Source organism: Rhizobium sp. P32RR-XVIII (assembly GCF_012641395.1).
Taxonomy (GTDB): Bacteria; Pseudomonadota; Alphaproteobacteria; order Rhizobiales; family Rhizobiaceae; genus Rhizobium.
The window spans coordinates 725,510-782,086 of record NZ_JABAIH010000002.1 but is presented as its reverse complement, the minus strand read 5'-3'; the positions used below and the strand labels follow the sequence as shown (position 1 = coordinate 782,086).

The following is a 56,577-nucleotide window of genomic DNA, read 5'->3' as shown; positions in this document are numbered from 1 at the left end:
CCGTTCGATGTAAGAGTTTCCAACACGGTTTCCAACATCGAACCTCCCTAAATTGACGCTTAATGTCATGGGTTCGCCCATGATGACAAGTCATCCGGGCCTCGAATTATGGCAATCGGCATTGTTTTCGCCCTCGGTGTCAAAACAAAGACCGAATCACATTAATCTTGAGAGGCGCCGCCAGGGGTCAGAAGGCCCAGTTCTTCAAGATCCAACTGCGTAATCGGATCTTCGTCCTCGGCCAGTTCGTCGCTCATCAGCGGCGATGGAACATTGAAGTTTGCGGGGATACGGCCGGAGAGCAGGCCCGCCCCCTTCAGCTCTTCGAGTCCAGGCAGATCACGAATTTCCTCGAGGCCGAAATGATCGAGGAAATCGCGTGTGGTGCCGAGCGTCACAGGCCGGCCGGGGGTGCGGCGGCGGCCGCGGAAACGCACCCAGCCTGCTTCCATCAGCACATCCAACGTGCCGCGCGAGGTCTGCACGCCGCGGATATCCTCGATCTCTGCGCGAGTCACCGGCTGGTGATACGCAATGATCGCCAGAACCTCGAGCGCGGCCCGCGACAGCTTCTTCACCTCGTTCTCGTCACGGCGAATGATGAAAGAGAGATCGGCAGAGGTGCGGAAGGCCCAGGCGTCATCCACCTGGACGAGATTGACGCCGCGCGGGGCATATTGCTCCTTAAGCCTGAGCATAATGGCGCGCACGTTGAAATGCCGCGGAAGGCGATCCGCGATGAAGCCCTCCGAAACCGGCTGCGAGGAGGCAAAGACCAGAGCCTCGGCGATGCGCTCGGCCTCCACCTCCGCCTGGTAATCCTCACGAGACGCGACCTCGTTGCGCATATCTTCGCTCAAATCAATCAACTGGCCTCTCCTGCTCGACCACCTGCAGGGTCGCGTGCTTCGGTCCCCGGCGCATATAGAGCGGCTCGAAGGCGCCTTCCTGGCGGATCTCCAGCTTGCCCTCGCGCGCGAGTTCAAGGGAGGCCGCAAAGGCACTGGCGATTGCGGTGACGCGCTCTTCAGGCGATGCCATGTAACGCAGCAGGTATTGCTCCAGGGCCGTCCAGCCACCGACCTCCCCGAGCATGCGCGTCAACAGTTCGCGGGCATCGGTCAGAGACCAGACATTGCGGCGCGCGATCGTCACCTGCGTCACCGTCTGGCGCTGGCGAAGCGAGGCGTATGCGGTCAGAAGATCATACAGGCTCGCCTCGTAGGCGGATCGCTGCCGGTCAGGAATATGCTCGGGTGCTCCGCGGGAAAAGACATCGCGGCCAAGACGGTTGCGGTTCGTGAGCCCGTTTGCTGCCTCGCGCATGGCTCCCAGGCGCTTCAGGCGGAAGGCTAGCGTTGCGGCCATCTCCTCGCCGGAGGGGCCGTCGTCCTTGACCTGCTGCGGGATCAGCAGGCGGGACTTCAGATAAGCCAGCCAGGCCGCCATCACGAGATAGTCCGCGGCAAGCTCGATACGGATGCGGCGGGCGGTTTCGACGAACTGCAGATACTGTTCGGCCAGCGCCAGCACCGAGATCCGCGACAGGTCGACCTTCTGATTGCGGGCGAGATAGAGCAGAAGGTCGAGCGGGCCTTCGAAACCGGCAACGTCGATCACCAGCGCGGGCTCATGGCTCGCGCGCTCGCCGCCGTTATCCTCCCAGAGCTTATCCATCGGCGTTGCCGCCGTCGGTGTCTGCTCCGTGCCCTTCACCGTGTTCAAGCCAGCTCCTCTTCTTCGCGCTCAGACCGATGCAAACATTCCGTCGAATTCGGCGCGGATCGCCGCCTCCTCTGCCGCATCGGCTTTGGGGAAGCCCGCCAGCACGGCATCTGCCCGTTCAAGCGAGGCGCCCGCCAAGATGGGCGTGTTGGCCACGACCTGCTGCATCTCGTCCATATGGCCATTACAATGCAGCACGATATCACATCCGCCTGCAATGATATTCGCCGCCCGCTCGGCGATTGTTCCTGCCAGCGCATTCATGGAGGTATCATCGGAAAGCAACAGGCCCTTGAAGCCGATCCGCCCCCGGATCACGCCGTCGATCACCTTGCGCGAGGTGGTTGCCGGATTGTCGGGATCTATCGCCGTGAAGACGACGTGGCAGGTCATCGCCATCAACTCGTTCTTCATGGCAATGAAGGGCGGGAAGTCGTGCGCCTCAAGCTCATCGCGGGAGGCAGTGACGACCGGCAGTTCGTGGTGGGAATCGGCAAAGCCGCGGCCATGGCCCGGCATATGCTTCATGACCGGCAGCACGCCGCCGGCCTTCAGCCCCTCGGCAGCCGCCCGCCCCATATCGGCGACGGTTTTCGGATCGCCTCCATAGGCGCGGTTGCCGATGACGCTGCTGCTTCCCTCCACCGGCACGTCGAGAACAGGCAGGCAATCCACGTTGATGCCGAACTTCAGAAGGTCGAAAGCGTGCAGTCGCGACATCAGCCAGGCGGCGCGCAGCCCCTGCTCCCGATCCCGGCGGTATATATCCCCGAGCGCTTCGCCGGAGGGATAATGATGCAGGATCGGCTGGCGGATGCGCTGCACGCGTCCGCCCTCCTGATCGATCAGCACCGGCGCATGCCAGCCGACGCTTTCGCGCATTTCGGCGACCAAGTCGGCAATCTGCTGCGGCTCGGAAATGTTGCGCCCGAAGAGGATGAATCCCCAGGGCCGCTCGGCCCTGTAAAAGGTCTTCTCTTCGGAGGTCAGGGACAGGCCGCTACAGCCCAGGATCATCGCTTTTGATTCGGTCATATGCGAATCATAGAGGCTGGCACCGAAAAGGCGAGTAAGGTCAAGCGCCATTCACAGGAAAGCAGGCAATAAAAAACGGCGGGAGTTACCCGCCGCTTTCGTATCGAAAAGTCGACCGCTTATTTGGAAATCAGGCAACTTCCACCGGCGGCACGATACTGTCCGCAAAGAGCTGCCGCTTCGTCCTTGGAGCCGGCCGGGATACGGAGGCGGTAGAACGTCCCCTTGCCGGCGATGTCGGCCTTGCGAACTTCGAAGCTGCGGCCAGCAAGGACGCTCGAAAATTTCTTCGACAGGCTCGCAAAGGTCTTGTTTGCCTCGGCCTCGGACGGCAGCGAGGCGATCTGCATGGCGTAACCACCGCTCGGGGCGGCCTGCTGCGGCTGGGCGGCGGCAGGCTCGGCCGATGCGACCTCGGCGGGCTTCGGCTGCTGCTCGGCCGGGCGAACCTTACCCCTCTCGGTAACGGTGCCGACGACGTTCACCGGCTGCTCGGTCGGACGGGCGGAGGGAATCGGCGCGGTATCGGCCGGCTTCTCAGCCAAAGGCGCCGCCTGAGCCGGGCTGGCCGGCTGATCCTCGAAACTCGCCGCATCCGCGGCGGCAGCCTTCTGCAAACCAGACGGAGAAGCCTGCTGTGCGGGAGGCAGAGGAGCAACCGGGGTCGTCTGGACCGGGGTCGCACGGATGTCGGCGGAGGCAACCTCGTTGTTCGCCGGGAAGCTTGCCGCCGAGCCACCGGCTGCAGCCGCAGGCGCAGGCGCCTGAGCGACCGGCTGTTCGACCGGTTCGGCAGGCTCGTCGCGAGCCACAAGCGTTCCGTCCGGCTTGACGATCATCGTGCGAACCTTGCGCGGGGCAATGGCCAGCGGCCGATCGCCATTTTCCGCGGCGTCCGTCGCGGCTGTATTGTCCGCCGCAGTTTCGCTCGGCAGCAGGCGCGGATCCTGCGTATCCTCGACCGGGGTGCTCACCGCAGCATCGTTGATGACGCTCTCGTTATCTTCCGGCAGAGCGTCGGGCGCCAGCGTGCGCTGAACGACATCGACCGGCTCTTCGTCCGACGAAACCAGCGCCTTCTGCTTTGGCGCTTCGGTCGCACCCGCAACGCGATCATAGACTGCCTTGTCCTGGTTCGGCACAGTCTTGCCGCCCGGATTCTCCGGCACGATCTTGATCGGATCCTTGTCGGCCATAATGACCGGCGGTTCGCCGCCGGCAATGCCGAGGCCGCCGTCCGTGACCATGGAATAGACGCCGTAGGCGCCACCCGCGAAGATGACGACGAGCGCTGCGGCGGCAAGCAGCCGCTTCATGCTGCGAGCCCGGCTCAGGTCCTCGGCTTCAGTCGCGGATTGGATACGGACCTCGGCCGGCGCTTCTGTGCGGCGGATGGGCTCGCGAACGCTGCGACGGAAATCCTCCTCGAGCGCACGCTCAAATTCGTCCGGGCCACCTGCTGGCTGCGGCCTGGCCGAAGCCACCGGAGCAACAGGAGCCGCTGCGACGACCGCCGCGGCAGCGGAAGTCGTCCAAGCAGCTGCGGGAGGCGCCCAAGCCGGTGCGGCCGGCGTCGGCGCCACCGGGGCCGGCGTTTCGAACAGGCTTGCAATCTCCACATCGACATCGAAATCGAAATCATTTGCCGCAGCAATCGGTGCAGGCTGCTCCACCGGGGGCAGCGTCGGCACGTGCATGTCTTCAACCGCCTCGGGGTGCTGGTCAGCCTCGGCGATCATCGCCGCATCGAAAGGCAGCTCTTCGTCCGTGTCTTCCACAACGGGCAAGCTTCTCACGGCCGCAGGAGCTGGCGCTTCGTAAACCGGAGCAACGGCGGCCTGGACGGCGGGCCGCGCCGCAGCGGCGAACGAAGGCGCCGCAACGGCAACTGGAGCGGGCGCCGGCTCAGGCGCCTGCTGCTTTGCCGACTCGGCGAAATCGAAATCAGCGAGTTCGAGTTCGATGCCCTCAAGATCGAGTTCGAAGTCATGGCCGGCAAACGGATCTTCGATGTCATCCGCCTGCGATGCCACGGGCTCGGCGGCTGCCTTGAATTCGGCAGCGGGAGCGGGAGTTACAACAGCGGCAGGTGCGGCGACAAAGGGTTCCCACTGCTCGAACGCCTCGGCGGGTTCGGCCGCAGGCTCCATCGAGCTGCGCTGAGGCACAGGGTAACGCGATACATCCGCCAGGAGGTCGTCGAGATCAAAGGCGATAGACTCTTCCTCAGGAAGAGCTTCCGTCAGTGCGGCGTCCGCTTGCACGGCTCCTTCCGTGGCGGCAGCAACGAGATCGAAAGGCTCGACCTCAATGGGCGCTTCTTCGGCAACGGGCGGCTCCAAGGGTGCCTCGTGCGCCGCCACTTCCTCGTGGCGATCGAGTTCGGCTGGATAGCCCTGAGTGGCCGTGGCTACGAATTCCTGGGCAGCATCGAAGGCAGCCGGCTCTGCGGCTGGTTCGGGCTGGGCAACGGGCTCCGGTTGCGGCGGGGCAGCGGCAGCTGCGGGCTCCGGCTCGGGAGCTGCAAATGCTTCCACCGAATGCGCTTCAACTGGCGCCTCGCGGCGAACCGCGTGGAAGTTTGCGAGAGGCAGCCTGATGCTGGCAGCGGCCCATTGCGGCACCTTGGCGGAAGGCTGCGGATTTTGAACGGCAGTACCACCGATCGAAAGCTCAAGCTCCTCGATCAGATCGCGGGCACCACCGGAAACAGGTTCGGGACGCGCGGGAGCCGCCCAATCGGCAGCAGAAAGGAGGGCGGCCTCCTCCGAAACCGGCGAGGTCGCGGGCGACGGCTCGACAGGTTCCGGCTCGACGACGGCGTCAGCGGCGGGATAGTCATATTCTTCGACGGCGGGCTCAGCCGGGCGATCGAGAGCGGCGAGCGGACGGGGAGCATCGAAACGCTCGAATTCGCGAAGCAGCTCGTCCTCGAGATTGAACGCCGGCTCCTGCCGGGGCACGTCCGGAATCGTATTTGCGGCTACACGCGGCTCAAAGCCGACGATTCGCGCAAGCTCGGCAAGCGGATCATCCTCATCGAAATGATCCGTCTTCTTTCGCGCATCATACGCCAGTTGTTTGTCAGCCATACCCATCCCACTCGTAAACCAACGCGGTCAAATGCCAGCGCATTGTGGGGAAATGGTGACGTTATCGCATCTCATCCGGCGCGGCAGTGCCTGTAATGGCAAGTCCAGCCTTCAAAACCGCAGCGACAGCATACACCAGCCCAAGTCTGGCAATACTCGATTCTCGGTCCTTATCGTTAACAAATCGTAATTCCGTTTGATCTTTGCCTTTGTTCCAGTGGGCGTGGAAGAAACTGGCCAGATCATAAAGGTAAAACGCGATGCGGTGCGGCTCGTGGGATTGGGCCGCGGCTTCCACAACCCGCGGGAACTCCGCAGCCTTCGCAACGAGCTGCAATTCCGTGGGATCCGAGATTCCGGAGACTGCTTGCGCAAGCTCCGCGGGCGACACATCGAGGCCCGGAAACGCCTCTTTCGCCTGCCGGAAAACCGACATGCAGCGGGCGTGCGCATACTGCACGTAAAAGACCGGATTATCTTTGGATTGCTCCGTTACTTTGGCAAAATCGAAGTCAAGCGGCTCGGAATTCTTGCGGTAAAGCATCATGAAGCGAACCGAATCGCGGCCGACTTCTTCAACGACGTCGCGCAGGGTCACGAAGTCGCCGGAGCGCTTCGACATCTTCACCGGCTCGCCGTTGCGATAAAGCTTTACGAGCTGGCAAAGCAGTACGGTGAGCGTCGACTTGCCTTCCGAAATGGCGCGGGCGACCGCCTCCAGGCGCTTCACGTAGCCGCCGTGGTCGGCGCCAAGTACATAGATCATCTCATCGAAGCCGCGGTCGAACTTGTTCTTGAAGTAGGCCACGTCCGCGGCGAAATAAGTGTATGAGCCGTCGGACTTGATGAGCGGACGGTCCATGTCGTCGCCGACTTCCGTCGAGCGGAAGAGCGTCTGCTCGCGATCTTCCCAGTCTTCCGGCAACTGGCCCTTCGGGGGCGGGAGGGCGCCTTTGTAAACGTAACCCTTGAAGGTGAGGTCGTTGATCGCGGTGCGGATTGCCGCAGAACCGGCGTCGTGAAGCGTCCGCTCCGAAAAGAAGACGTCGTGATGCACATTGAGTGCCGCGAGATCCTCGCGGATCATCGCCATCATCGCATCGATCGCCCGGTCCTTGACGATCGTCATCCACTGGTCTTCGGGCATGTTGTGTAGTCGCACGCCATAGTCACTTGCCAGTGACTGGCCGACCGGGATCAGGTAGTCGCCCGGATAGAGGCCAGGCGGAATCTCGCCGATGTCCTCGCCCAGAGCCTCGCGGTAGCGCAGGAAGACCGAGCGCGCCAGCACATCGATCTGCGATCCGGCGTCGTTGATGTAATATTCCTTCTCGACAGCAAAACCGGCAAAGGCCAGGAGATTGGCAAGCGCGTCGCCGACAACGGCGCCGCGGCAGTGGCCGACATGCATCGGACCGGTCGGATTTGCCGAGACGTATTCGACATTGATCTTCTTGCCAGCGCCGAGTGTGGAGCGTCCGAAAGCCGTCCCCGCTTCGATTATTGAAGCGAGCAGGCGCTGCCAGTAAGCGACCGAAAGCCTGATGTTGATGAAGCCGGGACCGGCAACCGACACCTCGGCTACGTCGGCATCTTCCTTCAATTTGGCGATGATGATTTCGGCGAGCGCGCGCGGGTTGGTGCCGAGCGGTTTTGCCAGGACCATAGCGGCATTGGTCGCGACATCGCCGTGGCTTGAATCGCGCGGCGGCTCAACGGCGATGCGGCCGAAATCGAGCTCGGATCGCTTTTCCTTGATAAGATCAATCTGTTCAAGGGCATTCTTAATCCTGGCTTCGAAATCGGTAAAAAGGTTCATCGCACTCTTCCATGCATAGGCTCTGCCGCAGGCTCCTGCCGGGCGCCCGCTGCCTATCGCAAATCCGGGGTATGGTCAAACAAACGCCTGTGGGCGCTGATTGCATAGGTGTCCGTCATGCCGGCGAGATAATCGCCAACGTGACGGGCTTTCGGTGCATCGGCGAGGCCTGAGATGTGGTCGACCCAGTAATGGCTCTGCATCTCCTTCGGGTTAGCCATGTAGGCGGCGAAGAGATCGGTGACTATCTGGGCAGCACCTGCGCGAATCCGCATGATTTCCGGGTGACGGTAGATACGCTTGAAGAGCATCTGCTTGATCTGCTTGTCCGTTTCCGACATTTCCTCGGAAAAGGTTGCGATGGCTCCGTTCGCCGCGCGTATGTCGTCGACGCTGCGCGGCTTCAACCGTGCCAGGCGTTCTTGCGCCACGGCGATGACATCCTCGACCATGCGCGTGATCTGCCGGCGCATGATTTCGTTCGTAAAGCGGCTTTCCTCAAGATTGGGATAGCGGTCGCGGACCTCGGACATCAATCCGGCGAGGAACGGGATTTCCTCCAGCATGTCGAACGTCAGGTAGCCCGCGCGAAGACCATCGTCGATGTCATGCGTATTGTAGGCGATGTCATCTGCGATCGCCGCCACCTGCGCTTCGAGGCTGGCGAAGGTGGCGAGTTCGAGATCGTGGATTTCGCAGTAGTCGAGGATCGGCTGCGGCACCGGCCCACGCGTGCCCTGCCCGTCCTTGGTCAGCAACGGGCCGTTGTGTTTCACCAGGCCTTCGAGGCTCTCCCAGGTCAGGTTGATGCCGTCGAATTCGGCATAGCGCCGCTCCAGCTTGGTGACGATCCGGAGCGACTGGGCGTTATGGTCGAAGCCGCCATAGGGCAGAAGCACCTCGTGCAGCGCGTCTTCGCCGGTGTGGCCGAAGGGCGTGTGGCCGAAGTCGTGGACGAGCGCCACGCCCTCTGCAAGATCCTCGTCGAGCTTCAAGGCGCGCGCCAGCGCACGGGCGATCTGGGCGACCTCGATCGTGTGCGTGAGGCGCGTGCGGTAATGATCTCCATCCTGCGCGATGAAGACCTGCGTCTTGTGCTTCAGACGACGGAAGGCCGTCGTATGCACGATGCGATCGCGGTCGCGCTGAAATTCCGATCGCGTCGGACTGGAGCTCTCGGAGTAAAGCCTTCCACGCGACTTCCAGGCGTCTGAGGCATAGATCGCCCTTTCGCCATTTCCGAAACCCAGTACATGCCTGTCGATCGTCATTTTTCACCGTCATTCAACATCGCGCAGCGCCAAGCCCATTGACGCCGCTTTGCGCTCTTCATACCTATAGCCGGTATAAACGACAAAGAAGCGCTTTCTTAGCCGCCTTGCCGAAAATGCGTTTCGGCAACGCATGTGATGAATTCTTTTGATATCAGCCGTTTGAAGGTTCATCGGCCAGTATCAATTCTCTCCGGATCTTGACCCCGGCAGGAGGAAACATGACGGACGTAAGTGTAACCCTTTCCGACGCGGCGGCAAAACGAATCGCGGCGATCGTCAGCGCCGAGGCCGGCAAAAACGCCCTGCGCGTTTCCGTCGAAGGCGGCGGCTGCTCGGGCTTTTCCTACAAATTCGATCTCGCCGACAGCGTCCACGACGATGACGTCGTCGTGGAGAAGGACAACGCCAAGGTCCTGATCGACAGCCTGTCGCTGGTTTACATGGCCGGCTCCGAGATCGACTTCGTCGACAACCTCCTCGGCCAATCCTTCCAGATCAAAAACCCCAATGCGGTTGCGAGTTGCGGCTGCGGCACCAGCTTCTCGATCTAAGATCCCCTGTCTGTCCACATCGAACCGGCCGAAGAACCTTTTCCGGCCGGCTTAGTGTCTTGTCCGCATACGGCGAGGCGCGGTAGAAGAACGGCTACGAAGCGGCAGAGGAAGAGCCTATGAAGATCGCGACCTGGAACATCAACGGCGTCAAGGCGCGCATCGACAACCTCATGCACTGGCTCAAGGATTCCGATCCGGACATCGTCTGCCTGCAGGAGATCAAGACAATCGACGAGGCTTTCCCGCGGCTGGAGCTCGCGGGCATGGGCTATCACGTCGAAACCCACGGTCAAAAGGGCTTCAATGGTGTCGCGATCCTATCCAAGACCAAGCCGGATGAAGTGAGCCGCGGGCTGCCTGGCGATCCGCTCGACGAGCAGGCCCGTTTTCTGGAAGCCGTATTTTCCATTCCCGGCAACCGCGCGCTGCGCGTCTGCTGCCTTTACCTGCCGAACGGCAATCCCGTCGACACGGAAAAATATCCCTACAAGCTCGCCTGGATGGAGCGCCTGCAGCAGTTCGCGATCCAGCGCCTCGCCTATGAGGAGATCTACATCCTTGCGGGCGACTACAACGTCATCCCCGAGCCGCACGACTGCTTCGATCCGAAGGTTTGGGAAAATGACGCCCTGTTCCTGCCACAGACCCGCGAGGCTTTCCGCCGGCTGGAAAATCTCGGGCTCACCGATGCGGTTCGCGCTGCGACCGACGCCGTCCAGCTCTATTCCTTCTGGGATTACCAGGCAGGCGCCTGGCAGAAGAACAACGGCATCCGGATCGATCACCTGATGCTTTCGCCGGAGGCCGCCGATCGCATGACATCGGCAACAATCGAAAAGCATGTGCGCGCCTGGGAAAAGCCCTCCGACCACGTCCCCGTCGTCGCCCATTTCGACTTCACGGCGTAAAACTTAAGTTCAGTCGCCGCCGGTTGCGATGTTGTGAGAGAGCGAGACGGCCGCGCGGCGGTCGCTTTCGGTGGCAACGGAGAAGGCCTGCTCCTGAAGCGACTCCATCCAGCTGCAATCCTTAGGCTTGCAGCGATCGAGCGCCGCGGTCATCAGAGCCAGACCACGCGCCGACTGGCCCTCCTGGAAAAGGATATTGCCGAAAACAGACATCGCGCCGGGATGTCCGCTCTTGCGGGCCTGGTTCAGCCACTTCTTCGCCTGCTGCGGCGCGCGATTGCCGCCGTCGCCCGATAGCATCATCTGTGCGAGCTGGAACTGCGCTTCGGGAATGCCGAAGGTCGATGCCACCTGGAAATAGAGCTGGCGGGCCTGATTGAGATCGATCTTCACCGGGCTGCCCGGAATACCGTGCTTGTAATAGTTGGCGAGCGACAAAAGCGCGTTGATGAAGAAGCCGGTGTCTTCCGAACCGGGCTCCACGCCCTGCTGGGCGATTTCGCTGTAGATCTTGAAGGCTTCGAAATCGTCCTGAGCGACGCCATCGCCATCCGCGTACATATTGGCGAGCGCCCAGCGAGAACCCGTATGGCCCTTTTCGGCTGCGTATTTGTAGGCTTCGACGGCCTCTTCCTTCTGACCGCTCTTATAGGCCTTGAAGCCGAACTTGAAGAGATCGAAAGGCCCGGACTCCTTGGTGACGCCGGCATTGATGTCGAATGCGCATGCCGGGGAGCATACCGCCGCCGAAAGTGCGATAGACAGCCCCATAAGCGTCAACCTGAATAGTCTGAACTCGGATGTCAGCATTTCACTCGGCTTCTCTCGCTTCCATCGCAGACCGCCACCGCAGCAAATACGCTGCTGCCCGGCTTCCCGGCGTATTCCTCCAGGCGAGCGATCCCGCGGCGGGCTCAACGGCCCCTTTGCCCGCGTCGCATCCAGCCTTTGGCCCGTTCTTCGGAGCCTGAATTTCCTGCGCATCGCGATCGGCCACCCGCTTTCCGGCTCGGCCCGCCTGCAATGCCTGCGGCGTCATTCCTGCGGAGCGAACAAACGCCTTTCCGCCTCTTGAATATTCGTACTCGTAAAATGTGACCAAACCGGTAGCGGCTCGGTCGCGCTGCCGGTCACCCCCTGCAGAGGCGGCCGTCGGCGGGAAGAAAGGACAGTTCCATGAGGCGGTATTCGAATGATGGTTTCGACGGGAAAAGTATTGAGGAGCAAGCTCGATGGCGACTGAAGAAGCCGCACCGCCGAAGCTCTCGCTCACTTTGCCCGTACCGGAAAAAATCCCACCCATCGTACTTCTAAAAACGCACCTTACGCCTGCCATTTCCTCGCCCGTGAATATCGCTGCGCCCTGTTTGTGGCGGGAAGTGGACAATTTCGCCCGGCGGCCACCATATGTGAACTGTCGTAAAAATCTGTTGCGGAATCGTCACAAAATGGGAGGAACTTACGCATGATTAAGTGATGATTAAATACAGTGCAGCAAACGAAAAGCCCGGCGATGTGCCGGGCCTTCTGGTTATTGGTGCAGCATCAGAATTTGACTTTGATACTGGTCGAAAGTGCCGTCACCAGATCATTCCCAAAACTGTAGGTGACATCATTGCCATAGGTCACGCCATCTTTAGTGATGGTGCCGGACTCCCCGCTCGTCAGAACGCCGATAGCGCCAGCGACGCGCCATTCGATATTTTCGGTCGGGGTAAACGAGGCCCCGACACCGAGGGTCCAGCTATCAGTCTGGCTGCCGTAGCCGTCGCTCGTGCCACGATCCCAGGTCAAGCTCACTGCGCCCGCCCACTTATCATTGAACTTGTGACCAACGCCGCCGGTGATCGTCCAACCGTCCCGGTAGCCGAGATCGAGGGAGGTCAAGCCGCCAGCAGGGCACGCGCCGGATGTCGGGCAAAGGGGGATCGACTGCAATAGGCTCCAGTTCGTCCATTTGACCGAACCAAATGCGAGCCAATCCGGGGCGATGCCACTTTGCAACTTGAGTTCAAGCGAGTCAGGAGCCTCAGCGGAGCCGACAACGTCCGTTACGACACCGCCATAGACGGGCACGACCGGAACCTGAGTCAGATCGACCGTTCCTCTCAGATCGTCATATTTCACCCGGCTGTTGTACACGAGGCTGGTGCGGAACGCGTATTCGGGGATTTCGTAAGCGATACCTGCACGCCAACCGACAGCTTCGTCGCTCATATCGAGGCGACCAATACCAGTTCGCACCAGGCCAGTTGCCGCAAGGATTGCGCCGGGCGGGGCAACGAGGCGCTCCTTAAAACCTTCGACCTCTTGGTAGAATGCACCACCGATCAACCGCAGTTGTCCCGGACCAGCGTCGAATTTGTAAGAACACGTTGCTCCGTAATTGCGGGTCTTAATCTCGGTTTCAATATTATTGTTAGCACCCACCCATCCCAGTCCAGGATCGGTATGACCGCCGAAAGGTTCCGAGTAATCGATCAAGCAATCAACTGGACCGTAGCCGCCCTTCATCCCAATATATGGAACGGCGTAGTTCTCGGACTCATCAACGGAAGTCGAACCGCCGCCTATACCATTGTTTCCCAAGCCGTCGGCGGGATTGATATCCTGCACGTTCTTCAGCTTCCGCTGCGGCATGACATAGGTCACACCGGACTGAAAGGAAAACGGGCTGGTATCAAACAGCTGATCAATATTATAGCCGCCCCGGTCCAAGCCGCCCGCAAAGGACGGCGAAGCCAGGGTCGACAGGATGGCGAGCGACGCTACCCCTTTGGAAAACATGCGAGATACCAATGTGTCTCCCCCACTCAAACATGCTAATGATGGAGGCACTGTTAAAGCGATTGACACAATTGGCAACTGGCGCCTTCTTGCCGCCACAATGCGTGAGAGCTGTTAAGCTGACGTAGGAAATTGACGAGCACGTCAATATTTCCGGATTGGACAATTTTATCCTAATACCCCTAACCATTTAGGGCTATTTTTGGATCATCGTACCCTCCACCGCGCAAACTGTATCTATCGCACAACAGTCGCGTTTTTCGCCTCGGGAAAGCGGCGCATCGAAGGATTCGAGAAGCTGGATGCCTCCGGAGTTGGAATGTTCAGCCGAGACGACCGAATCACTCCAACGCAAAAGGCGCCCAGCTGGGCCGAGCGCCTTAAGGCAATCCCCGCTGGGGCAAATTGCTTACGCTTCAATGACGCGCGAGAGCGCCACCTTGAGACTTGCGATCTGGCTCTGGAATTCCGCCAGCCGCTCGCGCTCTGCTTCCACTACCTCGGGGTTGGCATTGGCAACGAACTTCTCGTTCGAGAGCTTGCCGTTGATGCGCGCGATCTCCCCTTCGGTCTTTGCGATCGCCTTCTCCAGACGGGCCTTTTCCGCAGCAAGATCGATCAGGCTGCCGAGCGGCAGGCAGACGGTCGCTTCGGAAACGACAATCTGAGCTGCTCCTTTCGGCGCCTCGTCGGCGAGCGAGATTCCGTCGACGCGCGCGAGACGCTTGATTGCGGCATCATGTCGAACCAGCCGTTCACGCGTCAGGCTGTTGGCGCCGACAACGACCAGCGGAGCGACTGCAGAGGGCGGAACGTTCATCTCGGCGCGAACCGAGCGAATGCCGGAAACGAGGTCGATCAGCCAGTTGATCTCGTCGGCGGCGGCGTTGTCGGCATAGGACGGCGCCGGCCATTCGGCATGGCAGACCAATGTATTGCGCTTGACGCCCTCACCGGCCGTGTGCGCCCACAGCTCCTCGGTCATGAACGGCATGAAGGGATGCAGCAGCTTATAGATCTCCTCGAGAACGTAGGCGCTGCAGGCCTGAGCCTCCTTCTTGGCACCTTCGTCCTCGCCGCTGAAGACCGGCTTCAGCAGCTCCAGGTACCAGTCACAGACCTGGTTCCAGACAAAGCGATACAGCGCCGCCGCGGCATCGTTAAAACGGTAGGATTCAATGGCTTCCGTTACGTCACGTTCCGCACGGGCAAGCTCCGTCAGAATCCAACGGTTGATCGTCAGACCCGTCGCTTCCGGTACGAAGTGCGGATCGCTCCTCACACCGTTCATTTCGGCAAAGCGGGTGGCGTTCCAGAGCTTGGTGCCGAAGTTGCGGTAACCGGCGATTCGGGCCGGATCGAGCTTCACGTCGCGTCCCTGCGCCGCCATGATCGCGAGTGTAAAGCGCAGCGCGTCGGCGCCGTACTCGTCGATCAGTTCGAGCGGATCGATGACATTGCCCTTCGACTTCGACATCTTCTGGCCGTTCTTGTCGCGGACGAGCGCGTGGATGTACACCGTGTGGAAGGGCTCCACCGGATTACCGTCCTCGTCCTTCATGAAGTGCAGCCCCATCTGCATCATGCGAACGACCCAGAACGGAATGATGTCGAAGCCGGTTACGAGGACGTTGGTCGGATAATAGCGGGCGAGTTCCGGCGTCTTGTCCGGCCAGCCCAGCGTCGAGAACGGCCAGAGCGCCGATGAGAACCAGGTATCAAGAACGTCTTCGTCGCGCGTCAGGATTTCGCCCGGCTTGAAGTTTTCCAACTTCTCCTCGACCCATGCCTTCCAGGGCCCTTCATGCGCAAGATAATGCTGGATTGCAGCATCAAGCGCTTCCTCCTCCGTCTTTTCGACGAAGACCTGGCCGTCCGGCCCATACCAGGCAGGGATCTGGTGGCCCCACCAGAGCTGGCGCGAAATGCACCAGGGCTGGATGTTCTCCATCCACTGGAAGTAGGTGTTTTCCCAGTTCTTCGGCACGAACTTGGTGCGGCCCTCGCGGACCGACGCGATGGCGGGCTTGGCAAGCGTCTTGTTGTCGACCCACCATTGCTCCGTCAAACGCGGCTCGATCGGCACGCCGCCGCGGTCGCCATGCGGGACCGCATGCGTGTGCGGCTCGATCTTGTCGAGCAGGCCGGCCTCTTCGAAGATGCGGACGATGATCTTGCGCGCCTCGAAGCGGTCCTTGCCTTCCAATTCATCCCAGGCGCCGTGGAGCGCCGCCGGATGATCCAGCCCTTCCAGGAAGTCCTCGTTGTCCTTGATGGTCACCGACGCATCGACGTTCAGGACGTTGACGGCGCGCAGGCCCGTCCGCTTGGCGACATCGAAGTCGTTGAAGTCGTGGGCGGGCGTGATCTTGACGGCGCCGGTGCCCGCCGTCGGATCGGCATAGCTGTCCGCGACGATCGGGATCTTGCGGCCGACGATCGGCAGAATGACGTGTTTGCCGATGATCGACCTGTAGCGTTCATCTTCCGGATTGACGGCCACGCCGGTGTCACCGAGCATGGTTTCGGGGCGCGTCGTCGCGACGACAAGATAGTCGCGAGTCTCGAATTCGGTGGGCTTGCCGTCTTCGTCGAAGGCGATCGGGTATTGATAGGTGACGCCTTCTTCCAGCGGATAGCGCAGGTGCCAGAGGTTGCCCTTAACCTCGATCTGCTCGACTTCCATATCGGAAATCGCCGTCAGCAGCTTCGGATCCCAATTGACGAGGCGCTTATCCTTGTAGATAAGCCCCTGCTTATAAAGCGTTACAAACACTTCGAGAACAGCTCTCGAAAGGCCCTCGTCCATCGTGAACCGTTCACGCGACCAGTCGCAGGAGGCGCCGAGACGCTTCAGCTGGTTGAAGATCAGGCCGCCCGATTCAGCCTTCCACTCCCAGACTTTCTCGATGAACGCGTCACGGCCCAAGTCGCGGCGGCCGGGAAGCTTCTGTTCCGCTAGCTTGCGCTCGACGACCATCTGTGTGGCAATGCCCGCGTGATCCATACCCGGCTGCCAGAGAACGTCCTTGCCGCGCATGCGCTCGAAGCGGATCATGATGTCCTGCAGCGTGTTGTTCAACGCATGCCCCATGTGCAGGGAGCCGGTCACGTTCGGCGGCGGGATGACGATCGTGAAGGTCTCGGCGCCGGGCTTCTTGTTGGCACCCGCGCGGAACGCATCGGCTTCATCCCATTTCGCAGCGATTTTCGGTTCGACTGCGGCGGAATCATAGGTCTTGTCGAGCATTTTATGACCAAACTTCGGGGTTTTAGGATGGGGGTTTGTAAATAGGATGGCTGGCGTCAAGTCAATAAAAAAGCCGCCCCGGAAACCGGAGCGGCTTGCAGCGGAAACTCGGATCCGGTCAGCGGCGCGGACCGCGAGCCACGCGTTCGATCTCTTCGCGCACCAGTCTTTCGACAAGTGTCGGGAGATTGTCGTCCAGCCACTCGCGCAGCATCGGCCGCAGCATGTCCTCGGCAATCTCATCCAGCGACCGCCGCTCGGCGCCGTCGATGGCGAGCGCAAGTTCCTCGAACGAGCGGGCGATCTGCAGGCCTGCGCTTTGCGAAATCAGGCCCTGGGACTCTTCGACGGCAGCTGGCTGCTTGAGGTTTACTGCCGGTTCGGCTACCGGCCGGACGACAGGCTGCGGCGCCGGCTCGGCAGCGAGCGGCCGCGGTACTTCGGCGGGGTTGGCCTCGGTCACGGCCGGTGCCGGCATTGCGGCAGGGGGCGGCGCTACGACAGGCACCGAAACGGCTTCAGCCGGACGGCGGATCTCCTCCGGGCGCAGGGGCGCCTCCGCCCCGCGGAAGAGCGGCGGAGCTTCGCGCTGCGGCGGCGGGGCGCCGCGCTCGGAGGCGGCACGAACGCGGGCAGCGACATCGGCAAGCGACATGGCGCGCGCCGGCGTTTCCACTTCCGGGATTCCTGCGGAATTTGCCGCGACGAAGCGCGGATCGGACGGCGTCATCGGCTCAGGGAACTCGACGCCTGCGTAGGTCTCGTCGACCGTCAGGCGGATATTGGAGTCGCCCTCGTCATCATCGTCAGCGTAAACGGGCGGCAGCGATGGCGAAATCCCCCTGCCCGCGCCCGGCTCGTTGCTCTCGATGATCTGACGGATCGACGCCAGAATCTCTTCCATGGACGGTTCACGCACTACACTTGGCTGAGCCATATCTATCCCCGTTATCCTCAAAACAACGATCGGATTGCGTGAGCGGGCATCCGAATCACCCGGAGCTTAGAATACCCCAGGAATGAAAAAAATCATCTCGAATCAAATGAATGCGCCCATGCACAGCTTTTGTTGGCCGGTCTGTGGCGGCTCCGAAGCGCCGCATTTGACAGCCGGATAACAAAACGGGCGCCCGAGGCGCCCTCTGTACAAAATCCCGGAATGCGGCTCAGAAAACGAATTGGCGAGCCTTGGCAAAGCCGGGCAACGGCTTGATGGACGCGTTGAAGAATACGTTTTCAGAAACGGCACCCCGCTCCTTTACGAAGATCGCGGCGCGGGCGGCATTGCCGTAACCCTGGACGGTGACAAGGCGGCCGCCTTCCGCGAGTTGCTCGAAAAGGGCAGCCGGCACTTCCTCGACGGAACCATTGACGAAGATCAGATCGTAGGGGGCGCCAGCGGCGTGGCCGAGCTCTAACGGCCCGGTGACGACGGAAACGTTTGCGTAGCCGGAAAGGTTCTTCCTCGCTTCGGCGGCAAGGGCTTCGTCGCATTCAAGCGCTACCACCGAACCGGCAAGCATCGACAGCAGAGCCGAGGCGTAGCCCGTACCACAGCCGACGTCGAGAACGGAATCATCGTTGGTGATCGCCGCGAGCTGCAACAGCTTCGCCAGCGGCGAAGGCTCCATCAAAAAGCGGGCAGGCTTGCCGTCGGAGGCCGGAGCGATCTCGATATCATTGTCGACATAGGCGAGAGCCCTGGATTTCTCCGGCACGAAAAGCTCGCGCTGCACCGTCAGGAAGGCCGTCAGCACGGAATGGGACGTGACGTCCGTCGTGCGGATCTGGTTGTCGACCATCTTAATTCGTGCTGCTTCGCAATCCATCATACCCTCTCGCCCGTTGAACGCGGCATTCTCTCCCGTCTCTTAATCTCCGCGCCGTATGCTTTCAAGGCATGGCGGGCAGCGGCGGCAAGAATCCTCCTGAGTAATGGACGACTCTGCGCGGCGCTGCAACTCTCTCGTGGATCAGCAAGGCGGCTCGTGGTATTCTTGTATCGGTGGGGAACAGAGGAGGAGCGGACGATGTCTGCCTTTTTCGAGTATTTCACGCTGTTCGACTTCTTCATCATTGTAGCGCTTGTCGGCCTGTTCTGCTGCGGGCTGCTGGATCGCGGGAAGATGCGATAGCTTTTGTGCCCACGATCAGGCCGTCGGCGCTGCCGGCAGGCGATCTCGGCTCACAGACAATTGAAATGGATACGATCGACAAATTCGCGCCATCCGGCGATCGACCCGGCGCTCGCTGGAAAGTAAAGACGTCAAAAATAGAAGAGAATTTGGAGGCCTCGCCCGGAATTGAACCGGGGTACAAGGATTTGCAGTCCTCGTCGTTCTTTTGAAATGTTTGCCGTTTTCTTCCATATGTTGCGGCCATGTCGCGTTAGTTCAACAAAGAGTTCGACGCAATCTCTAACTCCTTACTATCGTCACCTCGTGGAAAGAGATGACCGTAGGTGTCCATCGTCACAGTAATCGACGAATGGCCCATTCGCTCCTGGACCACCTTCGCTGGAAGCCCCAACCCGCCGTCCTCTTTCCGGTTGATGAGCCAGCTTGCAAAGAAATGGCGTAGCGCATGGAGTCCCGTGTATTTTGGCCTCAACACTGATTTCCCATTTTCGTCCTTCTCTCCGGTGTCGACGACCACGCCGCCTCTCAACATGGTCGACTGCATACCTTTCCGCACCACGTTGCCGTGAGATCTAGGATTCCCTTCCAAATTTGGAAAAAGGAACTCAGACGAACTTTCCTGTTTCAGCTTAAGTGCCTTTAGCGCCACTACCACAATCGGAGAAATCGGAATCGTTCTCGTTCCCATTCTTGACTTTGGCTTGCCTCTGTATCGATTGACGCGCTGTCGAACGTGGATTTCCGAACGAATGAGATCAGCATCGCGCCATCTCAATGCCCGCAGTTCCGACGAGCGCAACCCTGTGAAGATCAATACTAGAAACATTGTTCGCCATAGTAAGTCGCTTAATGCAGCTATAAAGAGTCTGATTTCATCCCGGCTCGGAATGTCCTTCCCGATTTCCAGGCGTCCTCTTTGACGCGCTGCGGTTCGGGTGTCTCGACCCTTTCTGTTGCGGCGCATCTCCCTGACAGGATTGCGCGTAGCTAAACCCCGTTCATTTGCGTCGGCCAGTATGGAGCCCAAGGATGTAACAATTTTCTTGATCATGGCTGGCGACCGGCCGGTCTTACGGAGCAGGTCCTGAAAGTCGCGAACCATCGGTCCCGTGAGCTTCGAAAGCAACGCTTGTCCAATGAGGGGCACTATGTGCTTGTGTAGATGCGCCCTCCGCTGATCAAGCGTCGATCGCTCGAGACCGTCGCCTTCGCCAGATTCGATCCACAAAGCCCCCGCCTTGGCGACCGTTACACTTGAACGGGCGGCGACGTGAAGGCCTTCCTGAACCTCGACAGACACCCTGGCCGCGAAATCACCTGCTTCCTTTTTCCTATGGAAAGTCTTCGACCTACGTTTGCCGCCTGTATCGGAGTAGTCAACCACCCAAGCGAATTTCCTTTCACCCCTCTGCGTAGTCCATTCACGTTTTCGCACTGACATGACACCCCTCCTCCGATAGTTCGGGCGTCGCGGTGTCACATTGACACCAACGTGACGGGACTCGCTATTTAGGTGCGACGTTTTAAACTATCTGTGTTGCTTCTCTTTGCCTCGTTCCTTGCGCACGAGGCCGCAGGGTCGATCATCGGGCCAGTTGATCGAAATGACGCGAGGAAGCTTGCCGGATAGTCCGGTCTGATCACGCAGTTTCCAGTGAAAAACTCCAGGAGCCTGCGGCGCTCCACTACCCAGCGCCCACCCACCTTTTTTCCTGGTAGCTGACCCGCATTCAACATGTGGAAGGTTTGCCGTTCGGTTCGGCCGATGGTCTTTGCAATTTCGGCCACCTCCCAAAGGAGATCCAATGGTATAGAATCTCTTGTCATCAGCCGATCTCCGTTAACCTCGAAGACACCATCTTAGTGTCTCATTCTTTTTATCTGGTGTCAAATCCGCGTATATTTGGTGTCAACCGATCTGCAGGGTTATGTGACCACATGACAAATAACGACGACGTTCGAATTACCCTCCGCCTTCCCGTCGAATTGCGAAAGCAGCTTAAAGCTGCTTCAGAAGTTTCAGGACGGTCAATGAACGGGGAAATAATTGCGCTTTTACAAATGACGCTCGAGCGCTCCGGGAATGGCAGCCGGAACGAAACCTCATTGAAGGATCGGATCGTCGAAGCGGCCGAAGACCGCGAGGATTTTGTCAACGAGCTGCTCGATACCGGACTTTGGATCAGCGTGCTTTCTGACACTAACCAGACGATAAAGCTCCTGGCTAGGACAATCGGTCACATTTTCCTCAGTGATGGGGATGGGTCGGAGGTGCTGAAAATAATTGCCTCAGGTCTGTCTCAACTCTCTGTTGACGACCAGCCAAGTCGTCGAAAACAAAAAAAATAAGGTGCAGGTCGTGTGCAGTTCGCCCCCTTTCCTATTCATGGCGCAACCGCGTTCAAGAACGCTCCCCACGAGAATCCTCAATGGAACTTTAGATTCGGGTGACTAGATCAATCGACCAACGCGCTGGGGCGGTCGATATTTTTCTGATAAGTTAGCGGCCGACAAGCTTCATATGCTCGTCCGGATACCGCGCTCCTTGAATTTCAACATTCGCCGCCTGGATCTCCTGAAGGTCCGCTGTGGTCAACTCTACGCCTAGGGAGGCGACATTCTCGTCGACGGTCAAGAACAGCGACGGCACGAAGAGGTATTCGTACGACGAAGCGAGGCCGATGACCCCGTCGACATGGGGGCCGATCAGGTAGAACTTTGCCCCCGCCGAGGCCAGTTTGTGAAAGCACAGGTTCAGATCGACCGACCGCTCGTCGTCGTCGCCACGCAAGTCGAGCTTGTAGAACTCATCGATGACGAAGAACGTCACCAGTTAAGGTCCTTGCGGGTGAGAGCCCGCTCCTGCGTCAGGATGAAGATCGTCGCACGATCGGGAGACGTGGTCTGCGTCGGATGAGTGACCACGTCGTACTGGTCGCCGAACTGCGTTGCGATACGGCGTCTCGTTTCCTCTATCAGAGCGATCGTTGGAAAGATGATCGCCAGATGATGGTGCTTTCCTGCCGAAATGACGGCATCGACGATGGCGCTCTTCCAACGACGGCGTCCGTCAAGCTCCGCATGATCGACGGCAACGAGACCGCCGCAATGGTCTACGACCGCCAGCCGATCGTCGACTACTTCCGAAGGATCGACGACAACGCGTTTGCCGGCATGATGGTCGTCGAAGGCGACGAGCAGCGATACTTCTTCAGGCTTCGAAAGGCCGACGTTTCTGGCGGAGAGGGCGGCGCTTGAAGAAGGAAAAGCCGTTCATCGAGACGCCGGACGGCCGCTACGTCGTAGTGCGCGGACGTCTCTGGAGAGAACGAACCCGCACCCACGGCAGAGTTCGCCGCGAGTGCCGGAAACGGCCGCCGCGATAACGTGAATCTAGGAAAGCCATGGCACGACCACAGCCATGGGCGTCGGGCGACGTGAAGCACTAAGCCGCAGTCGCCATTCTCATCTTAAAAAATCGGAGAAATCAGCGACTTGCCATCGAAATGCGCTGTGAGATTGGCGACGACGAGATCGCCGACTGCGGTTCGCGTCTCCTCGGTCCTGCTGCCCTGATGCGGTGACAGGACGACATTGTCGAGCCCGAAGAGAGCTTCCGGTACCGCCGGTTCCTTCTCGAACACGTCGAGAGCGGCACCACCGAGTTGTTTCAACATCAGCATCTCGATCATGGCATCCTGATCCACCATCGTGCCGCGCGCCATGTTGACGAGCATGCCGTTTGGTCCAAGCGCCTGCATGACCTCCCGCGAGATGATCTTGTTGGTCTCGGCCGTTCCGGGCGCGATGACGACGAGCCAGTCCGAGGCGCGCGCCATTTCAAGAACCGTGTCGTAATAGGGATAGGGCGCACCCGGCTGCTGATGACGGCCATGATAGATCACATGCATCTTCAAGGCGGTCGCAATCTCGGCAATTTCCCTGCCGATGCGGCCGAGCCCGAGGATCCCGAGCGTCTTGTTCTTCAGTTCGGACCAGTTGCCAAAGGCACCGCCCGGCCATCGCCCGTCGCGAATGAACCGATCACCCTGCGGGATGCGTCGGGAAAGCGCGATCATCATTCCGATGGTCAGTTCCGCCACCGCGTCGGTGAGAACTCCGGGTGTGTTGGTGAGGCGGATGTTGCGTGCCCTGGCGGCAGCGGCATCGACGGAATCGTAACCCACGCCTGACACAGCAATAATCTCGAGCTTTGGAAGCTTTTCCAGGAGGCCAGCCGACACCTTGCCGCCGGCAATGCCGCGAATATCTGGTCCAATCTCTCGCAGCAGCGCATCCGGATCGGCGCAGCCTGCAAGGTCATGGACCGTGAAGCGCTCCTTGAGCGCGTTGACGCAGCTCTTCACCTGCGGCTGCGTGATGAGGATATGGGTCGAAATGGTCTGCCTCCCGCCACGCGGCCGCTTCGGTTCAAGATACCTATTGCTAAGGCGAGCCTGTCATCTGCGTCCAATATTAAAAGCCGCGCGATTTATTTGGGATCGTGGATCAAACCGCGCAGCAGGCGCCACCGAAAGACGCGCGACACAGGGCGGTCAGCGCTCTTCCCAGACGATACATTTATTGTGGCGAATGATTTGGCGGGGGATTGATATTGGACACACGTAGTTCCCCCCGGTACCACTCGGCATCGCAACTTACATGATATTCGAGAGCGCGGCTCGTCGGCACCATCAACCGGACCGCCTTTTCGAACGGACAGCGACGAAAAGGAAGTAGCATGTCGACAGAAGATAACATCGTCTATCGTGACGCGATCGCAGAGCTTTTGGCCAGGTTCACCGTCACGGTTTCCACGGACCTCAGCGACGCGACGCGCCACGCGGCAAAGCGGGCATTGAGCGATTCGATCGCCGTAGCACTGGGTGCCTTTGATCACCCGGCTTCTCATATTGCCCGCAAATATGTCTCGCAGTTTGCCAATCCGGCAGGCAGCGTCATCTGGGGCACTTCGATGCGGGTCAATCCGGATCTGGCTGCCCTCGTCAACGGCTCGCTGCTGCGCTGTTACGACTATAACGACTTCTTCGTCGGCCAGAAGAACAGCGGCCATCCGAGCGACATGGTCGCCGGCCTCATCGCCGCTGCCGAATGGGTGAATGCCTCCGGCGAACAACTGCTTGGAGCGCTCGCGGTCGGCTACGAGGTGGTTGCCGCCGTCTTCGACGCCTTCTCCACCGCCCCTGGCGGCTGGGATTATACGAACCTGACGCAGATCGGTGCCTGTGCGGCAATCGTGCGCGTTCTCGGTCTCGACGCCACCCAGGCCCGCGAAGCCTTCGGCATGACGGTCACCTCGCATTTTGCCAGCGACGAGGTGGAATCCTGCGAACTCAACAGTCGCGGCGACCTGACCCTCTGGAAACGCTTCAATGGCAGCGATTCCGTCCGCAACGCCCTGCAGGCCTGCCTGCTCGCCAAGGCAGGCGTCGAAAGCGTCGTGCGTCCTTTCACCGGCAATAACGGCTTCATCGTCAAGCTCGCCAACAAGCACGACCCGCTGCCGATCCTGCAGAGGCTGCTTGGTGACGACGTGAAGCTGTCGCGCATTGCCGGCACCTATATGAAGCTCTGGCCGGTCGGCTCCGTTGGCCTCAGCGCAATTCGCGCCGCCCTTGAGGCTCGTGGCAAGATCTCCGATCTCTCCAAGATCAAGCAGGTCCGCGTCTTCTCCGAAGAAGGCGCCTATGACCATCTGGTCGCAATCCGTCAGGATCCCTATCACCCGATCTCGCGCGAAACGGCCGACCATTCCATGCCTTATATCGTCGGTGCGGCAGTGCTCGACGGCCATATCCAAGTCGAGAGCTTCGACCTCGACAAAGTGCTGGCACCGGAACGGCAGAAGTTCGTGGCCGAAAAGGTCAAATGCATGCCAGCGCCCGAACTTGGCACGATCGCCGGCGGCAAGCTGGCGCGCGCTGCGGCAGGCTATCTCTCGCGCGTCGAAATCGAGCTAGCCGACGGCACCGTCGTGCGCGGCGAGGCGCTCCCCTTCCCCGGTCACCCGAAAGCTCCCTTCACAGATGCCGAGATCGCCGAGAAGGTTGCCGTCAACGCTCTGCCCTTTGCCGGCAAGGAGGTGACGGACAAGATCATCGCCACGCTTGGCCGCTTCGAGACGTTGGCCAACGTCCGCGAGTTCACGGACATTCTCGCCTTCGACTGGAAGTCGCAGAAAGTGAGTGCGGCGGCTTGAAGCTCCAAAGCTGAAACCAAGAGCTGAGATGAAGACTTGAGCCGGCAGCCGGAAACGGCTGCCGGCATTTGAGGTGGGAAAATGACTGAAACAGCGACATTGACGAAACTTTGCGATACCGCCGATGTCAGCGAGGACCTGCCGTTCCGCGCTGAAATCGACGGTTTTGCCTATGCGATCTTTCAGGCGGGCGAGCACTATTACGTCACTGCCGACCTCTGCTCCCATGGGCCGGGTCAGCTTTCGGACGGGTTCATCGAGGGATGCGAGGTGGAATGCCCCTTTCATCAGGGACGGTTCGATCTGCGCACCGGCGCGCCGACAGCGCCCCCTTGCGAGACTCCGATCATGGTATGGTCGCCCGTCATGCACGAAGGGGCGATTTTCATCGACGTCAGCGCTGGTCTTTCCTGACCGAATCCGGCAGCGGCTTGAGGCCTGAGATGAACTGATCCCGCAGGAGGTTCGAGGCCGTTCTGTTGTGGATCATCACAACCTCGCTGTCCGTCTGCGCGTCCGACAGGTGCCGCCAGACGACGTCGTGAACCATGATGCTCTGCAGCGCCTGCGGCGCGATCGTGATCCCGACGCCTGCGGCCACGAGCCCCAGAATCGTGGCCGCTTCCGTCGCCTCCTGCACGATCAGCGGCGAAAAGCCTGCCTCCGTGCACATCGAAAACACCTGCTCGTAAAAACCCGCACCGGTTCCGAGCGGCCGGAGAACGAAACGCTCGGTCTTCAGCCGGCCGATCGAAATCGGTGCGTCTTCGTGGCTGAGCGGATGATCGATCGGCAGGACGAGCATCAGCTTGTCGCGATGAACCGGCGTCGCCTTCAGCTTTGACGGCAGCACGGCCTGAAGCGCCGGTCGCGTGAAGCCAATGTCGATCGTGTTCAGCAGGACGTCGTCGATGATCTCGGGGGAAGGCTTGATCTTGAGTTCCAGGTGGACGTCGGGCAACGCCAGGCGGAAGCGCCGCACCGCCGTCGTAAAGGCGTTGACGAGCGGAACGGAGGTGATGAAATTCACCCTCAGCGTTCCCATCTCGCCGCGCGCGGCACGTTTTGCCGTATCGATCGCACGCGCCGCCTGCATCAGCGCAAGCCGTGCTTCCTGCAGGAAAAGCTCACCCGCAGCGGTCAATTCCACCTTGCGCCGCGTACGCTTCAGCAACGTCACGCCAAGCTCCCGTTCGATCGCCTGGATCTGGAGGCTGAGCGGCGGTTGGCCGATATGAAGCCTTTCGGCGGCGCGCGTAAAATGCAGTTCCTCGGCCACAGCCACGAAATATCTGAACTGACGCAGTTCCAACTTATATCTCCAGCTCAATCAAAAAATCCATAATTCATATTGGACGACATATGTCACTGGGTGTCAACGTGCCATTCATCGAGGCGGGCCTGGCCCGGCCCGGCGCCAACAAAGAGGATGACGTCATGATCACAGCCGAACAAAACGAGTATTTGTGCCGCACCGGTCCGGGCACGCCGATGGGCAACCTCTTTCGCCGCTACTGGATCCCTGCCTTGATGGCCAATGAACTTCCGGGGCCGAACTGCGATCCGGTGCGCGTTTCGCTTCTGTCCGAGCGGCTGATCGCCTTCAAGGATTCAGACGGCAAGATCGGCCTGATGGACGAATTCTGTGCCCATCGCGGGGTGTCGCTCTGGTTCGGCCGCAACGAGGAAGGCGGCCTGCGCTGCCCCTATCATGGCTGGAAATACGACACGACCGGCCAGTGCGTCGAGGTCCCGTCGGAGCCGCCTTCCTCTGGCTTCTGCCAGAAGATCCAACTTAAGTCCTACCCGTGCGTCGAGTTCGGCGGCGTTATCTGGACCTATATGGGGCCTCCGGAAGAGAAGCCGGAAATTCCTGTCTTCGAATGGGCGCAGGTCGCACCCGAGCAGCGCTATCTCTCCAAGCGCTGGCAGGAATGCAATTACCTGCAGGCGATGGAAGGCGGCATCGATTCCAGCCACGTCTCTTTCCTGCACAGCGGCGATCTTCATCGCGATCCCTTGCATCGCGGCACCGATGGCTCGAAATATGCACGCAGCACATCTACGACCTTCGACATCCACGAATCCGCCGCCGGCCTCTTGATCGGCGCCCGCCGCAAAGCCGAACCGGGCTTCCACTACTGGCGCGTCACGCAGTGGATGATGCCGTTCTACACGCTGATCCCGCCCTACAAGGGCAATGCGCTGAACGGCCATGCGTGGGTGCCGATGGACGACTACAACTGCATGGCCTGGACCATGACGTTCCACCCCACCCGCGCATTGTCGCCACAGGAACTGGAAGCGATGGAAAATGGTCACGGCGTCCACCCGACGCTGATACCGGGCACCTTCCGGCCGACCGCCAACATCGACAACGACTACCTGATGGATCGCGAGGCCCAGCGCCAGAAGATCCACTATAGCGGCATCAAGGGCATCGCCATCCAGGACTCCTCGCTGCAGGAAAGCATGGGCGCCATCGCCGACCGCTCGCGCGAAAATCTCGTTTCGACCGACAATGCGATCATCATGGCCCGCATGCGCATGCGCAAGGCGGCAAAGGCGCTCGAAGCAGGCAAAGGCACACCGCCCGGCATCGAGCCCGCGACACAGCTCGTCCGCTCGGCCTCCTTCATCCTGCCGGAGGACGGCGCATTCAAGGAAACCGCGCTCGACGCCTCGGTTGTTCGCATCGGCGAACCGTTCGTCGCCGTCTGAACGGGATTTTGCGATGCAAACCGACCGCGAAACCGTAGTGATCGTAGGCGCCGGCCAGGCCGGCGCTTGGGTGGCGATCACGCTGCGCGGCCTCGATCCCGACCGGCGGATCGTGCTGATCGGCGACGAAGCCCATCCGCCCTACGAGCGCCCGCCGCTATCGAAGGCGATCCTCGCCGGCAAGGCCGGGATTGAAAGTGCCTATATCAGGCCCAGCACCTTCTATGCCGACAACCGGATCGAACTCATGCTTAACGGGCGGGTCGGGCATATCAATCGCGGTCGCAACAGGCTAACGCTAGATGACGGTTCGACCCTTGATTACGGGACGCTGGTGCTGGCCACTGGCTGCCGCCCGCGCAGGCTAGCCGTCGAAGGTGCCGACCTGCCGCAGGTTCATACGCTGCGCACTATCGCCGACGTGGAGAAAATTGCCGACCGGCTGAAACCGAGAAGCCGGGTTGTCGCCATCGGCGCCGGCTTCATCGGCCTCGAATTCGCTGCGGTCGCGGTGGAGGCAGGCTGCTCGGTCGTCGTCGTTGATGCAGCGCCTCATGCGATGGGCCGGGTCATCGACAGATCGGTCGCCGAGGTCGTCGCAGCAGCACACGAAGGACGCGGCGTCGATTTCTGCTTTTCAGCGGCAATCGAGAGGATAGAGCCCGATGGCGATCATGCTGCGGTGGTTCTGGGCAGCGGCAAACGCCTGCTTGCCGATCTCGTCATCGTCGGCATTGGCGCCGTTCCCAACACCGACCTTGCCGAGGCTGCCGGGCTCGCCTGCGACGACGGCATTGTCGTGAACGCTTTCGGCCGGACGGACGATCCGAAGATCTTCGCGGTCGGCGACGTGACAAGGCATTTCAACCCGCTGCTTGGCCGCAGCCTCCGGCTGGAAAGCTGGCAGAACGCGCAGAACCAGGGCATCGCGGTCGCCAAGGCGATTGCCGGCACGGCGACCCCTTATGCGGATCTTCCGTGGTTCTGGTCGGATCAATACGACACCAACCTGCAGATCATCGGCGCGCCTGCGGTCTGGGACCGGATCATCTGGCGCGGCCCCCCAGAGAGCGGCAAGTTCACCGCGATCTATATGAACGGCGAACGCGTCGTTGCCGGCAACAGCATGAACAACGCACGCGACATCCGTTTCATCAAGCAATTGATCCTGAACGGAACGGCGGTTCCGGATGCGGCACTTGCCGACCCCTCGACCAGTCTTGCACAGCTCGTGAAAGGTTAGACCATGAATGCCATCGACATCGCTCCGCACAGCATGGCCGATCTTTCGGGCCAGCGCGCCATCGTCATCGGCGCCGGCTACGGCGTCGGTCCCGCTGTGGTGTCGGCCATCGCCGCAGCCGGCGCCACTGTCATCAGCGACGATGCCGACGCATCAGCCGGCGGTTATATCGCCTCGGACGGCACGCCGACGGAATTCATCGATCGCTGCGTGGAAAAGCTCGGCGGCATCGACGTGCTGGTCGTTTCCTCGCGCCCGGTCAAGAACAAGCCCGTGCTCGACATGACGTCCGAGGAAATGCGAGGGGTGGCCGAAGAGGAGCTTGTCCTTCCCGCCCTGCAGATGCAGGAGGCGGCCCGGCGCATGGTCCAGGCCGGCTACGGCCGCATCATCGTCTTCGCCAGCATGTCCGCCAAAACAGGCGTGCATCATGATGTCGCGCCCTATGCAGCGGCGAAAGGTGGTCTTCTCGCCTTCGCTCGCGTACTTGCCGCAGAAACCGCCGAACATGGTGTCACGGTCAACGGGATCGCCACCGCCCTTTTCGAACCGCAGGTCAAAACCATGACGGAGGAAAAGCGGACAAGGCTCAAGGGCGCCATTCCCGTCGGCCGGTTCGGCCGCAGCGAGGAAGCGGCCCACGCCGTCCTCTTTCTTGCCTCGGACAATGCGGGTTTCGTGACGGGCGAGTGTATGAACCTTTCGGGCGGCCGCTTTATGGATTGACCTTTGGCGCCTTCCGCGCCGGGAGACTGTTGATGATCGTACAAAGCTTTCTCGGCGGACGGCCGGGCCAACGCATCCAAGACTACCGCAACTCCATGCCCCGTTACGTGAAGGTGCTTGCGATCGGCAAGAGCGCCGAGAGCATCATCAGCAGCTTCAACCGCGACCGGGAGAATATCCTGACCACCGGCCCTCTCGATCCGGACGGGCGCCAACCGATGGACGAACCGGTCAACGGCATCCGCCCGAACGCGGTGATCGTCGTCTATCAGAAGGGCGAAGAGGTCCGTTTTCCATTCCAGACCGAGCGGACGGCCTCCATGCTCTCCTTCGTCGTGCTCGAAGAACCCGACGGCCGAGCCGAACGTGAGCCCAACAAGACGCTGCAGGCGATCCAGAAAATCGCCGACCTTTTCGTGACGACCTCCGACCAGGAATTCGTCAACGAACTCATCGACAACCTTGCCAACTGATTGCCCTCATTCATTTGGGGCGATCGAGGAATGCCCGGTCAACATATATGGAGAGACAATAAGAAGAGCGGCAATTCGTATTGGACGACAATAAGTCGATACCCTTAACGTGACGTCCGTACACAGGGAGAAGCTGGGCAAGGTGCAGCGATAAGCACCACAGCCTTTCGCCTCGACAGGATGACAGGGCTCCGGCAGCCGAAACGGCCCGAATGCCGGCCGCTCAGAGACCGGCAAATAAGAACAATCCTGACAAAGTCAGCCACAAAATGTGCAACAAGTTCTTGGGGAACAAACAATGCATATCACCAGACGATCCGCCATCACGCTTCTGGGTGCGGGAGCCGCCTACGGCCTGCTCGGTGCACCGACGATCTGTTTCGCCGTGGCTGCAGAAAACAACATTTTGAGGGTTGCTCTCGACGAGTTGCCGAAGCAGCTCGATCCCCTGCTCTACCAAACCAATCCCGGCTACCGGACGATGTTGAACATCTTCGATACGCTGCTGACGGTCAATTATGCCGGCGATGGCGCACTGCAGCCGGCCCTTGCCGAAAGCTGGAAGCGCGTCGATCCCCAGACGCTGGATCTGACGTTGCGCCAGGGCGTGCTTTTCCACGACGGCTCCCCACTGAGGGTCGACGACGTCGTCTTCTCCTTCAGCTTCGGCCGCATGTTCGATCCGAAATCACCGGGCTTCGGCGTCGCCCAGCAGTTCCTTTCAACGATCCAGTCGGTTGAAGCGGTCGACGCCAAAACGGTTCGCGTCACCTCGAAGGTGCCTGATCCGGCACTCGAACTGCGTCTGACCGCCTGGGGCAGCCAGATCGTCAGCAAGAAGGCGTTCGAGGCCGCGGGCGGCTTCCCCGGCTTCGCGCAGAAGCCGGTCGGCACCGGCCCGTTCTCGGTCGTTTCGCTGTCGCCTGATGCCGTGCAGCTCAAGGCCTTCCCGCAATATTGGGGCGGCAAACCGAATATCGAGACGCTAATCTACAGCTCGTCACCTGAACTCTCCTCGCGCATTGCGGGCCTTGCCAGCAACGACTTCGACATCATCACCGACGTGCCGGCCGACCAGTTCGAGGCCGTCACCCGCGACGAGAATCTCGAGATCGTCGGAGGTACGGTTGCGAGCCTGCGCATCATCAAGTTCGATACCCGCAACGAGGTCCTGAAGGATGTCCGCGTCCGTCAGGCTCTGGGTCTTGCCGTCGACCGCCAGGCGATCGTCGACGCTCTCTGGCAGGGCAAGGTGGACGTGCCGCACGGTCACCAGCTTCCTGCCTACGGCCCCTTCTACGATGCGTCGCGGCCGGCTTACAAATATGATCCGACGGAAGCCAAGAAGCTTCTGGATGCCGCCGGCTACAAGGGACAGGCAATCCCATACCGCATTCGCACCGCGGCCTACGGCCCGGAACTCGCCACCGCCCAGATCGTCGTCTCCATGTGGGAACAGATCGGCGTCAAGATCGACCTGCAGATTGTCGAAAATTTCGCGCAGATGATGGCCTATCCCGGTGTCGGCATGCGCAACGGCGTCGATCCGGTGCTGGTCAACGATCCACTCTTCGGCCTCTGGCGCTCCTATGACCGGTCGCAGAAGGAAGTTTGGACGAACGAGGAATTCTTCACCCTCGGCGACAAGCTCCAGTCGAGCGTCGATCCGAAGGAGCGGCAGCGGGCATTCGCCAAGATGATGGACATCTTTGACGCCGATCCGCCAGGCATCATCCTGCATACGATGGGTGTGTTCTACGGCAAGAGGAAGACCGTCAACTGGAAGCCGATCCCCTCGGTCTACATGGACTTCCGCGCGGCGTCGCTGGCTTGAGTGCACGGCACAAACGGATAGATTTCCGATGTCGTTATGCGCATTCGATTAATGCGATGCCCTGGTCCAGGGCATCGCAGCGATTACAAGTCTACACTGCAGGATTGAACGGATGAATTCCGATAAGATTGCGGAGCGGGTCTGCCGCGTCGAAAACCTTGGTATCGCGCTTGCCGGCGACCAGCCCATCCCCCTGGTCGACGATGTTTCCTTCGAGATCGCCAGGGGCGGTTACTTCGCGCTTGTCGGCGAAAGTGGCAGCGGCAAGAGCATCACCTGTCACAGCCTGATGCGGCTCCTTCCCTTCACGCCCGAATTCAAGGGCCGCATCATCATCGACGGCCAGGATGTCTGGTCGCTGAACCGGCGGCAGCTCATGGAGTTCCGGCGAAAATCCGTCGGAATGGTGTTTCAAGACCCCCTCGCCGCCCTCAACCCGGTTCGCACGATCGGTTCTCAGATGCTGGAAACGCTCCGGCTCTATTACCCCAAGGCCCGCGCCGACGAATTGCGCACGCGCGCGATCGATGCCTTGAAGGGTGTCCATATCCCGATGGCCGAACAACGGCTCGATATCTATCCGCATCAGCTTTCCGGCGGCCTCAACCAGCGCGTCATGATTGCGCTCGCCATGCTGGGTGATCCGGCGCTGCTGATCGCCGACGAGCCGACAACCGCGCTCGACATGTCGGTCCAGGCCGAAGTGCTGGATCTCATCGACGAGATGCGGCGGAAGAACAGCCTAACCGTTCTGCTCGTCACCCACGATCTCGGCATCGTCCGTGACAGAGCGACCCACATCGCCGTCATGCACAATGGCCGGCTGGTCGAGCAGGGCCAGACAGGCGATGTCGTCCATGCGCCCAAGGCCGATTATTCTCGGGAACTCTTTGCCGCTGCGAGCGTCGAATGGCCGGATCGCCAGACGGCGAAACTCCGCCAGAACCCGCTCGCCCTCACCTTCGACACCGTCAACAAGACTTTCTATTCCTCCTCGCGCGATCGCAAGGCCGGCGTCGGCGTGCCCGCCGCCAAGGCCATGTCGTTCACGGTCCATCGGGGCGAGATCGTCGCTCTGGTCGGCGAGAGCGGCAGCGGCAAGACGACGGCGGCGAAAATGGCCATGGGCCTCGTCGCTCCGGACTCGGGAAGCATCACGACACACGCATCCGAACGAAGCGGTGCATCGAAACTCAGTATGCAGATGGTCTTCCAGCATCCGCGCGACTCCCTCGATCCGCTAATGAAAGTGGACGATCAGTTCCACGAAGTGCTGAAGGTCCACGGCTGGCGAGATGCGGAGGCCCGGCGCGCCCACATCGCTCAAATCATCCAGGATGTCGGGCTCGGCGCCTATGTCCTTGAAAGGCGGCCGACTTTCCTCAGTGGCGGCGAGGCCCAGCGTGTCGTGATCGCCCGCGCCCTGCTGTTGAAACCCGATATCCTGATCGCCGACGAACCGCTCTCGGCCGTCGACGTCCGCATCCAGAAACATATCCTAGAGTGTTTTCAGCGCCTGCGCGAGCGCCTCGGCATCGCCATTCTGCTGATCACCCACGATCTCAGGGTCGTCTTCGAGATCGCTGATCAGGTGGTGGTGCTGCGCAACGGCGAGGTGGTCGAGGATATCCCGGTCTCGCTGTTCACCGACGGCAGCCGCCACGAGTATACGCAAATGCTGATAGACGCCATGCCCGGCAAGAGCCCGATGCCGCCGGTGCGCGCACTCGGAATAGAAGGTACCTTCGCCACCAACGGGAGACTCTGACCATGCTGCTGATATCTCGTCTCCTGCGCGCCGCCGTCTCCCTCTGGGTGATCGTGACACTTGTCTTCGTCGCCTTGCGCGCCACCGGTGATCCGGTGCTGGCGATCTTCAATCCCGATGATACAACACAGGCGGCGCTTGATGCCTATCGCGAGCAATGGGGCTATACCGGAACCATTCTGCAGCAATACCTCACCTACGTGAACAACATCTTCCACGGCGCCCTCGGCATGTCGAACATGAGCAACCGGGACGCGCTCGCCGTCGTCCTGGAACGCCTGCCCGCCACCTTACTCCTAGTCGGCTGCAGCGCTGTCATCATGATCGTCATCGGCGTGCCGGCGGGCGCGCTTGCCGCGATCGACAACGGCGGACGCCTCGACCGGACGATCATGGCGCTCTCGACCGTCGGCTTTGCCTTGCCCAATTTCGTGCTCGGCCTCGCGCTCATCCTGCTCCTGTCGGTCAACCTGCACATCCTGCCCTCGAACGGCTACGGCTCGTTCGAGAACCTGATCATGCCGGTGCTGACGATCGGGCTTTCTAAGGCGGCGATCTTCACCCGCTTCGTCCGCTCGGCTGTGCTCGACGCCCTGCGGCTGACCTGCGTCACCTCGGCACGGGCGCGCGGCCTCAGCGAATTCCGCATCTTTACCCATCACGTGATCCCGAATGCGATGCTGCCCCTCGTCACCATCACGCCGCTTCTGGTCGGCAGCATGATCGCCGCCGGCTCCGTCGTCGAATCAGTCTTCGGCTGGCCGGGCGTCGGCCGCCTGATCGTCGATTCCGTCGCCCAGCGCGATCTGGCCGTGCTGCAGGTGATCATCATGATGGTCGCCTTTCTGATGATCGCGACCAACCTCATCGTCGACCTGACTTACGCCAAGCTCGACCCCCGCACCGCTCTTGCACACAATCAATGACCGGAGGCCGTTATGCCCGCCATCGCTACCGAAAAAACAGGCCGCCGCTTTCCAGGCATGCCGCTGACGGCCCAAGTCTCCATCCTGTGGCTCGTCCTCTGTCTGTCGCTGATCGCAGTCGTGCCCTTGCTGCCAGGCGTGAACAACGCATCGGTGAACCTGCTGGCACGCCTCAAGCCGCCGGTCGGCTTCGGCGGCACCTGGACACACTTCCTCGGCACCGACGATCTCGGCCGCGACATCTTCCTGCGGTTGGTCGCATCGCTGCGCACCAGCCTAGCGCTCGCGCTCGGCGCCACCATCTTATCGGCGATCATTGGCACGACCATCGGCATCCTGGCCGCGCATTTTCGCGGATGGGTGGATCAGGTGATCGTCGCCGCCGTGGATGCGCAGGCCTCGGTGCCGTTCATCATCGTTTCGCTGACGCTGACGGCGCTCTTCGGCAACAACATCGTGCTGTTCATCTTCATTCTCGGCCTGTTCGGCTGGGAGCGTTTCGCCCGTCTTTCGCGCGCCATGACGCTCGCCTCCCGCGGCCGCGGCTATGTACTTGCGATGAATACGTTGGGCTTTCCCTGGCCGCGGATCTACCTGCGCCATGTTCTGCCCAACATCGCGAGCACCCTGCTCGTCACCGCGACCATCAATTTCCCGGAAGTCATCCTGCTAGAGACGTCGCTGAGCTTCCTCGGCCTCGGAATCCAGCCGCCGATGAGCAGCCTCGGCAATATGCTCGGTTTCGGCCGCTCCTATCTTCTGACCGGCTGGTGGATCGCCGTGGTCCCCGGCGTCACCATCTTCCTCTGCACGCTGACGGTCAGCATCATCGGCGACTGGGCCCGCAACGTCATCGGCCGCGCATAAGAAAGGGCCACTGGAAAAGCGGCCGCCAAACAGAATTTGGAACGGGTTAGGCCTCTTCGACCTCTTGTCGGGCGGCAATAAGCCTTATCCGATTGTAAACCGGTAAATCATCTCGCCAACGGATGTGAGCTGCTCCAGGTCTTTTGCTCCGGCAGCGTTTATCGCGCGAGGCCAGAATTTCCGAGCGGGCGCGCGTTCGACGGCATGACATTCAATTCCCAGACGCCCGAATGTGCCCGCAGGACGGCTTTTGCGGCATCACGCCATGCGCTCGCGCACGCGGAACGATATAAAACTCGGCCACTGAGAAATCGGTGCCTCTTCCCGACGGAGACCACTCGTTTACGAAGGCGAAGCCGACGCATTGGTCATTCCGTTCGATCAGATCGGGCCAACGGCTCCCGATCTCTTCCCAATAGGCGTCGAAATAGCGGTAGTTGAGATCAACTTCACCGCACCTGCTTAACTCCAAGAGATAATCGGTAAGGAGGTTTCTCAGATGCGGTTAGTGCTCCGCGAAAGCCAGTCTTACGCCAGCGCGCAACGCATTCGCCTCCGTGGTCAACTGAGCGGCACAATGCTTCTGACTTTTGCGCTCGCCGCGGTCCGCGGCAAGAGGCTTCAGCTCGAAACGCGGCCCAGCCCCACATTTGGGCAAGTGGCCGGGTTGAAAAGCGGCTTCCTAACCTTCGATCAGTTCGCGCATACGGCTGACCGCCGCCCCCGGCGCGCTCAGCACAGGAATATCGACCCGTCGCTGCACCGCCTCGGCGGCCTGCGACGTCGAGAAATGCGCCAGCATGATCGTATCCATGCCATCGAGCTCCGGCGCCCGCTCGGCGATCAGACGGTTATGGGTCTCGACATCGCCCGCCCGAAGTGCGGTCATCGCGTCTGCGACGAGAATGGTCCTGAGGCTTGCGGGCGAGCCCACCCCGGCGGTGTATTCCTCGAATTCACCGGTCATCGTGCCGACCGACGGCCCGAAGGTCGCAATCATGCCGATCCGCTTCCCGCTGGCGACGGCCGCATGAAACATCGCCTCATTGGGTTTGAGCACCGGCACCGGTAGTTCCGCAGCCATCCTGTCGATCGCCGGGCCGAAAGCCGAACAAGTGACAAGGATACCGTCGGCGCCCACAGAGTGGCCGTAGCGCCCAAGATTGACGAAACGCTCGATCAACGCTTCGGTCAGCTCCGGTTCGCGCGCCCGGTCCGGACTGAGGGAATCATCGAGAAGATTGACGAGTTCAGCCTCCGGCCAGAGCTCCTTGAACGCGGTCTGGACGGGTTGCACCGCCACAGGCGTTGCATGGAGAAGGACGATACGGGGTCTTGCCGACATATTGCTCTCGCTTGTTGATCAGATCGGGTCTGATTGTCAGACCTGCCCTGTTAGTCAGAACCGGGGTTCGAGCCCGGCGGCCTGATAGGCCCTCCGGGCAAGTGGCGTGAAAAGCTCGCCGAGGAACCGCTCTGCGGCATCAGCGGCCGCCGTGTTCTTGAACACCGCCACGCTGAAATCAGTCGTCGCGCCGAGCTCCGACGGCAATGCGCCGACGAGATCCGTGCCGGGCACGGCCAACAGCTCGCTCACTTGCTGAATGGCTATTGCCACCTCGCCGCTCACGAGTCTTTCCGCCGTCAGCCCGGCGTTCACCACAAGCGCCTTGGCCCTGATCTCATCGCCAATGCCGAAATCGTCGATCATCTTCTCGAAGAAGATGCCGCTGGCACCTGTGCGCGAGTAAACCAGCGTCGGCGTATCGAGGAGGATACGGCGAAGCGCCTCCGGCGTCGAGATGTCAGGCCGAGGCGCGCCGGCCAGCACGGCCACGCCCACGGAGGCCTGCGCCAAGGGCCTTCGCGACGCGGGGTCGAGCAGGTCTTTCGATTCCAGCTCGTCGATCGCCCAGTCGATCGCGACGATCGCATCGGCCATTTCCCCCTCGGCGATGCGGCGTATCAGGCCAACGGTCGGATCCCAGATCATCCTTGCAGTGCCGCCCGTCCTTTCGAATTCGGGCATGATCGTCTGATCAACGATCGCGCGCAGGATCAGCGCGCTCATCACCGAGACGGGGGCGGTTTTGCCTTCGACGGCAGAGGACATCATCGGCGCCTTCACAGATATTCGACGCTGTAGTCGATCTTTGCCAGGCAATCATCAATCCAGCGGCGTTCGACCGTTCCGTTGCGCACCCGTTCGCGCTGTGCGTTCTCGCCGGCAAGACGCGTGGCGGCCGGCGCATAGACCAGTTCCGTCTCGTCATAGGGAATGCACATCAGGCCGTCATCGTCGCCGATCATCAGGTCGCCGGGTTCGATGACCATACCGTTGATCGCGATCGGCACGTTGATTTCGCCGGGGCCGTCGTGAAGCGGTCCGCGATGCGTGACACCTGCCGCAAAGACGGGGAAAGTATGGTTCTTCACATGTCCGTAGTCGCGGATCGCACCGTAGATCACCACGCCGGCAATGCCGCGTGTCTCGGCATGCGTCAGCATCATTTCACCGACGATCGCATTGGTGAGATCGCCGCCGGCATCGACGACAATGATGTCGCCCGGATGTGCGGTGTCGATCGCCTTGTGAACGAAAAGATTGTCGCCGGGCCGCGTCTTGACCGTGAATGCCGGTCCGGCGAGCACCTTGCCGCCGCCGTGCATCGGTCGGAGGGCAGCGCCGCCGGCGGCCAGCCGGGACATGCTGTCGCTGATGACAGCCGCCGGAATGACGCGGTACTTGTCGACCGTCTGCGGTGAGACCCGTCGTTTCGGCTGCATAACTCTCAAAATCGTCATCACGCGCTCCTGTTGAATGTAAGCTCCATCAGACAATAGGAGGCATGGCCGGGGTCGGGCCAATTCAAAGTGATAAGGCTCTTATTTGCAGGACAGAATAAAAACGCCGGGTCGAATGCCTCGCAAATAATATGTTGACCGAATAAATGACGCGAATGTTGCAATTGGACGCGGCAACAGCCAGCCGCTACTTCTCGGGATCAAGGGAACGAGGACGCCGCCTGTGCTAAAATTCAACGCCAACTTGACCCAGCTCTATACCGAGTACGATTTCCTGGATCGCTTTGCCGCGGCCGCGGCCGATGGCTTCCGGGGCATCGAATATCGCGCCGCCTATCATATCCCGAAGGAGGTCCTTCTGGAGCACCTCCGGCAAAACGGCCTCGAGCAGGTGCTGTTCAACCTTCCGCTCGGCAACTGGGACGCAGGAGAGCGCGGCATCGCCTGCCTTCCCGGTCGGGAGGAGGAGTTCCGGCACGGCCTGGAACAGGCCGCCGATTACGCCAGGACGCTCGGCTGTCCGCAGTTGAATTGTCTTGCCGGCCTGAAACCGGACGGCCTGAAGGACGAGGCGGCCGAAGAGACGCTTTGCGGCAATCTCCGTTATGCGGCCGACCGCCTGGCCAAGGACGGCATCAGGCTGCTTGTCGAGATCCTCAACCGCCGCGACAATCCCGGCTGCGTGATTTCAAGCGTGGCGAAGTTCGAAGAGATTGCCGGCAGGGTCGGCTCCGACAACCTTTTCCTGCAATATGATTTCTATCATCTTCAGGTCATGCAGGGCGATCTCATCCGCAATTTCGAGCGGCTGCAATCGCGGATCGCCCATGTGCAGGTGGCCGACAATCCCGGCCGCCACGAACCCGGCACCGGCGAGATCAATTACCCCTTCATTTTCGAGAGCCTCGAATTGCTCGGATATAATGGCTGGATCGGCTGCGAATATGCCCCGAAGGACCGCACGAGCGCCGCGCTGGGATGGATGCGGGCTTTCGTGCCGCAGCCCGAAAGGATCGGCTGATGCTGCTTGGAGCCATTGCCGACGACCTCACCGGCGCCACCGATCTGGCCCTGATGCTGGCGCGAGAGGGCATGCGGACGATCTAGAGCCAGAACGGCAAAACAGTGTCGAAACGAAATCCGGGTTCTCATGCCGAGCCAGCAGATCATTGAGCGCTCGGCGGGAGGGATCAAGATATTCCCGTAACGACGTGACGGCGAGGTTTCCATGCAACGTGTGCTCACTCCCACGACCAACCCCTGCTGTAACCGACGGATGTTTGCCTCGGTTCGTTTCTGAGAGTACGCGTTCGGACAAGAGTTCTAAGTTTACGTTGTCTAAAGGCATGGAACAGGACCCCCCTGGCATCAATAATGCGAAAGTTGAATTGCAAATTCGCGCAATGGTAGAATATAGTCATCTATTAGCGTGAATAATTAAGGTTGGTAATATTTTCCGCGCCACTGGCGACGGGGGCCGCCGAAATGAAGATCAGCATTGTTGTATGCTTTGCCTTGCTCAGTTTCCTGGCTGGTACTGCACACGCGCGGCGGTGTCCACTACTAGCGACTGAAGAGTCCGCCGCTGCCGCCACAAGAGCGTTATTTAACTGTCCTAGCGCCCGTCTGCTCGTGGAAGCTGAGGGCGAACACAAGTTTCAAGTTCACTACGATTTCCCGCAAGCCCTACCTGATTTGAGCAATATTCCATACTTGTCGGTTGATCCGCTTGCCGATCAGATAGGCTTGATCGACAGCGGATGTTGCGATCTCTTACCGCAATGGTGGGCCGCCATAATATCCCTAAGCGCTTTCGGCGGGTTTCGCGTCACTGGTGAGCATGGCGAGGACCTCACGCCTAAGGGGTTGAAAGCTCGCGGGCTGATCGCCCTGCTGGCTCTGGCCCCTGATCATTGCAGGAGCCGCGAATGGCTTCAAGACAAACTGTGGAGCGACCGCAGCCAGAAGCAGGGTGCGGACAGCTTACGTCAGTCGTTGATGGACATCCGCCGAGCGTTTGGCGAGCAAGCCGGTATCCTCACAGCGGGTCGGGAGAAGGTCCGGCTCGATTCTCGGGGCTTTGTCGTCAACTTCGATCGCCCCTTCGGTCGTGGTGCCGACAAGTGCGATATCGAGCTGTTTGGCGATCTTGATATTCCCGATGCTGAATTCGAAGAATGGATAAGAAACGAACGCCTGACGTTCAGCCCGCCCCTTCGAGGCGATGCCAATGAAACTCACGTGCAAAGGCGACTCGACAATCCGGTTATCTTTTTGCGCTGCGATGGCACGGGGACCTCGGAAGGGCAAGCGATCGTCAAGAGCGTCTTGTCTCTCGTTACGGCATCGCTGCTTGATTTCTCCGATTTTCAGATTTTCCAGGACTTTGATTGCGCAACGCCAATTCGTCGGGAGCCTCCCCGAAGGGGGCTCGTCGTATCGGCGAGGATGCCCCCTGGACAGCAATGGCTCTCCATCACCATCCTCCACCCGTCACGGGGTCAGATATTTTGGACGCGGAGCGTTCGGGTGCCGATGTTCTTCAACGATGAACTAATGCATCCAGTCTGCTCCGAGATTGTTGAAGCAGTTCTAAGAACCTTCAGAACGCGCAGCGACGACCTCGAAATTCCGGATTGTGCCGCCATGATGGCCAATCGAGGCCGGAACCTCATATTCCAGTTTGACAAGCATCGTCTGCTACAAGCTGACGCCCACCTACGGCTCGCCTATGAATACGACCCCAGGCCGCAATATTTGGCGTGGCGATCATATCTAAGAATCGTAGCGCAGTTTCAACATCGGTCATCTCACTTTCTGGGCGGCGACGCTACGGACACGATGATGTTGGCGCGAGAAGCGATACAGGAGGCTCCTTCCAGTGCGATTGCCTTAGGCGTAGCCGCCCATATCGAGTATCTGTTCGGCGGATCGGTCAAGAGTTCGCTTCAACTCGCGACTCACGCCGTAGCCCTTGATCCCCTGAATGCCATCACCCACGCGATCCTTTCCAACACCGAGCTGATAATCGATAACCGACCGGATAGCCAGAGATCGGCGTCGATGGCATTGGCACTGGCCGGGGGCAGTGAATGTCGCGCCCTCATTGAATTCTTTTGCTGCATGTCTGCCACTGCATTGGGTGAATATGAAATCGCCACGCATCATGCGGAAATGGCGGCGATCCTGCGCCCCTCATTCATGGACCCTCTCCGGTATCTCGTTGCTCTGTACAATCACGCTGGACGAACAGACGAGCTTACCCGCACCATCACTCGAATACAGAGCGCCGAGCCAGATTTTCACATGGCCCGTCTGTTGGACAACGACTATCCCAACACTACCCTACGGCGTATGCGCTTGATGGAGGCCATCGCTCGCTAATTTGACACTGCGGCGCTAATACCAAGTCCCCCGAAGAGTGTCGCTTTCACGGTAATTCGTAGCCGAAATTCACGATGCGATCACGATCGCAGGCTCAAGTACTGACGCGCAATTGTCACGCGACTTGGGGGAGCGTTGAGCCATGCATGACCGAAAAATCATACACGACCACCTGATGGCTATCTGTCAGCTTGTTAAAGAGGAGGATCATTTTTTCATGTATCTTCTTCAGATGGCAATTCTCGAAAATGCGAGTCTCGCCGAGCGAAGGGACGAAAGCCAACTGCCGATAAACATCAGGCCTGTGCTGTCCGTAATCCATGGAGACCTGCTGACGTGATTTGAAGCCCGTCTTCTTGTCAGGCAGCCATCGCGTCGCTCGAAAGCAGGCTACGCTCGCAGCGGTTTGGCTGGCGAGTTTGATGAAATTCCAGCCTGTCGAACACAGCCACCGACAGTACCGCAGCTCGCCTTATCAGGACAGTTGCACCGGCGGGGCACGTGCCCGGACCGCATGCCGCCGACCAGCCTGTCATACCGGCCGCTTGAGGCGCCCGAAGAATGTGGGTGGCAGATCCGGCGCTGTTCAGGAGAGCTCCTTAGGTCACACCCTCAACTACTCCGCCGCGACAACATGAAGGGTCGCTGACTTTCCAACTTCCTCAAGGTCATGCAGCCGCACGTTCGGGCAAACCTTCCTGGCAATTTCGGTGAGATGCCTGTGATGGGTTAGGTAAATGACCTGCCCATGCATCCCCATTTCCGCAAACAGACGGAACGCCTCCTCGGCCCGGAAGTCGTCAAAGGTCTCCATGATGTCGTCGGCGATGAACGGGATCGGCGTCCGGTTGGCGACGAATTCATGGTAGCCGGCAACGCGGAGAGCCAGATACAACTGGAACCGGGCACCCTTCGACAACTCGTTTGCGGCCTTCGATCCTCCGGAAGCCGACACGGCGATCAGAACGTCGCCATCCTTCCCCGGCTGGGCGGCTACGCCTTGATAGGCGCCTCGGCTGATTGTGCGGAATGCGTCTGATGCACGGGCCATCATTCCGCTGCGATGACGGTCCCGATACCGCTTTAGAGCTTGCTCGGTAGCCGCGCCGCCCGCGCGGACCTCCATATACCGACGAGCGCTTTCCTCGATCTCAAGCAACGTCGTCCGTCGCTGTTCTTCCAGTGTGGCAACTTTGGCATCGCCGCCGATTTCATCGAGTGCGTCCTGGGCCTTCGATCGGCTGTGGAAGACTTCCCGGCATCGGGCGTCCTGGTCGTCGAGAACGGGTGCCAGCTTCGCGAGTTCTTCCTCCAGCTCTGACCGATCGATAGAGGCGGTCATCTCCTCGACCTCCGCTACAGACCCGCGACCGGTTATCTGAAGCAGTTCCTGTTCTGCTTCTGCGATCGCGTTTGCCAGGTCCCGGTGCCGTGCCGCGAGGTCAATGCCGCTCTCGACCTCTTCGAGGGTGGCTACAGCGAAGAACTCCAACATCTGAGTGACGCGCGCTACGAGAAGATCCTGGGCGACATTGAGTGCGTGTTCGTCGCGCCGCATATTGTCCAAATCGCGCTTCAGCTTTTCAAGGCGTTCGGCGTCCAGACCCGCCGACTTGATCTTCTCGAAGACCGCCTGGCATAGCGCGAGCGGTGTCCCGTCGGTTGCCAGGTCGAGCGACGCGCAAAGCTCGTGCACCCTCGTCTCGAACGAAACCTTGTCCTTCTCCATTTTCTGAATGCGGTCGACCAGCCCTTCCCGCGCCTCGACGGCAGAAGACAGCCGTTCGAGAACAGTCAGGATCTCTGCAACGGCGCCGACATTTGGAGCTTGTCCGATTTCGCGAAGCCAGCATCCGCCGCAGACGGTTTCCCAGTCGGTCGACCACGCGGTGGCAGCGTCCTTGACGGCCTCTAGGGCGTGTCTCCTTTCGGCGACCTCCGTTCGAAGCATCTCGACTTGGATGGCCGCATTCGCAGAGGCGTGGAACGCACTCAGAGCGTCTTCCGCGAATGACGTCAGCGCGGTGATGTCGGCGTCCGCATTGAACGCCACCTTCACGTCGGCCAGGGCCTGCACCAGCAGCCGCTTCGCGTGCTCGATGGAATCGCGGACCTCGGCGATCTCCCGCTCGATGGCCGCCAGCTCGTCCCTATCCTTGAGTGCCGCTTCGCGCCTCCGGAGCCACTCATCCACTTCCCAAGGGTCATCCGCGACGGCGGGATGAGAGTCCGACTGCCGGATACTCTGACGGATCTCCGATCGAAGCACATCCATGTCGGACGTGGTCTCTTCAAAGGCACGATAGGTCTCATGCTTTATCGATCCGCATCTCTCTGCTTACGACAAGCTCGGCGGCCAGGCTCATAAGTCTTGTCTTCCCCTTCGTGAGAAGCTCCTTGATCGTCCGATACTCCCGCATCAGAATCGCATCGACCTCAGCCCTGAGGTCGGGCGCTGCAATGAAGGATTCGTCCACGCGATTAGTGTCGCACTGGTAGCGCAGCGACTTGCCGAAGCCATAACTGCCGGCAAAGCGATAGGCGATCCTGGACGCCTGATCGAGGTCGCAGCCCGGATGTCCCCCAGCGCCGGTCGACCGAGTGCCGAAGACAACCTCTTCTGCGGCCATTCCACCAAGTTTGATGCGGATATTCGCGAGGAGCTGCTTTTCCGTAGGCAGCACGGATCGTTCATTCGGAAGTTTACCTGCCCGCCATCCCGAACGGTCGCCCCATCCGTCATGTGGGATTCAATACGGACGGTGACGGAGCCGACGAACCCGGAGGCCAGTGCGGCAAGTGCATGCCCAGCCTCGTGCACGGCGATTCTGTGCAAGACTTCCTCGGGCAACGGAGTCCTGGCAGGAAGAGCTGCCTGCACGTCGTCCACTTGGACGTCACCGTTCCGGCGTCGCGCTACCCGCTTCGCTCGACGAGCCAATCTCTCAAGATCCGCAGCGGTGGCAAGCCGAAGATCGTCCGTAAAACGCCGAAGCTCGGCGGTTTGCAGAGCGCGATCGAGGTGATATGAAAGAATATCTGCGCGCTCCATCTCGTCCGGAAGACTCAGGTAGACGTGCTCCTCCAGGCGGCCCGATCGCAGTACCGCCGGATCTATAAGATGCGGACGGTTAGTAGCGGCAACTAGCACTGCTCCGTCCTGCTCGAACAGATGGGTGGTCAGCTCTAGGAACCTATTGATTACGTTTCCCTCGTAGTAGCTGTGATCGTCCCTCATCCGGCTCCGGTCGCCGAGCGAATCCAGTTCGTCGATAAAAAGGACTGCGCGTCGTCGGGACATGGCGTCCTCGAATGAGGCCGACATCGCGGCGAGCGTGGCGCCTAGGTATCCGCCCTGCTTGCCCTGCCAGTCCGCAACGCTCGTGGAGATGAAGTCGAATCCCAGTTCATTGGCCAACGCGTGGGCGAAAAAGGCCTTTCCGGTTCCCGGTGCACCGACCAGAATGCCTTTGTCGACGTCGGACCATCTCAGTTTACCCTCCCGCCAGTTCTCGACGTCCGCCTTAAGATCAGCGACCCAGAACTTAGCTGGCCCGTAACCTGGAAGCTCGGATAGCCTCGGTCCCGCGCGCTTTTCAGGCAGAGGTTTGGTAAGCGTGGCGATGTCTAACCCAGCCAAGGAATTCTTTGCCGAGAGCCCGATGACTATTTCCGCTGGCTGGCTGGCGATTACCTCCGCCATCGCGAGATCGACACCGTCCACGCCAGCGGCCCGGCGTGCAGCCATGAGGTGACGCGCTTTCGGCGGTGGAACGTCTATAATCGCGTCTGCGGCCAGCTTCAATGACAGGGAGACGAGGTCCATCGAAGACGTCAGGAAAATTGCCTGATGCTTGGGCCGGAAGATTGAAACATTTTCTGGACCTTTGGTTTTCGGCTTCTTGGTGAGGACGAAAACGGGCCGGTTGATGTCATTATCATTGTAGTAGCTGCGGCCACCTAGGGCGTAATGCCTCGCGAAGAGCGCAGATCATCATGAACTTCGCAGGAGACTGGGCGACGTCAGCAATCACCTCCTTGTCAAGACGACGATGCATGTTAACCCTCGCCTGGTCGTGGCAACGAGCTGATTCCCACGAGGACTGCGATTTTTTTAGTCGTGCGCGACGCCGCATGCTGGTAGCTCATCTGCGTAGTGCCCTTCCCGATCTTCCTTGAAGACTCCTGTTGATCGTTTGCTTCATCTCACGTGCGATAGCTTTCCAGCGCATCCTTGTGGCCAAGGCGGTACCATCGGTTCTGTGTACGGACGTGTGAACCTGAGACGTCACCAAAATACGCATGAAGCTCGCGGGTCACGATCGCTCGCCCGTCTGGAAGGGTCGGATGTCCCTGTACCAAGCCTTGAAGGCATGGCGCGGTTTTAGCTGCCAGTCGAAAGCCATCAAGTATTGGGGGCGCCGCTCCAAGATCACCTTCTCGAAATTGATTAGAGTTCAGTCGGCGGAGGTCGATCAACAGAGCCTCGAGTGAGTTTAGATTAGTGAACAACTTGAATCCTATGATTCGCATCCCTTTGGAGATTGACGCCATTTGCGTCTATATGACATCTATAACTCATTAGGACGCCTTTTGCATCCCGTATGCAACATTTTTTGCCCGCGATTTGCAGCGGCTGTGAATCCATGCGAGTTGATGGTTCATGTTGATAGCTCCTGCGATCGCTCTCAAAGTAGCCAGAGAATTTCTTGGCCTGAGCCAGGATATGGTCGAAGCACATTCCGAGGTTTCGCGATCCACGATCCAGCGAGTAGAGAGCGGTCGCCCGGACCTTCTTCACTACGCGCTTCGCCTCCAACATTTCTACGAGACGAATGGCATTGCTTTCGTTCCTCCCGCAAACGGGTCGGGATGGGGCGTCTTCAACAACAATACTATCGAGGATCCTGCGCGCCTCCATAACCTCCCGCACGTCGACCCGAGAAAAAGGCGGGCGGGACCGAGGGTGGAAAAGTGACATCGTTTGGTGTCGCAAGGATCAAGCGTTCCTGATGTCGACTCGGAAGCACCTACCAGGGTGCCTGGAGACTGAGGCATCTCTGGCGAGCTACGCTAACTTTGATTGAACTCAGGTAACCTCGAAAAGAAACTCGGCTATCGAATCGGGTACCGGATCACCGGGAAGAGCGACGGGGCCGGAACGGAGTCGAGACGTGTCTGCCGAATCGACAACACTAGCCGGCAAGGATTCGCAGGTCATCCGGCGCTGGGGCCTTGCTGCCCGCATGTAGCATTCATGTCACGCGGAGTGGCCGCGCTCAGAAGTCACCCGTTGAAAACAAAGGGAAATCCGATGACGTAGTACGGGCTACTTAAACTGCCGGATTCCCCAGCGACGGGTGAGCTATGGCGTTGAACGCCTTAAACAAAACTTTTGGAGGCCTCGCCCGGAATTGAACCGGGGTACAAGGATTTGCAGTCCTCTGCGTCACCACTCCGCCACGAGGCCTCACCTGTGACCGATAGCTAAATATCGTGTGGTGGCGCGGATTTAGAATGATCCTAACGGAAGTGCAAGAGGCTTCATTCTGAATTGATCCTTTTTTCATTCTGAATAAGCCGTTTTCCAAACGTTCCAGAAAAAACGACCGATCACTCCTCGATCTCGTAGATCGCCGCGTTGGCCTGCTCCTCCCGCAGGCTCCTTATACGACGCGTGCTACAGCTTCCGTCATGCGTCCAGGCGCGATAATCGATCTCGGCGATGCGCCGCCGCCGCGCCTTGCGCGCCGATCAGCTCGCGGGGTTGCGCCGTCTATGCCACCAGACGGAGAAGCGGCGGCGCCATCTGCGCATGATCGGCAGTTCATTTGACAGAATGATGAAGCCGAGCGGCAGCATCCAGAAGCCGAGGATCGGAAGAAAACCGAGAATCCCGCATACAATCAGCAAGAAGCCAGTGAAGAGGCGGGCCAAGCGCGAGCGCGGGAGCGGGATGCGGAGCGAACCAAGAACGAGCCTTCCCGTTGTGTGATCAATGCCGAAGCGCTTTTCGCGTTGGTTTTTGCCGCTGTTTTTGCCGTCAGTCATTCACAGGAGATGGGGACAAACATCGCGAATACAAGCAGATGTCATTTTTTTGAAAAAACCCCTTGGCAAATCGAACAAGCATTTGTATTAGCCCACTCACACCGCGCCAAGCAGTGATCCCTGGTAGCTCAGCGGTAGAGCATTCGACTGTTAATCGACAGGTCGCCGGTTCGAATCCGGCCCGGGGAGCCAGTTTCAAAGGCCTGCATCGAAAGATGCGGGCCTTTTTTATTGCGTTGATCAACGATCTGGCCGGCGGCGGACGATCTTCAAAACATGTGGCGCGTAAGCGAGCGCCCTGGCGGCGGTAAGAGCATCTGCTCGCGGCAAGTCGCCTCCCGCGAACGAAGGTCCCATGGGCCCGGTTTTAAAGCCCAGCCCCCCGAGTAAGTGAGAAAAGCCGTTTTCTATATAATCCTCTAGATTCCGGTCGGATCAATCAAATGCTATCGGGATAATCCTTGGTCCCGCACCTTAGGGAGCATGACTCGCATTGAGGGGTCCATGGAAATTCGGAAGCCGTTTACGGTAAAAGAACTGCGCGACGCAGACCGCGGCCATCTCGTAAAGATCAGCAGCGGCTATGCCGATCATGATGACCTGGCATTCATCTATGAGACCGACCCAAAGTTTGCGCACGTCATCGTCCTCAAGACGACTTCAGTGAGTGGGCATGTACCCTACGCAGATAAGTTCCCAAACCACTGCCTCTGCGTGGACTACGGGGATAGCTGGGTTATCGAGCCGATCGAGGACACCAGGAGTTCGACTGTGTACTCTCCCAACGAGTTCGGCGCCTTGGTGTTTGCCCCTGAGCGGATAATTTTGACTTTGGGGATGCTCAAACAAGGTGTGCAATTTAAGCCTCGTTTGTTTGATCTATCGGCTTTTGCACTCACTCGGGAAAGACCTAATGAGGCATATATCGTGAAGGCCTGGAAGCTGTGGGTGAACGACGAAAGTAGACGCGAGAGCGAAGCCACGCCACTTCTATTCTTTCAGGCGACGACTTTACCACATTGCTCTCGCTAGATTGTTTTCTAGGGATTCGCGTGTACTCAAAAAAGAATTCGCATATGCTAAAATAACCTTCGACAGTTCGGGGGGAGTTGCGCATGGCGAGCCTGGATTGCGGCCGGGAAGCAGGAGTTGCTCCCGCCGGGTCGAACAACATGATAAAGCGGCTAGCTCGATCAGCGGGAGATTGGCTGCTGGGCGTGGAGCCTGAGCGTCTCATCGGCATCGGGCGGCTGGTTACCGCGACTTTTGCAATCCTCGCCATCTATCTTGATCCTACCCGGCCTGTCTCACTCCATGAATCAAGAGTTATATTAAGCCTTTATATTCTTTTCTCGGTGCTGCTGGTCATCTTTCCGATCCGCAAGGCATTGGACAGCATCAGCCTTGTCCATATTTTCATTCACGTTATTGACGTTGTGATCCTCGTCTGGCTGACGCTCCTGACGGATGAACTCACCAGTCCCTTCTTCGCAGTTCTACCGTTCGTTCTCCTCGCGATGACGATGCGCTGGGGCCTGAAGGGAGCGGCATTCGGTGCGTCCATTCTGCTGGTCGTCCAATTGATCGTCGGCCTGCCCGATTTAAGGGATGGCGAATCCGAGCTTAACCTGTTCATCATGCGGTCGACCTACTTCGTCTTCTCCGCGGTCATCCTCGGCTATTTCGGTGCCTACCGGGAACGCAGCCGTCAGCGATTGGCTAAGCTCGCTGAATGGCCGTTTGATGCCATCGCCAATGACCGTCTCTCTTGGCTCGGGCTCTTGTTCCGGCACGCGTCTCGCGTCCTTGACGGCTCCCGCTTGTTCGTCGTCTGGCGCGACCAGGAAGATGACGCAGGCTGCGTCGCTTACTGGGCAGCCGATTGTTTGAAGCTTGTCGACGTTCAAAACGCCGATTTCTGGCGCCGCCACGATCTCCAGCGGCCGCGCAATGAAGACGATGCGGCAGTGTCGCCAAGGGCCGAGGAGGAATTGACCGATTTGATCGCCGACCTGCCTGAATTCGCAGGAGTGGCAGGCGAGCCTATTCGGCGGATTTCTGCTGCTTCCTTTTCCAGCGTTCGCTACCGCGGACGTGTTTTCGTCATCAATTCTCCCGGCCGACCTGACGAAGGGAGCGCGCTGACGCAGATCATTGCCACACGCTTGGGGTCTGAATTGGAGCGTCTCGCGCTGATACAACAAACAACTGAAGCCGCCCGCTCGGAGGAGCGTGTGCGCCTAGCTTGCGACCTGCATGACAGCGTGCTGCAGGATCTCACTGCCGCGCGGCTAAAGCTTAAGCTTGCTGGTGAGGCCGCAGGAAACGACTGGAAACGCCAACTCGATGACGTGAGCTCGCTGATCCTCGAACAGCAGCGGCGCGTCCGCCAATTCGTCGAGAACAATCGCGCCGTCGGCAGCCCGGCCACTATCTCCCTTGAGCACACGCTGACAGGCTTCGCCGGACTGCTGTCACAGCAATGGAATTGTCAAATCGAGGTTTCGATCAGGCCGCTCGAGTTGGCTGTACCCACATGGATGGTTCACGAAATTAAACAGCTTATGTCAGAGGCGGCCGCAAACGCGGTATGCCACGGGCACGCGACACAGCTCCGCATGTCGATCAGTCAGACCGACTTCGGCCTACAGGTCGAATTCATTGACGACGGATTGGGAATGCCCAGCGGTACGACGTATCCAAGACCTTCATCGCTCTCGGCGCGCGTCGGCAAGCTTGGAGGGGATCTGACGGTTTACCGCACCACGCCCGGCATCAGAATTCAGATTGATTTACCGAGAATTACGGAGGCCCTTTGATCTACTCCGTGGTTCTTGCCGACGACCATCCCTTGCTCCTTGGTGGGCTCCAGCAAATTCTGCTGAGTGCCCCAGATTTCAAGGTGGTGGGCACGGCCGCCAACGGAGCGGACGCACTCGCGCTCATTCGCGACCTCAAGCCCAATATCGCGCTGCTTGACGTGTCGATGCCACGGACAAGCGGCCTCGAGGTGTTGCGGGCATTGAAGGAAGAACGGCTTCGATTGAAGGTAGTCTTTCTCACGGCAACGATGAGTGGCGCCCAGATCGCCGATGCGATCTCGATAGGGGCGTGGGGGATTTTGCTGAAGGAGTATGCGCCGGAAGCGCTGCTCGACTGCCTGCGTCATGTCGCAAGTGGCAAGAAATGGCTGCCTGCAGAACTTATAGCCAAGGCCACCGAGACACCCGATGTTGCGGACTTGAGAAAGTTCGAGCTCCTAACCGCTCGTGAGCGGGAGATAGCCGCTCTGATATGCGGTGGACTGTCGAACCGAACGATTGCTCAAAAGCTAGGAGCCTCCGAGGGAACGATCGGAATCCATCTCCACAACGTCTACCGCAAGGTGGAAATCAGCAACCGGACGACGCTCGCGGCGTTACACGTCCAATACATGGCCTCGCGCGGTGGGTGACGGCAGCCACGCTTCGCGGAGCCACTTGGCGCCATGCTTCGGGTGAGCCTCGGCCCGCCGCCGGGCTGGCGCTTATTTTCCTTGCCATGCGCGATGGAGGCCAACACTCAGATATTTTTCCTAGAGAACCAGACTAAAGTCCGCTTCGGCTCGGGCTTCAGTCCGATTTCCACCGACTCAATAATAATCCATGCTCTGATCGATCTGAGGCGCAGACGTTCTGCATCCTGCGGCAAAGGTTAAGGGCTTTCCTTACCCGCCCTCTGGAAAGCCCTTTTTTTGCACATGGACGCTGGCCAGGCGTTCTCCGCCTCCAGTCGGAAAACGGGAACCTCGCGCCCCGTAGTCAGTTTCTCTTTGATCCAATCAAGGGAGAAGCGACATGCCCAACGATCTCGACGCCGGCTTCACTGGCACGCCGACTGAACCAGCGACCGGCGCCCGGAAGGTAGCGCAGACTGCCGCCGGCGCGCTCAGGCGTGAAACAAGCGCTGTGGCGGCAGGAGCAGCAGATCATCCTCATACTGCCACGAGCCTCGTACTCGGGATTGGAGCCATGGCCTTTGCGCTCGGCTACTTGATGGGGAGGTCATCGGCCGAAAGAAACTACCGCTACTGGTGGTAAGCCGCCATCCACGATGGCGTCCATTGTTAGATCTGTCACCGGTGTTCGTCATTTGCGTTTCAGTGATTGCTGCAACCAACCTCGGTGCGGCGCGTTCCTTCACGTAGGAAATCTGAGGAACCCATCAATGAAAACAATCCTTTCCGTTTCAGCCGTCGCCTTGGCATTGTCCACCGGCGCAAGCTTCGCCCAGCAGCCCAGCGATGCGGCGCCTCCGCCGCCAGGCAACACAACGGCGGTGCCCGAATCCAATCCGCCGGCGGCGCAAGCAAGTCCCTCAGATGAGGGCCGCCCGCGCGCTGATTGGCGCAGGGGACGGGGTGATCGCCGGCTGCCGCCGCCATCAAAGGCCGCGCATTTCTACATCCAGGATGGCGACGTCAAGATCGACATCAAGTGCGCCGATGACGAACCGACAAAGGTTTGCGCCGACCTCCTGTTGCAAATGCTGGACAGATTGGAAGGGTCGTCATTATCCCGAGATGATCGCGACCGCGACCGCGATCGTGGTCGTGATGGCGATGGTTACCGGTAGGGTGTCAGGTATGCCCACGGCGTCAGTAAATATCCTCGGAATGATGCGTCTGAACTTAAATCCGGAAAGGCACCGACTGGTGAGGTCGAGGCTGCGTCATTTAAGCTCAAATCTCAGGCCCACTCCTTGCTTCGGCTGATGGCGCCACCGGTTGCTCGTTCGCGAAGTGCAAGACGATAGATAGATCGGCTTTACCAACTGAGCCATTTGGACGTCATTTGATCTTCACCAACATTGCAGAGCGGCAGCTGGGCTCGCGCTGATACTAGGTCCTTTTCAGCTCTTCATAGGGTACTCTATCACCTAGAGCTGTTCCTACCACACGAGCAGACCCTCGCGCGCTGCGGCCTATGCCTGGCGAAGGGAAATGTCCGAGCCCAAGCTAAGGGGACCACAACGCCTACAATGAAAAGTCGAGGCTTCACCAGGTCGGTTCATATGATGTAAAAAATAGCGGGAGGGAAATATTATGCGGCATCAGTATATTTCGCTCGGCGCAGCATGCAACGCCGCGATGATGATCAAAAAGCTGGGCCTGAAAAAGGCATCCTACCCGTTTGATTGGCTCTTTAATCTTGATAGCGGTCTCGCATCCGTTACCGAGATGATCCAGGATGACTTTCAGAAGGTCTGCGCACCTGGCTGCTATATGCCCGGAAACCATTCGAAGATTACAACTGAAGTTGTCGCCTACCGCGATTATCCGACCGTGCTGCATATCCACACCAATCCGATGTCGACGACCAGCAAACATGATGAGCTGGTCCGGCGATTTGACCGCTTTCGCTGTGCCCTGAGATCGAGAGATAAGCTGCACTTCGTGTACTACCGCAATCTCGCCGCCTCCCGGCTGATCGATCCGTCCGCCACGGCGCAGCAGGTGCTAAGGCAGCTAATCGACGAGGCAGGCGGGTTCCTCGAGACCATATCCGCGCGGCGCGGAGGCGATACGTCTCTGCTTCTTGTTCTGGAAACCAACATTGAGGACATCGCGCCGGCTTCGATCGCACTGGCGTCAGCGACAGTGCCGGATAGCCGCATCAAAATCGGGCACGCTATCTCACGCTACGATGACAATCCTGAGCTCAACGATGTCTGGAAACGTCAATGGACCGATCTGCTGCTGAACCGGACGGAAATGCCCCTACACCTTACGGCCCGCGCTCTAGCCAAGATCTATCTCAGGCGGCTGAAGAGCTTCCTCAAGGGCGACCGCCTGCCTTCCATTTCTTTGCCCTCGCCGCTCACCCATTGAGCGAGCGTTCGGCGAATTCGGAGATTCTCCGAACGACTAGAGGCGAAAAGCGTTGCTGCATGGATCGTTCAACGGTCTGAATAGGCAACCGGAACCCGCATCATCGAAAAACGAGCGCATCGGGGATGCCGGCATATGAGGGACCTTTTCACGCAAGGCTCGGCAGTCATCTCCGATTGCAGCCTCTACCGCTGGCGGCTCGACCGGATCCTCGGCAGCACCGGCATTGTCTTTGCCTACTTCGGCGTGAACGGATCAACGGCCGACGGCGAAGAAGACGATCAGACGGTCACGAAGTGGAACGGCTTCACGGTGCGCAATGGCGGCTCGCGATACATCGTCGGCAACGCCTTCGGCCTGCGTGCCCGCGACGTCAAGAAACTGGCCGCAGCGGCGGACCCGATCGGCCCTCTCAACGATGTCTATCTTGCTGATATCATCGCCGAGGCAGACGTTCTGGTGCCGTGCTGGGGCAGCCGCTTCAAGCTCCCGCGAAGGCTGCGCCCTCGCCTGGACGACATGAAAGCGATGATCTTTGCCGCCAGAAAGCCGGTCAAGGCCTTCGGCTTCACTGACGCGGGCGACCCTCTCCACCCATTGATGCTCGCATATGCGATGCCTCTCATCGACTGGAGCGCCGAATAACCAATTCGGAAAGCATCACGAGGCAGGCGATCATTAGAGCGCGGCTGTTTTTGCTTTCCTCGACGCATGCGTTCGGTCTATCTAATATTCAGAGGGCCACGTTCATGGAACTTTTCCTGACGCTCGTCATGGCATTCAGCCTGATTCACGGCGGTGCGGCACCGGATTTGCAGAAGCGCGTGTCTGATCCGAGCGGAAGCCGGTCGCCAGTGAGGCCCTCGGCAAACGCCGCGGCTCCCCGCTTACCCACTCTCGGGCAAATTCTTTCAGTGTACTCGACCAGCTTGAGCGGCAATCCCACGCGGGACAGCAAAAATACGCTTCGCGTCCTTAGTCAGACGGGGAGGAATTTTGCGGCCGTGTTAGTTGGACCGATGCTCGCCCAATGGATCATCGAGTCTCGCGATGCTTCTCGCAGTTCTCGGACGTCTGGTATTCCTCGCCGGGTTCGCGTGGCGCTCGGATCGGCGTATCCCTCGTATGTCTACGATCGAGTCCGATACAAGATCGGGGAGCGAGGAGAATGGAATATCGCCAAATTGGCGCTCGGCAACGGCGCGCATGCCGTCACCTTGTCCGACACCGTCATCTTCGCCGATCGGGAAGGCGCCCGGAGTCTGGCGTTATGGGCGCATGAACTAAAGCATGTCCAGCAGTACAAGGAATGGGACGTTCAGGGATTCGCCGAGCGATACATCTACAATTATGTCAGCGTGGAGGCCGAAGCATACGCCGCCGGAGACAGGTTCGCCAAAGCCGACTGACGCGTCCGCACGGCGAAGCGCCGATCCTTCTATGGCGTCTCACACAACATATTGCAGGTGCGCCTCGCTGGCGGCGATCAGGAATTTCTTGCGAACGTCCTCGGGCGTCGCCGCGTCATTGAACGCGTCAAGGCAAGTGACTTCGGCCCGATAGAGCGCCGGCGCTTCCTTCAAGGGCCATTCGGTCACCATGAGCCGATAGGCATCGGCGACCGTTGCCACCACGCGAAAGCGGTCTCCTACTTTGATGTTCACTGGCTGGAAGGCTCGATCATCGACTTGCATGACGAAAGACTCCGACGAATCACGCGACTCAACGAATCAGCGGCTGAGTCGTTCCGGCTGCCACGGAACCATCTCGCCGGTGCAAGGAACAAATCATGGGCGCCCGCTGTTGTATCCGCGAGATCAAGGGGGTTTAGCCATGACCGCCAACGGAGAGCGCCTAGCATTCATATTTTACATCGCCGCCATCATCACGGCGGGGTGCGTCATCGTGATCGGAGCGTTGCTGGCTCCAAAGCCTGACTATGCCGACAGGCGACCGGCACAGGAGATCGATCAGAGCCAATGACCATAGAACCGCGAAGCCGGGCGAACTACGTCCTGGTAGCGGTTTTCGGCGGCATTTCGGTGCGTGAGGCGACGCCCCTCCCGACAGCAGGCATCCCCGCCTCAAGGCAAGCCGCGATAAAGGCTTCGCGCGCCACTTCCGCGGGAACTGCCCGGCTGATCGCTCCACGGCATTTGTCGATTGCTCGATCATATCGCTCGCCATGACGCAAAGGCCATTCGTTTTCGAGAAAATCCAGGGCGTCGAAGGCGGTATGAAATGTGCGTTCAAGTCCGCATTGCAGGTGGATTGCGACTGGAACTCGCCAAGGGACGTCATTGATAAACATGATCACTCCTCCTTTCGCGATATACCAATGCACATCCAAAAAATATCGGGTGCGTCGAATTGGGTTCAAGAGGTAGAGGCCGCCCTCTTTTCGAGTGATCTCCTTAGTTGCAGCCACTCTTTTTAGGTAGGCTTTCAACTCTCCTCTTTCGCGTGCGATATGGAACCGGTGCAGCCAGGTTGCGTTTGTCGTATCGTAATGCGGCCATCAAATGCCGACCACCGACCACCAATTTGCGCAGGTACATATGAGGGGGATACAGGTCAAAATGGCGCGTGCCGCTCTGGGCTGGGGCGTGCAGGATCTTGCCGCCAGATCAGGCATCGCCGCCACGACATTGGATCGTGTCGAGAACGGCATCGATGTGGAGCAATCGGCTATGGATGCGATCCAGGCTGCGCTGGAGGCTGCCGGCATCGCCTTCCTGGATGGCGATTACTCCGGCTCGGGCGGTCCGGGTGTGCGGCTGGCACGGCCGCTAGGCTCGTCCGTCGACACCGACGAAGCTGAAACCATCCAGTACCGCGAGGTCTTCGAGAACGATGCGCCGCCTGGCGCGGGTGGCTGACGGAAGACCATAGTCATCAGAATTTCAACCGCATTTCCTTGGCCGGTTCGAAGCCGACGGAACGATAGACGGGCTCGCCGGGATCCGAGGCGTGAATGACCACGGTCGTGCAGCCGATCGACTTCAGATAGTCAACCGCAGCGGTCGTCAGCGCGCGAGCGACACCCTTGCGGCGAAAGATATGGTCGACGTAAACCGACCATATATAGCCATTCAACCGGTGCTGAGG

The 56,577-nt window shown here is 59.7% G+C and carries 53 protein-coding genes, 2 tRNA genes and 2 pseudogenes (1 of these 57 running past the window's edge); 30 read left to right on the top strand and 27 right to left on the bottom strand.

The window, feature by feature from the left end:
- Window positions 1-161: 161 nt before the first annotated feature.
- The 6 genes from scpB to HGP14_RS08970 form a co-directional block, all read right to left on the bottom strand.
- Window positions 162-848: an SMC-Scp complex subunit ScpB gene (gene scpB / locus HGP14_RS08995; RefSeq protein WP_168829635.1), complete on the bottom strand. Its 687-nt coding sequence runs from the start codon at window positions 846-848 to the stop codon at window positions 162-164.
- 13 nt (window positions 849-861) lie between these two features.
- Window positions 862-1,725, bottom strand: coding sequence for a segregation and condensation protein A (locus HGP14_RS08990; protein WP_168829464.1), 864 nt, complete (start codon window positions 1,723-1,725; stop codon window positions 862-864).
- Between the two features lie 21 nt (window positions 1,726-1,746).
- Window positions 1,747-2,760, bottom strand: a complete 1,014-nt coding sequence (nagZ, locus tag HGP14_RS08985) for a beta-N-acetylhexosaminidase (RefSeq protein WP_168829463.1) — start codon at window positions 2,758-2,760, stop codon at window positions 1,747-1,749.
- Window positions 2,761-2,879: 119 nt separating this feature from the next.
- The gene (locus HGP14_RS08980; RefSeq protein WP_168829462.1) at window positions 2,880-5,852 is read right to left on the bottom strand and encodes an SPOR domain-containing protein; all 2,973 of its coding nucleotides are present in this window, start codon (window positions 5,850-5,852) and stop codon (window positions 2,880-2,882) included.
- A gap of 61 nt (window positions 5,853-5,913) precedes the next feature.
- Complete coding sequence (gene argS, locus HGP14_RS08975; protein ID WP_168829461.1) at window positions 5,914-7,671, bottom strand: arginine--tRNA ligase; 1,758 nt, start codon at window positions 7,669-7,671, stop codon at window positions 5,914-5,916.
- Window positions 7,672-7,724: 53 nt separating this feature from the next.
- Entirely contained in the window at window positions 7,725-8,942 is a 1,218-nt protein-coding gene (locus HGP14_RS08970; RefSeq protein WP_168829460.1) for a deoxyguanosinetriphosphate triphosphohydrolase, read from the bottom strand.
- Between the two features lie 221 nt (window positions 8,943-9,163).
- Here HGP14_RS08970 and erpA point away from each other — a divergent pair, with 221 nt between their 5' ends.
- Window positions 9,164-9,496 (top strand): iron-sulfur cluster insertion protein ErpA, encoded by a 333-nt coding sequence (erpA, locus tag HGP14_RS08965; RefSeq protein ID WP_168829459.1) that lies wholly within the window; start codon window positions 9,164-9,166, stop codon window positions 9,494-9,496.
- A 119-nt stretch (window positions 9,497-9,615) separates the two neighbouring features.
- A complete protein-coding gene (gene xth, locus HGP14_RS08960) occupies window positions 9,616-10,407 on the top strand; it encodes an exodeoxyribonuclease III (protein ID WP_168829458.1) in 792 nt (263 codons plus the stop codon).
- A gap of 9 nt (window positions 10,408-10,416) precedes the next feature.
- Here xth and exoR read toward each other — a convergent pair whose 3' ends face one another.
- The 6 genes from exoR to HGP14_RS08930 form a co-directional block, all read right to left on the bottom strand.
- Window positions 10,417-11,217, bottom strand: a complete 801-nt coding sequence (gene exoR / locus HGP14_RS08955; protein ID WP_168829457.1) for an exopolysaccharide production regulator ExoR — start codon at window positions 11,215-11,217, stop codon at window positions 10,417-10,419.
- A 735-nt stretch (window positions 11,218-11,952) separates the two neighbouring features.
- A complete protein-coding gene (locus HGP14_RS08950) occupies window positions 11,953-13,206 on the bottom strand; it encodes an OmpP1/FadL family transporter (RefSeq protein WP_168829456.1) in 1,254 nt (417 codons plus the stop codon).
- 397 nt (window positions 13,207-13,603) lie between these two features.
- Window positions 13,604-16,444: a valine--tRNA ligase gene (locus tag HGP14_RS08945; protein WP_168829455.1), complete on the bottom strand. Its 2,841-nt coding sequence runs from the start codon at window positions 16,442-16,444 to the stop codon at window positions 13,604-13,606.
- Window positions 16,445-16,562: 118 nt separating this feature from the next.
- Window positions 16,563-17,381 (bottom strand): PopZ family protein, encoded by an 819-nt coding sequence (locus tag HGP14_RS08940; protein ID WP_168829454.1) that lies wholly within the window; start codon window positions 17,379-17,381, stop codon window positions 16,563-16,565.
- Between the two features lie 229 nt (window positions 17,382-17,610).
- Window positions 17,611-18,276, bottom strand: coding sequence for a protein-L-isoaspartate O-methyltransferase family protein (locus tag HGP14_RS08935; protein WP_205927069.1), 666 nt, complete (start codon window positions 18,274-18,276; stop codon window positions 17,611-17,613).
- A gap of 556 nt (window positions 18,277-18,832) precedes the next feature.
- Window positions 18,833-20,023: a tyrosine-type recombinase/integrase gene (locus tag HGP14_RS08930; RefSeq protein ID WP_168829452.1), complete on the bottom strand. Its 1,191-nt coding sequence runs from the start codon at window positions 20,021-20,023 to the stop codon at window positions 18,833-18,835.
- Window positions 20,024-20,520: 497 nt separating this feature from the next.
- On the opposite strand from HGP14_RS08930, the gene HGP14_RS08925 reads away from it, so the two are divergent.
- The gene (locus HGP14_RS08925; RefSeq protein ID WP_168829451.1) at window positions 20,521-20,931 is read left to right on the top strand and encodes an Arc family DNA-binding protein; all 411 of its coding nucleotides are present in this window, start codon (window positions 20,521-20,523) and stop codon (window positions 20,929-20,931) included.
- Window positions 20,932-21,082: 151 nt separating this feature from the next.
- Here HGP14_RS08925 and HGP14_RS08920 read toward each other — a convergent pair whose 3' ends face one another.
- Window positions 21,083-21,412: a hypothetical protein gene (locus tag HGP14_RS08920; RefSeq protein WP_168829450.1), complete on the bottom strand. Its 330-nt coding sequence runs from the start codon at window positions 21,410-21,412 to the stop codon at window positions 21,083-21,085.
- A 227-nt stretch (window positions 21,413-21,639) separates the two neighbouring features.
- On the opposite strand from HGP14_RS08920, the pseudogene HGP14_RS35455 reads away from it, so the two are divergent.
- Window positions 21,640-21,840, top strand: a pseudogene (locus HGP14_RS35455) (DUF4334 domain-containing protein); the annotation flags it as partial.
- Window positions 21,841-22,052: 212 nt separating this feature from the next.
- Here the strand turns inward: HGP14_RS35455 and HGP14_RS08910 are convergent.
- A complete protein-coding gene (locus HGP14_RS08910) occupies window positions 22,053-22,949 on the bottom strand; it encodes a 2-hydroxyacid dehydrogenase (protein ID WP_168829448.1) in 897 nt (298 codons plus the stop codon).
- Window positions 22,950-23,323: 374 nt separating this feature from the next.
- Between HGP14_RS08910 and HGP14_RS08905 the strand changes: the two genes are divergently transcribed.
- Both HGP14_RS08905 and HGP14_RS08900 read left to right on the top strand, forming a co-directional pair.
- Window positions 23,324-24,802: an MmgE/PrpD family protein gene (locus HGP14_RS08905; protein ID WP_168829447.1), complete on the top strand. Its 1,479-nt coding sequence runs from the start codon at window positions 23,324-23,326 to the stop codon at window positions 24,800-24,802.
- Window positions 24,803-24,883: 81 nt separating this feature from the next.
- Window positions 24,884-25,216, top strand: a complete 333-nt coding sequence (locus HGP14_RS08900; RefSeq protein ID WP_168829446.1) for a non-heme iron oxygenase ferredoxin subunit — start codon at window positions 24,884-24,886, stop codon at window positions 25,214-25,216.
- Here the strand turns inward: HGP14_RS08900 and HGP14_RS08895 are convergent.
- Window positions 25,197-26,114, bottom strand: coding sequence for a LysR substrate-binding domain-containing protein (locus tag HGP14_RS08895; RefSeq protein ID WP_168829445.1), 918 nt, complete (start codon window positions 26,112-26,114; stop codon window positions 25,197-25,199). The two genes, HGP14_RS08900 and HGP14_RS08895, sit on opposite strands and share 20 nt — an antisense overlap.
- A 50-nt stretch (window positions 26,115-26,164) precedes the next feature.
- On the opposite strand from HGP14_RS08895, the gene HGP14_RS08890 reads away from it, so the two are divergent.
- The 8 genes from HGP14_RS08890 to HGP14_RS08855 all read left to right on the top strand — a co-directional run bounded on the left by HGP14_RS08890 (window position 26,165) and on the right by HGP14_RS08855 (window position 35,360).
- On the top strand, window positions 26,165-27,523 hold the full coding sequence (locus HGP14_RS08890; RefSeq protein WP_246704387.1) for a Rieske 2Fe-2S domain-containing protein: 1,359 nt from the start codon (window positions 26,165-26,167) through the stop codon (window positions 27,521-27,523).
- 13 nt (window positions 27,524-27,536) lie between these two features.
- Window positions 27,537-28,766, top strand: coding sequence for an NAD(P)/FAD-dependent oxidoreductase (locus tag HGP14_RS08885; protein WP_168829444.1), 1,230 nt, complete (start codon window positions 27,537-27,539; stop codon window positions 28,764-28,766).
- Between the two features lie 3 nt (window positions 28,767-28,769).
- A complete protein-coding gene (locus HGP14_RS08880; RefSeq protein WP_168829443.1) occupies window positions 28,770-29,492 on the top strand; it encodes an SDR family NAD(P)-dependent oxidoreductase in 723 nt (240 codons plus the stop codon).
- 32 nt (window positions 29,493-29,524) lie between these two features.
- The gene (locus HGP14_RS08875) at window positions 29,525-29,965 is read left to right on the top strand and encodes a hypothetical protein (RefSeq protein ID WP_168829442.1); all 441 of its coding nucleotides are present in this window, start codon (window positions 29,525-29,527) and stop codon (window positions 29,963-29,965) included.
- 298 nt (window positions 29,966-30,263) lie between these two features.
- The gene (locus HGP14_RS08870; protein ID WP_168829441.1) at window positions 30,264-31,799 is read left to right on the top strand and encodes an ABC transporter substrate-binding protein; all 1,536 of its coding nucleotides are present in this window, start codon (window positions 30,264-30,266) and stop codon (window positions 31,797-31,799) included.
- Window positions 31,800-31,911: 112 nt separating this feature from the next.
- Window positions 31,912-33,567 (top strand): ABC transporter ATP-binding protein, encoded by a 1,656-nt coding sequence (locus tag HGP14_RS08865; RefSeq protein WP_168829440.1) that lies wholly within the window; start codon window positions 31,912-31,914, stop codon window positions 33,565-33,567.
- A gap of 2 nt (window positions 33,568-33,569) precedes the next feature.
- On the top strand, window positions 33,570-34,493 hold the full coding sequence (locus HGP14_RS08860) for an ABC transporter permease (RefSeq protein ID WP_168829439.1): 924 nt from the start codon (window positions 33,570-33,572) through the stop codon (window positions 34,491-34,493).
- Between the two features lie 12 nt (window positions 34,494-34,505).
- Complete coding sequence (locus HGP14_RS08855; protein ID WP_168829438.1) at window positions 34,506-35,360, top strand: ABC transporter permease; 855 nt, start codon at window positions 34,506-34,508, stop codon at window positions 35,358-35,360.
- 682 nt (window positions 35,361-36,042) lie between these two features.
- On the opposite strand, the gene HGP14_RS08850 is transcribed toward HGP14_RS08855, so the two are convergent.
- The 3 genes from HGP14_RS08850 to HGP14_RS08840 are packed head-to-tail and all read right to left on the bottom strand — an operon-like array spanning window position 36,043 to window position 38,165.
- Window positions 36,043-36,705 (bottom strand): aspartate/glutamate racemase family protein, encoded by a 663-nt coding sequence (locus tag HGP14_RS08850; protein WP_168829437.1) that lies wholly within the window; start codon window positions 36,703-36,705, stop codon window positions 36,043-36,045.
- Window positions 36,706-36,759: 54 nt separating this feature from the next.
- The gene (locus HGP14_RS08845; protein WP_168829633.1) at window positions 36,760-37,473 is read right to left on the bottom strand and encodes a molybdate ABC transporter substrate-binding protein; all 714 of its coding nucleotides are present in this window, start codon (window positions 37,471-37,473) and stop codon (window positions 36,760-36,762) included.
- An 11-nt stretch (window positions 37,474-37,484) separates the two neighbouring features.
- Window positions 37,485-38,165: an RraA family protein gene (locus HGP14_RS08840; RefSeq protein ID WP_168829436.1), complete on the bottom strand. Its 681-nt coding sequence runs from the start codon at window positions 38,163-38,165 to the stop codon at window positions 37,485-37,487.
- A 223-nt stretch (window positions 38,166-38,388) separates the two neighbouring features.
- Between HGP14_RS08840 and otnI the strand changes: the two genes are divergently transcribed.
- The 3 genes from otnI (at window position 38,389) to HGP14_RS35450 (ending at window position 41,549) form a co-directional block, all read left to right on the top strand.
- Window positions 38,389-39,186 carry a 2-oxo-tetronate isomerase gene (gene otnI, locus HGP14_RS08835; protein ID WP_168829435.1) on the top strand — a complete coding sequence of 266 codons (798 nt, stop codon included), beginning with the start codon at window positions 38,389-38,391 and terminating at the stop codon, window positions 39,184-39,186.
- Window positions 39,144-39,272 carry a four-carbon acid sugar kinase family protein gene (locus tag HGP14_RS36640; protein WP_409527066.1) on the top strand — a complete coding sequence of 43 codons (129 nt, stop codon included), beginning with the start codon at window positions 39,144-39,146 and terminating at the stop codon, window positions 39,270-39,272. The genes otnI and HGP14_RS36640 overlap by 43 nt, the downstream gene beginning before the upstream one ends.
- 378 nt (window positions 39,273-39,650) lie before the next feature.
- Window positions 39,651-41,549: a hypothetical protein gene (locus HGP14_RS35450; RefSeq protein ID WP_246704386.1), complete on the top strand. Its 1,899-nt coding sequence runs from the start codon at window positions 39,651-39,653 to the stop codon at window positions 41,547-41,549.
- Between the two features lie 115 nt (window positions 41,550-41,664).
- Here the strand turns inward: HGP14_RS35450 and HGP14_RS08820 are convergent, their stop codons facing one another.
- The 4 genes and pseudogenes from HGP14_RS08820 to HGP14_RS35440 all read right to left on the bottom strand — a co-directional run.
- The gene (locus tag HGP14_RS08820; RefSeq protein ID WP_168829434.1) at window positions 41,665-41,871 is read right to left on the bottom strand and encodes a hypothetical protein; all 207 of its coding nucleotides are present in this window, start codon (window positions 41,869-41,871) and stop codon (window positions 41,665-41,667) included.
- A gap of 294 nt (window positions 41,872-42,165) precedes the next feature.
- A complete protein-coding gene (locus HGP14_RS08815; protein WP_246704385.1) occupies window positions 42,166-43,824 on the bottom strand; it encodes an ATP-binding protein in 1,659 nt (552 codons plus the stop codon).
- Between the two features lie 34 nt (window positions 43,825-43,858).
- Complete coding sequence (locus HGP14_RS35445) at window positions 43,859-44,233, bottom strand: hypothetical protein (protein ID WP_312862113.1); 375 nt, start codon at window positions 44,231-44,233, stop codon at window positions 43,859-43,861.
- A gap of 440 nt (window positions 44,234-44,673) precedes the next feature.
- Window positions 44,674-45,252, bottom strand: a pseudogene (locus HGP14_RS35440) (ATP-binding protein); the annotation flags it as partial.
- A gap of 960 nt (window positions 45,253-46,212) precedes the next feature.
- Here HGP14_RS35440 and HGP14_RS08805 point away from each other — a divergent pair.
- Window positions 46,213-46,527: a helix-turn-helix domain-containing protein gene (locus tag HGP14_RS08805; protein ID WP_168829433.1), complete on the top strand. Its 315-nt coding sequence runs from the start codon at window positions 46,213-46,215 to the stop codon at window positions 46,525-46,527.
- Between the two features lie 418 nt (window positions 46,528-46,945).
- On the opposite strand, the gene HGP14_RS08800 is transcribed toward HGP14_RS08805, so the two are convergent.
- Together HGP14_RS08800 and HGP14_RS35435 are read right to left on the bottom strand one after the other, a co-directional pair.
- A tRNA-Cys gene (locus HGP14_RS08800) sits at window positions 46,946-47,019 on the bottom strand.
- A gap of 284 nt (window positions 47,020-47,303) precedes the next feature.
- On the bottom strand, window positions 47,304-47,600 hold the full coding sequence (locus HGP14_RS35435) for a hypothetical protein (RefSeq protein WP_168829432.1): 297 nt from the start codon (window positions 47,598-47,600) through the stop codon (window positions 47,304-47,306).
- Here HGP14_RS35435 and HGP14_RS08790 point away from each other — a divergent pair.
- From HGP14_RS08790 to HGP14_RS08745, 10 genes are all read left to right on the top strand, one after another.
- Window positions 47,541-47,717, top strand: coding sequence for a hypothetical protein (locus HGP14_RS08790; RefSeq protein WP_168828766.1), 177 nt, complete (start codon window positions 47,541-47,543; stop codon window positions 47,715-47,717). The two genes, HGP14_RS35435 and HGP14_RS08790, sit on opposite strands and share 60 nt — an antisense overlap.
- A tRNA-Asn gene (locus HGP14_RS08785) sits at window positions 47,718-47,792 on the top strand. It begins immediately after the preceding gene.
- 312 nt (window positions 47,793-48,104) lie between these two features.
- Window positions 48,105-48,632, top strand: a complete 528-nt coding sequence (locus HGP14_RS08780) for a hypothetical protein (protein WP_168829431.1) — start codon at window positions 48,105-48,107, stop codon at window positions 48,630-48,632.
- A 491-nt stretch (window positions 48,633-49,123) separates the two neighbouring features.
- A complete protein-coding gene (locus HGP14_RS08775) occupies window positions 49,124-50,419 on the top strand; it encodes a sensor histidine kinase (RefSeq protein WP_246704383.1) in 1,296 nt (431 codons plus the stop codon).
- Window positions 50,416-51,054: a response regulator gene (locus tag HGP14_RS08770; protein WP_205927068.1), complete on the top strand. Its 639-nt coding sequence runs from the start codon at window positions 50,416-50,418 to the stop codon at window positions 51,052-51,054. Before HGP14_RS08775 ends, HGP14_RS08770 begins: the two co-directional genes overlap by 4 nt.
- Window positions 51,055-51,436: 382 nt before the next feature.
- Window positions 51,437-51,679, top strand: a complete 243-nt coding sequence (locus HGP14_RS08765) for a hypothetical protein (protein WP_168829430.1) — start codon at window positions 51,437-51,439, stop codon at window positions 51,677-51,679.
- Window positions 51,680-51,806: 127 nt separating this feature from the next.
- A complete protein-coding gene (locus HGP14_RS08760; RefSeq protein ID WP_312862112.1) occupies window positions 51,807-52,214 on the top strand; it encodes a hypothetical protein in 408 nt (135 codons plus the stop codon).
- A gap of 469 nt (window positions 52,215-52,683) precedes the next feature.
- A complete protein-coding gene (locus HGP14_RS08755; RefSeq protein ID WP_168829429.1) occupies window positions 52,684-53,469 on the top strand; it encodes a DUF1796 family putative cysteine peptidase in 786 nt (261 codons plus the stop codon).
- Between the two features lie 135 nt (window positions 53,470-53,604).
- The gene (locus tag HGP14_RS08750; protein ID WP_168829428.1) at window positions 53,605-54,114 is read left to right on the top strand and encodes a DUF1643 domain-containing protein; all 510 of its coding nucleotides are present in this window, start codon (window positions 53,605-53,607) and stop codon (window positions 54,112-54,114) included.
- 539 nt (window positions 54,115-54,653) lie between these two features.
- Window positions 54,654-54,878, top strand: a complete 225-nt coding sequence (locus HGP14_RS08745) for a DUF4157 domain-containing protein (protein ID WP_168829427.1) — start codon at window positions 54,654-54,656, stop codon at window positions 54,876-54,878.
- A 39-nt stretch (window positions 54,879-54,917) separates the two neighbouring features.
- Here HGP14_RS08745 and HGP14_RS08740 read toward each other — a convergent pair whose 3' ends face one another.
- Window positions 54,918-55,163: a DUF982 domain-containing protein gene (locus HGP14_RS08740; RefSeq protein ID WP_168829426.1), complete on the bottom strand. Its 246-nt coding sequence runs from the start codon at window positions 55,161-55,163 to the stop codon at window positions 54,918-54,920.
- 139 nt (window positions 55,164-55,302) lie between these two features.
- On the opposite strand from HGP14_RS08740, the gene HGP14_RS08735 reads away from it, so the two are divergent.
- Entirely contained in the window at window positions 55,303-55,452 is a 150-nt protein-coding gene (locus tag HGP14_RS08735; RefSeq protein ID WP_168829425.1) for a hypothetical protein, read from the top strand.
- 25 nt (window positions 55,453-55,477) lie between these two features.
- On the opposite strand, the gene HGP14_RS08730 is transcribed toward HGP14_RS08735, so the two are convergent.
- A complete protein-coding gene (locus HGP14_RS08730) occupies window positions 55,478-55,780 on the bottom strand; it encodes a DUF982 domain-containing protein (protein ID WP_168829629.1) in 303 nt (100 codons plus the stop codon).
- Between the two features lie 268 nt (window positions 55,781-56,048).
- On the opposite strand from HGP14_RS08730, the gene HGP14_RS08725 reads away from it, so the two are divergent.
- The gene (locus tag HGP14_RS08725; RefSeq protein WP_246704382.1) at window positions 56,049-56,348 is read left to right on the top strand and encodes a helix-turn-helix domain-containing protein; all 300 of its coding nucleotides are present in this window, start codon (window positions 56,049-56,051) and stop codon (window positions 56,346-56,348) included.
- Window positions 56,349-56,364: 16 nt separating this feature from the next.
- On the opposite strand, the gene HGP14_RS08720 is transcribed toward HGP14_RS08725, so the two are convergent.
- Window positions 56,365-56,577: the 3' portion of a GNAT family N-acetyltransferase gene (locus HGP14_RS08720; protein ID WP_168829423.1), read on the bottom strand. The gene runs 246 nt beyond the window's last position; only the last 213 of its 459 coding nucleotides appear in the window; its start codon lies off the right edge, out of view; its stop codon occupies window positions 56,365-56,367.

Bases quoted from the DNA above. Each gene is read 5' to 3' on its own strand.
- HGP14_RS35450 (WP_246704386.1), top strand. From the start codon at position 39,651: ATGAAGATCAGCATTGTTGTATGCTTTGCCTTGCTCAGTTTCCTGGCT.
- HGP14_RS08900 (WP_168829446.1), top strand. From the start codon at position 24,884: ATGACTGAAACAGCGACATTGACGAAACTTTGCGATACCGCCGATGTC.
- HGP14_RS08750 (WP_168829428.1), top strand. From the start codon at position 53,605: ATGAGGGACCTTTTCACGCAAGGCTCGGCAGTCATCTCCGATTGCAGC.
- HGP14_RS08775 (WP_246704383.1), top strand. From the start codon at position 49,124: ATGCGCTGGGGCCTGAAGGGAGCGGCATTCGGTGCGTCCATTCTGCTG.
- HGP14_RS08805 (WP_168829433.1), top strand. From the start codon at position 46,213: ATGTTGATAGCTCCTGCGATCGCTCTCAAAGTAGCCAGAGAATTTCTT.
- HGP14_RS08845 (WP_168829633.1), bottom strand. From the start codon at position 37,473: ATGTCCTCTGCCGTCGAAGGCAAAACCGCCCCCGTCTCGGTGATGAGC.
- HGP14_RS08935 (WP_205927069.1), bottom strand. From the start codon at position 18,276: ATGATGGATTGCGAAGCAGCACGAATTAAGATGGTCGACAACCAGATC.
- HGP14_RS36640 (WP_409527066.1), top strand. From the start codon at position 39,144: ATGGATGCGGGCTTTCGTGCCGCAGCCCGAAAGGATCGGCTGATGCTG.
- HGP14_RS08930 (WP_168829452.1), bottom strand. From the start codon at position 20,023: ATGTCAGTGCGAAAACGTGAATGGACTACGCAGAGGGGTGAAAGGAAA.
- HGP14_RS08875 (WP_168829442.1), top strand. From the start codon at position 29,525: ATGATCGTACAAAGCTTTCTCGGCGGACGGCCGGGCCAACGCATCCAA.
- HGP14_RS08890 (WP_246704387.1), top strand. From the start codon at position 26,165: ATGTCACTGGGTGTCAACGTGCCATTCATCGAGGCGGGCCTGGCCCGG.
- HGP14_RS08970 (WP_168829460.1), bottom strand. From the start codon at position 8,942: ATGACGATCGACAGGCATGTACTGGGTTTCGGAAATGGCGAAAGGGCG.
- HGP14_RS08730 (WP_168829629.1), bottom strand. From the start codon at position 55,780: ATGTTTATCAATGACGTCCCTTGGCGAGTTCCAGTCGCAATCCACCTG.
- erpA (WP_168829459.1), top strand. From the start codon at position 9,164: ATGACGGACGTAAGTGTAACCCTTTCCGACGCGGCGGCAAAACGAATC.
- HGP14_RS35435 (WP_168829432.1), bottom strand. From the start codon at position 47,600: ATGACTGACGGCAAAAACAGCGGCAAAAACCAACGCGAAAAGCGCTTC.
- HGP14_RS08905 (WP_168829447.1), top strand. From the start codon at position 23,324: ATGTCGACAGAAGATAACATCGTCTATCGTGACGCGATCGCAGAGCTT.
- exoR (WP_168829457.1), bottom strand. From the start codon at position 11,217: ATGCTGACATCCGAGTTCAGACTATTCAGGTTGACGCTTATGGGGCTG.
- HGP14_RS08885 (WP_168829444.1), top strand. From the start codon at position 27,537: ATGCAAACCGACCGCGAAACCGTAGTGATCGTAGGCGCCGGCCAGGCC.
- HGP14_RS08945 (WP_168829455.1), bottom strand. From the start codon at position 16,444: ATGCTCGACAAGACCTATGATTCCGCCGCAGTCGAACCGAAAATCGCT.
- HGP14_RS08860 (WP_168829439.1), top strand. From the start codon at position 33,570: ATGCTGCTGATATCTCGTCTCCTGCGCGCCGCCGTCTCCCTCTGGGTG.
- HGP14_RS08925 (WP_168829451.1), top strand. From the start codon at position 20,521: ATGACAAATAACGACGACGTTCGAATTACCCTCCGCCTTCCCGTCGAA.
- nagZ (WP_168829463.1), bottom strand. From the start codon at position 2,760: ATGACCGAATCAAAAGCGATGATCCTGGGCTGTAGCGGCCTGTCCCTG.
- HGP14_RS08855 (WP_168829438.1), top strand. From the start codon at position 34,506: ATGCCCGCCATCGCTACCGAAAAAACAGGCCGCCGCTTTCCAGGCATG.
- HGP14_RS08820 (WP_168829434.1), bottom strand. From the start codon at position 41,871: ATGGATTACGGACAGCACAGGCCTGATGTTTATCGGCAGTTGGCTTTC.
- xth (WP_168829458.1), top strand. From the start codon at position 9,616: ATGAAGATCGCGACCTGGAACATCAACGGCGTCAAGGCGCGCATCGAC.
- HGP14_RS08980 (WP_168829462.1), bottom strand. From the start codon at position 5,852: ATGGCTGACAAACAACTGGCGTATGATGCGCGAAAGAAGACGGATCAT.
- HGP14_RS08755 (WP_168829429.1), top strand. From the start codon at position 52,684: ATGCGGCATCAGTATATTTCGCTCGGCGCAGCATGCAACGCCGCGATG.
- HGP14_RS08870 (WP_168829441.1), top strand. From the start codon at position 30,264: ATGCATATCACCAGACGATCCGCCATCACGCTTCTGGGTGCGGGAGCC.
- argS (WP_168829461.1), bottom strand. From the start codon at position 7,671: ATGAACCTTTTTACCGATTTCGAAGCCAGGATTAAGAATGCCCTTGAA.
- HGP14_RS08725 (WP_246704382.1), top strand. From the start codon at position 56,049: ATGGCGCGTGCCGCTCTGGGCTGGGGCGTGCAGGATCTTGCCGCCAGA.
- HGP14_RS08760 (WP_312862112.1), top strand. From the start codon at position 51,807: ATGAAAACAATCCTTTCCGTTTCAGCCGTCGCCTTGGCATTGTCCACC.
- HGP14_RS08735 (WP_168829425.1), top strand. From the start codon at position 55,303: ATGACCGCCAACGGAGAGCGCCTAGCATTCATATTTTACATCGCCGCC.
- HGP14_RS08940 (WP_168829454.1), bottom strand. From the start codon at position 17,381: ATGGCTCAGCCAAGTGTAGTGCGTGAACCGTCCATGGAAGAGATTCTG.
- HGP14_RS08780 (WP_168829431.1), top strand. From the start codon at position 48,105: ATGGAAATTCGGAAGCCGTTTACGGTAAAAGAACTGCGCGACGCAGAC.
- HGP14_RS08840 (WP_168829436.1), bottom strand. From the start codon at position 38,165: ATGACGATTTTGAGAGTTATGCAGCCGAAACGACGGGTCTCACCGCAG.
- HGP14_RS08850 (WP_168829437.1), bottom strand. From the start codon at position 36,705: ATGTCGGCAAGACCCCGTATCGTCCTTCTCCATGCAACGCCTGTGGCG.
- HGP14_RS08815 (WP_246704385.1), bottom strand. From the start codon at position 43,824: ATGGATGTGCTTCGATCGGAGATCCGTCAGAGTATCCGGCAGTCGGAC.
- HGP14_RS08880 (WP_168829443.1), top strand. From the start codon at position 28,770: ATGAATGCCATCGACATCGCTCCGCACAGCATGGCCGATCTTTCGGGC.
- HGP14_RS08765 (WP_168829430.1), top strand. From the start codon at position 51,437: ATGCCCAACGATCTCGACGCCGGCTTCACTGGCACGCCGACTGAACCA.
- HGP14_RS08865 (WP_168829440.1), top strand. From the start codon at position 31,912: ATGAATTCCGATAAGATTGCGGAGCGGGTCTGCCGCGTCGAAAACCTT.
- scpB (WP_168829635.1), bottom strand. From the start codon at position 848: ATGCGCAACGAGGTCGCGTCTCGTGAGGATTACCAGGCGGAGGTGGAG.
- HGP14_RS08740 (WP_168829426.1), bottom strand. From the start codon at position 55,163: ATGCAAGTCGATGATCGAGCCTTCCAGCCAGTGAACATCAAAGTAGGA.